This window comes from Rhizobacter sp. P2_G4, assembly GCF_056403575.1.
Window position 1 is genome coordinate 1142828 of sequence record NZ_JBFUFG010000002.1, and the last position, 55069, is coordinate 1197896.

The following is a 55069-nucleotide window of genomic DNA, read 5'->3' on the forward strand; positions in this document are numbered from 1 at the left end:
GCCTGCTGAACCTCCCATGGCTCGCGCACGTCCAGCAACACGGGCTCCGGGTCGCTCGCCCTCCGACCCAGGCCGGAGAGCAGGGTGGCCACGTCGCGAACTTGAACCTGCTGCATCAGAATTGAAAGCGCGAAGGCTCGTCGAAGCCAGACAGCCGGGCTGCCACCGTGTCGAACAGGTTGACGCTCGTGAATTCCTTGTCGCTCAGGCGAGTGACGAGCACGGCACACATCACTGGCTCTTGCCCGACGATCGCGGCCAGTCGTCCGCCGACCTTCAGTTCGTTCAGCAGCGCAGGCGGTACTGCGGCGACCGAGCCCGAGAGAAGGATCGCGTCGAACGGGCCGGCGGTGGGCAGGCGCTTGGAGCCATCGCCCTCGACCACGCTGACGTTGGAGATGGCGGCGCGCTTCAGGTTGTCAGACGCCATCTTGGCCAGCACCGGGTCGATCTCGAGCGTGACCACTTGGCGAGCCTTGTGCGACAGCAGGGCGGCCATGTAGCCGGAGCCTGCGCCGACCTCCAGCACACGCTCGTGACGGCGCACGTTCAGCTCCTGCAGCAGTCGTGCCTCGACCTTTGGCGCAAGCATGTGCTGGCCCTCTTTCGGCGGCGTGGTCAGCGGCACTTCGGTGTCGAAGAAGGCCATGCTCCGGTACGCCGGTGGCACGAAGTCTTCGCGCTTGACCACGGCGAGCAGCGACAAGATGCCGGTGTCCAGCACATCCCAGGGGCGGATCTGCTGTTCGATCATGTTGAAGCGGGCTTGCTCGGTGTTCATTGCGTGGTTCCTTGCGGGGGCAGAAAGAGAGAGGCGGCGATTTTATTGGGCACCGTTGGCGTCGGCTGCGAATGCTTTTTCATGGGCCTTGCTTTCCTTTGGGGGAAGCAGGGTGCTTGAGCAGGCCATGCAGCACGAGATCGATGTGGGTGGCGACGACGCTGTTCGGGTCGAGGGAATCCATGCCCTCGCAGGCGCCGAACGAATGCTTGTGTAGCGCCATGAAGATCAGCGGCGCGAACAGCACGTGTGTCACTTCTTCGTACGCCACTTCGCGGAACTCGCCGCGCGCGACACCGCGCTTCAGCGTGCGCACGAGCAGGTCGGTGGCGGGCTGGATCACTTCTTCGCGGTAGAACTGCGCGATCTCCGGGAAATTGCGCACTTCCGACATCATGATCTTGTGGATGCCGCCTGCCGGCGTGTTCCCGACGCGCTCCCACCAGGCGTTCATCAGGAAAGCCAGCAATTCGGTGGTCGGGCCCTCGAACTCATCAGCAATGCCGCTGCTCTCGGCCAAGAGCTGAGACAGGTTCTGCTGGATGACCGCCTTGAGCAGTTCTTCCTTGCTGGGGTAGTAGAGATAGAGCGTGCCCTTGGAGACGCCAGCGCGCACTGCCACCTCGTCGGAGCGGGTGGCGGCAAACCCTTTTTCGACGAATAGCTCAAGCGCGGCGTCCAGCAGTTCCTGTGGGCGGGCTTCTTTGCGTCGTTGCCGCGGCGGGGCAGCGGGAGTGGGTTTGGGCATGGGGAGATACTGACTAATTAGTCAGTAATGTAGCCGCGGCGTGTCCGAGGGTCAAGGCGGCAGCCTAACCGAGGGGTGATCGGCGGCGGCGAGTTCAGGGTAAAGATCGGTGAAGTGCGATGGCCCGTCCTTCAGCCCTAGCTAAGGCGACGTGAGGATGGCCGTCCGCGAGGGACTTGTTCAGTGTTGCCTAAGTACCGCCCGCTATCATCGCGCGTCGTTTTTCAGCCGGGGTATGCGCGTGGATGTCTTGTTGTTGGTGAAGGCCGCGGTCATGGGCGTGGTTGAAGGCCTGACCGAATTTCTCCCGGTATCGAGCACGGGCCACCTGATCCTGGCGGGGTCGCTGCTCAACTTCAACGATGCGCGCGGCAAGCTGTTCGAGATCGTGATCCAGTCGGCGGCCATTCTGGCGGTGGTGTGGGAGTTTCGCGTGCGCATCGCAGCAACGCTCGGCGGTATCGGCCGCGACCCGAAGGCCAACCGGTTGCTGATCAACGTGGCCATTGCCTTCCTGCCGCTGGCCGTGCTCGGCATAGTGTTCGGCAAGATGCTGAAGGCCCAACTGTTCAACGCGCCGACGGTGGCCACCACCTTCATCCTCGGTGGCTTCATCATCTTGTGGGCCGAGCGCCGGACGCATGCGGTGCGCGTGAACAGCGTCGACGAGATGACCTGGCTGGATGCCGTGAAGGTGGGCATTGCCCAGGCCTTCGCGCTGATCCCCGGTACCAGCCGCAGCGGCGCCACCATCATCGGCGGCATGCTGTTCGGCCTGTCGCGCCAGGTGGCGACCGAGTTCACCTTCTACCTCGCCATTCCGACGCTGGTGATCGCATCGGCCTACTCGCTCTACAAGGAGCGCGCCCTGTTGTCGGTCGATGACCTCGGCATGTGGGCGGTCGGCATGATCGCCGCATTCGTCTCGGCCTTCTTGTGCGTGCGCTGGCTGCTGCGCTACATCGCCACCCACAACTTCGTGCCATTCGCCTGGTACCGCATCGCGTTCGGAATCGTCGTGCTTGCCACCTGGTACACGGGCGCGGTGGTCTGGTCCGACTAAGGTCTGGTGAACACCAGGTCCCAGACGCCGTGGCCTAGTTTCAGGCCGCGGTTCTCGAACTTCGTGAGCGGCCGGTAGTCGGGCTTCGGCGCATAGCCTTCGGCTGTGTTGCGCAGGCCGGGTTCGGCTGCCAGCACCTCCAGCATCTGCTCTGCATAGGGCTGCCAGTCGGTCGCGCAATGCAGGTAGCCGCCGGGTGCGAGACGGCTGACCAACGCAGCCACGAACGGTGCCTGGATCAGGCGGCGCTTGTTGTGCTTCTTCTTGTGCCACGGGTCGGGGAAGAAGATGTGCACGCCGGCGAGCGAGCCGGGCGCGATCATGTGCTGCAGCACCTCGACGGCATCGTGCTGAACGATGCGCAGGTTGCCCAGTTGCTTTTCTTCGATGCGCTGGAGCAGCGCGCCCACACCCGGTGTGTGAACCTCGACGCCGATGAAATCGGTGCCGGGCAGTGCCTGCGCGATCTGGGCGGTGGCGTCTCCCATGCCGAAGCCGATCTCCAACACTACCGGCGCGTTGCGGCCAAAAACGTTCTCATGCGCCAGAGGCTGCTGTGAGTACTGCAGCACGTATTTCGGTGCCAGCGTCTCGAGCGCGCGGATCTGGCCCGTGCCCATGCGGCCGGTGCGCAGCACGAAGCTGCGGATGCGGCGCCGTGGCGCGGTGTCGTCTTCTGGGGGATGTTGTGGGTCGGTCATGGCTGGCCCGCCGCTCGGGGCGGTTGAGGGGCTCGCATTGTGCCTGTGTCGACGCTTGGGCTGGTGCCGCATCGACTGTGGAGTGTGACTTGGCTAGCACGACAAATGCGGCACGATCGAACGAGGCTGATGTGCATTGCCGGGGCTCTGCTGCTGCGATACTGTTTCCTTCTCAAGAGGCATGTTGTCGCCATGGCAAATTGGGTACGTCGAATCGGCAAGCTTTTGTCCACTGAGACGCAGACGGGATCGGAGCGTCTTCAGGTGAAGAAGCCTCTCTCCGAGGCAAGCGCGCCGGCTGCAGCCAGCGTGGCCGAACTGCCCGATCTGGACGCTGAACTGTTCGACTGGCTGCTCGACCTCCCGCCCGGACCTGAGCGCCATGCCAACGCCGCCGAATCCCTCTGGCTCGCGGAGCTGGATCCACTGATCGCCGCCGACAAGGGACGCGGTGAATTGCTGCCGCGCGCGGCTGGCGTGATCCCGCCGCTGCTCAACAGCCTGCGCGACGAAAACCAGTCATCCGCCGAACTGGCGCAACGTGTCGAGCGCGACCCTAATCTCGTGGCCGAGGTCGTGCGGCTCGCCAACAGCACCGCGTTCCGCGGCGAAGGGCAGGCGAGCGAACTGGCCGAGGCGGTGCGTCGCATCGGCACGGCCGGCCTCAAGCAAGCCATCGCGAAGGTGGTGCTCAAGCCGATGTTCGATGCGCAGTCGGGCAGCCTCTCGAGCCGGGCCGCGGCTCGGGTGTGGACACAGGCGCAAGTGCAGGCAGATCTGTGCCGCGCGCTGGCCGTGGCGCAAGGGGTCGACCCGTTCGAGGCGTACCTCGGCGGCTTGCTGAGCAACGTGGGCTGGACGGCCGGGCTGCGGGCGCTGGAGCGTGTGTTCGAGCAGCACCCACCGGCAGAGATGGTGTTCAGCAGCGGCTTCAAAGAGGGCTTTTGTTCGCGGCGCGACCGCTTGTTCGTGCAACTGGTGACGGCCTGGCGTCTGAACCCGGCCTTGCATGAAGCTGCACGTGACGTGCAATACACGGGCAGTTTCGCAGCGGCGACCGACCCGTTTGCGCAGCTGTTGCTCGCGGGGTACCGACTCGCGAGCTTGCGTGTACTGGTGTCGACGGGCCGTGTGGCCGAAGATGATGCGTTGCTGGCGGGCTGGCCCGACGTCGTGCGTGCGGCTTACATCTCGCCCGGCTGAGCGGCTGCCGGTCAAGGATCGGCACGCTAGAATCTGCGCTCAACGCGGGTGTAGTTCAATGGTAGAACGGCAGCTTCCCAAGCTTCATACGTGGGTTCGATTCCCATCACCCGCTCCATATTTCGTGTCCCGGGCCGCCCAAGTGCGGCCCGCATCGTTTCCGCCATCGCTGAAAGTGATGTGAGATGAGTGACAAGCTGTTGCGCGTTGTCTGGATCGGCTTGCCCCAAGGCGCTACCTTGCCCTGGGCCCTGCCCGCCGGTTCGCCGTGGGGGCCATTCGTGGCCGACTCGGTGGACACGCTCGACGTGTTGAGTGCCGGTGAATCGCAGCCGGCCGATGCCTTGCTGCTGTACCTGCCCTCCGGTGCGCAAGCGCAGCCTGTTGCATGGCCGGCCTTGTCGGCCGCGTGCGCTGAAGCGGCCGTGATCGTCGTCACGGCCGAGGTCGACATCACCACGCAGCAGCGGCTGCTCTCCACCGGGGTGCAAGACGTGGTGCTCGAGTCCAACTCGACCTCGCTTGCGCAGCGTGTGCGCCTGGCCGTGGAGCGCCGTTCGGTGGAGAACGACGCGGTCAAGGCCTACGCCACCGACCTGGGCACGGGCCTGCCCAATCGGCAGCAATTCATCGAGCACATGAGCCAACTGCTGGCGCTGCGTGAGCGTGAGCCCAAGCCGGTGAGCGTGCTGGTGTTTCGCATCGAAGGCCTGCAAGGCCTGGAGGCGGCGCGTGGCCAGGAGTCGGCCAATGTCGTGCGGCGCAAGGTGGCGGTGCGGCTGCGCGCAGGTGTGCGAGCCAGCGATGTGGTGGCCTCGCTCGGCGTGGACGCGTTCGCGGTGCTGCTGTCGTCGACCGAATCACCGGCCGACGCCACGCACGTGGTCGACAAGCTGCAACGCTGGCTGCGCGAGCCGGTGACCGTCACCGGCACCAGCGTCGCGCTGACGAGTTTCGTCGGCGTGGCGCAGTTCCCGAAGGACGGGCGCCAGCCCGACGAGCTGCTGCGCCACGCGTCGACCGCTGCGATGCTCGGCGCCTACGGCATGCAGCCGGGCGCCGCCAACGACCCGATCACTTGAGAATATCGCCCAGGGCGAGGTACTTGATCTCGACGTAGTCTTCGATGCCATGGCGCGAACCTTCGCGCCCCAGGCCCGATTGCTTCACGCCGCCGAACGGCACTTCGGCCGTCGAGATGAGGCCGGTGTTCACCCCCACCATGCCCGATTCCAGCCCTTCGCCCACACGGAAGATGCGGCCGATGTCGCGGCTGTAGAAGTAGGCGGCCAGGCCGAACTCGGTGGCGTTGGCCATCGCCAGCGCTTCTTCTTCGGTCTTGAAGCGGAAAACCGGTGCCACTGGGCCGAAGGTTTCTTCGCGGGCGCACAGCATCTCGCTGGTGGTGTCAGTCAGCACCGTGGGCTCGAAGAAGCGGTCGCCGAATTTCTTGCCGCCGGTGAGCAGCTTGGCGCCCTTGGACAATGCGTCGGCCACATGGCTCTCGATCTTCTTGATGGCGTTGTCATCGATCATCGGGCCCTGCGTCACGCCGTCTTCGAAGCCGTTGCCGACCTTGATGGCCTTGGCCTTGGCAGCCAGCTTTTCGACGAACTCGTCGTAGACGGTGTCTTGCACATACAAGCGGTTGGCGCACACGCAGGTCTGCCCGGCGTTGCGGTACTTGCTGGCCAGCGCACCATCGACCGCGCTGTCGATGTCGGCGTCGTCGAACACGATGAAGGGCGCGTTGCCACCGAGCTCGAGCGAGAGCTTCTTGATGGTCGGCGCGCATTGCGCGGCGAGGATGCGGCCCACTTCGGTGGAGCCGGTGAAGGACAGGTGACGCACGATCTCGCTCTCGCACAGCAGCTTGCCGATCTCGGCGGACTTGTCGGCCGTGATGACGTTCAGCACGCCAGGCGGCAGGCCGGCGCGCTGGCCGAGCTCGGCTATCGCAAGTGCCGACAGCGGCGTCTGCCCCGCAGGCTTCACGATCACCGGGCAGCCTGCGGCCAGCGCCGGGCCGACCTTGCGCGTGATCATCGCGATGGGGAAGTTCCACGGCGTGATGGCCGCGCACACGCCCATGGCTTGCTTGATGACGAGGTAGCGCTTGTTGACGTCGGTGGTCGGGATGGTCTCGCCATAGACGCGTTTGCCTTCTTCGGCGAACCACTCGATGAAGCTCGCGCCGTAGACCACTTCGCCCTTGGCCTCGGCCAGCGGCTTGCCTTGCTCGGCGGTCATGATGCGTGCCAGGTCATCGGCGTGCTGGATCATCAGATGGAACCACTTCATCATGATCGCGCCGCGCTCCTTGGCGGTCTTGCTGCGCCAAAGCGGGAAGGCCTTGTTCGCAGCGTCCAGCGCGGCGCGCGTCTCGATCACGCCGAGGTTGGCCACGTCGACCAGCTTCTGGCTGGTGGCCGGGTCGATCACGTCGAAGCGGCCCTTGCCGCCGACCCATTCGCCGTTGATCAGCGCATTGGTGCGCAGCAGGCTGGGGTCGTTGAGCAGAACCAGAGGCGAGGATTTCATGTCCATGTCATATCTCCTTGAGGCGAGGTCAAAGGGGGTTGGGACCACTCTACTGCGCAGGCGGGGCCCACGGTCGCAAGCGGGTTTTAGGGCGAGGGCCTCAGCGGCGGCGCCCGCGCAGCCACTCGAGCGCGAGCAGCAGGCTGGTGGTGAAGAGGATCAGCAGCGTCGCCACGGCGGCAATCGTCGGCGAGATGTTCTCGCGGATGCCGTTGAACATCTGCCGCGGCAGCGTCAGCTGCTCGGGCCCGGCGAGGAAGAGGGCGACCACCACCTCGTCGAACGAGGTCGCGAAGGCAAACAGCGCGCCCGAGATCACGCCGGGTGCGATCACCGGCAGCGTGATGCGAAAGAAGCTGCGCAGCGGGCTCTCGCCCAGGCTCAAGCTCGCGCGCACCAAGTTCTGATTGAAGCCTTGCAGCGTGGCCAGCACAGTCGTCAGCACGAAGGGCGCTCCCAGGGCGGCATGCACGAGGATCAGCGCCAGGTAGCTGTCCGCCAGGCCGATCGGTGCGAAGAACAGGTAGGTGCCGACGCCCACCACGACGATGGGCACGACCATCGGCGCGATCAGCAGGCTCATCACCAGGCCCTTGAACGCGAATTGCGTGCGCACCAGGCCCACGGCGGCCATGGTGCCGAGCGTGGTGGCGATCAGCGTGGCGGCGGGCGCGACGATGAAGCTGTTCTTCGTGGCACGTGCCCACTCGGCCGAGGTGAAGAGGTTCTCGTACCACTTCAGCGACCAGCCGGGAATGGGGTAGGAAAGGAAGGAGCTGTCGCTGAACGACAGCGGAATGATCACCAGGATCGGCAGCAGCAGGAAGCCGAGCACAGCGACGCACAGCACGCGCAACGCCCACCAGCCGAGCTTGTCGAGCGGCGTGGCGTAGGCCGGGAAGGTCGGTAGCAGGCGTGCGACGGCGTTCATCAGGTCAGCCCAGGCTCAGTTCGGATTTGGTGACACGACGGTAGAACGCATACAGCACCAGCGTGGCGGTGAGCAGCAAGGCGCCCAGCGCACAGGCCATGCCCCAGTTGACGGTGACGTTCGTGTACTGCGCGATGTAGTAGCTCAGCATCTGGTCATCCGCACCGCCGAGCAGCGCGGGCGTCACGTAGTAGCCGATGCTCAGGATGAACACCAGCAACGCACCGGCGCCGATGCCGGGGTAGGTCTGCGGCACGTAGACGCGAAAGAAGGCCGCCAGCGGCGAGCTGCCCAGCGACACCGCTGCGCGCAGGTAGGTGGGCGGCACACTTTTCATCACGCTGTACAGCGGCAGGATCATGAAGGGCAGCAGGATGTGCGTCATCGCGATGACCACGCCCGTGCGGTTGAACAGCAGCGCGAGCGGCGAGGAGATCAGGTGCAGATCCCTCAGCGCGTGGTTCACCAAGCCTTCGGACTGCAGCAGCACGATCCACGCGGCCACGCGCACGAGGATGGAGGTCCAGAAGGGCACCAGCACAAGGATCATCAGCACATTGGCCTGCCGCGCCGAGAGCGTGCTGAGCCAGTAGGCGAGCGGGTAGCCCAGCAGCAGCGCGAACAGCGTGACGACGGCGCTGATCTCGAAGGTGCGCAGCAGGATGCGGCCGAACACGCGCTGTTCGGGGTCGACGCGCTCGACGCTGCCTTGCGCATCGCGCCGCAGGTCGACCGAGGTCAGCAGGTAATCGGGCGTCCAGCGCGCGCCGTTCTTTGCGATGGCGCGCCAGTAGGTGACGTCGCCCCAGCGGTCGTCGAGCGCGAGCAGCTTGGCTTTGATGTCGGCCGGCGTGGTGGCGCCCTCCAGCGGCAAGGCCTTGAAGGTGTTCATCACCAGCGAGCGGGCGCCGGGCGTGTCGCTGTTGAGGCGCCGCGCCAGCGCGCCGGCGTCGGAGCTGTCAGGCAGTGCGGCGAGGTCTTTCGTGATGGCGGCGAAGGCGTCTGCTTCGGGCACGCCCTCGCGCTTCCAGCCTTGCAAGGCGGTCACGGTGCGAGGCAATGCATTGGCAACTTCGGGGTTCTCGACCGCGCGCTTCAGCAGCGTGGCAATGGGAACCAGAAAGGTCAGCAGCAGGAAGATGAGCAAGGGCAGCGTCAGAGAGAACGCCCGCCACTTGCGCAACCGATCGGCACGCGCCAGCTGGCGACGCAGCGCCAGTGGGTCGGCAATGCCGGGGAGGGCGAGGCTTGCAGTGGTCATGGTGAAGCCTCGCTTCTCTTGGCTCGGTTTCAGGTCAGTTGGTTGCCCACGAAGCGAAGCGCTTCTCCAAATCCTCGCCCTGGTCGGCCCAGAACTTGAGGTTCATCTGCAGCGCCTCTTTCGCATTGGCCGGCGAGGTCGGCAGGTTGTCGAGCACCTTGGCGTCGAGCTTGGCCAGCGCCTTGTTGTTGGTCGGGCCGTAGGCGATGTTCTTCGCGTACTCGGCCTGCGCATCGGCGGTGCTGGCGAAGGCGATGAACTTCAGCGAAGCATCCTTGTTCGGTGCGCCCTTCGGGATGACCCAGTAGTCGAGGTCGTAGATGCCGCCGATCCAGGTGATCTTGAGGTTCTTGCCTTCGCGGTTGGCGGCGTCGATGCGGCCGTTGTAGACGGTCGTCATCACCACGTCGCCGGCGACCAGGAACTGCGGCGGCTGCGCGCCGGCTTCCCACCACTGGATGTTGGGCTTGAGTTCGGTCAGCTTCTTGAACGCGCGGGCGGCACCGTCTTTGGTGGCCAGCACCTTGTAGACGTCGGCGGGCTTGACGCCGTCGGCCATCAACGCGAATTCGAGGTTGTAGCGCGCGCCCTTGCGCATGCCGCGCTTGCCGGGGAATTTCTTGGTGTCCCAGAAATCGGCCCAGGTCTTGGGGCCGTCTTTCAGCTTGTCGCCGTTGTAGGCCATCACGGTCGACCACACGAAGACGCCGATGCCGCACTCGGTGACGGCCGCGGGGTTGAAGTCGGCCTTGTTGCCGATCTTGCTGTAGTCGAGCTTCTCGAACAGGCCTTCGTCGCAGCCGCGTGCCACGTCGGGCGACTCGACCTCGACCACGTCCCAGGTGACCTTCTTGGTCTCGACCATGGCCTTGATCTTGGCCTGCTCGCCGTTGTATTCGACCGCGACGACCTTGGTGCCGGTCTTCTCGAAGGGCTCGTAGTAGGCCTTCTTCTGTGCATTGGCGTTTGCGCCGCCGAAGTTCACGACGGTGATCTGCTGCTGCGCCAGGGCGGGCAGCGAACTCGCGGCCACCAGCAGCGCGGCCAGGATGCTCTTGTTCATGGTGTCAACTTCTCCTAGGTTGGGAAACTTCTTGCGGGGGATCAAGCGTAAATGCGCGTCAGCTCAGGCGCCAGTTCAAGCCACACCGCGCTGCCGACCTGCGGCACCTGCGGTGCCGACAGCGGCAGCTTCACGGTGGCGAGGGCCTGGCCTTCGCCGAGGTGGCACAGCAGCCTCAGGTGATCGCCGAAATAGATCAGGTTGCGCACCTCGGCCTGCAGCACGTTGCCGCGCTCGCTGGGCGCTTCGGCGTGCACTGCGATGCGCTCGGGGCGGATACAGGCCTCGACCTGCGCGCCGACCTTCGCACCGTTGATGTTGAGGCCGGTCAGCACGCGCCCGTCGGTGAGCACGATGCCGCAGCGGTCGCTGTCGTTGTCGACCTGGGCGGCGCGCACGGTGCCACGCAGCGTGGCGCTGTCGCCGATGAAGCCGGCCACGAAGCGGTTGGCCGGCGCTTCGTACATGCGCTCGACGACGTCGATCTGCTGGATCGCGCCGTCGTTGAACACGGCCACGCGGTCGCTCATGGTGAGTGCTTCACCCTGGTCGTGCGTCACGTAGACGAAGGTCACGCCGAGCTGGCGGTGCAGCTCCTTCAGCTCGATCTGCATGTGCTCGCGCAGCTGCTTGTCGAGCGCGCCCAGCGGCTCGTCCATCAGCACCAGCTGCGGCTCGAACACCAGCGCGCGGGCCAGCGCCACACGCTGCTGCTGGCCGCCCGAAAGCTGGCCCGGCAGCCGTGCATCCATGTTGCGCAGCTGCACCATTCCGAGTGCGCGCTCGACGCGCTTGGTGATGTCGGCATGCGGCACCTTGCGCACTGTGAGCGGGTAGGCCACGTTCTGCGCCACGGTGAGGTGCGGGAACAGCGCGTAGTTCTGGAACACCATGCCGAAGTTGCGTTTGTGCGGCGGAGTGCGCGTGATCGGCTTGCCGTCGAGCAGGATGTCGCCGGCGGTGGGCGACTCGAAGCCCGCCAGCATCATCAGCGTGGTCGTCTTGCCCGAACCCGAGGGGCCGAGCAGCGTGAGGAACTCGCCGCGCCGGATGTCGAGGTCGAGCTGCTTGACGACGAGCTGCACGCCGTCATACGTCTTCTGCACGCCAGTGAAGCGCACCAAGGGCACGTCGGTGCCCGGCCGCGTTGCCGTGGCGGGAGAGGGGCGAGATTCAGCAGCGGGCGATGGCGGCATGGCGGGCTCTCGAGGGACAGGTTTATTGGACCGAAAGCAAGCTGTCGGCCAGGATCTGCAGGCCTTCGTCGATCTGGGCGTCGGGCGCCGTCAAGGGTACGAGGAAGCGGATCACGTTGCCATAGCTGCCGCACGAAAGAAGCAACAGGCCGCGGCGTGCCGCCTCGGCGATCACGCGCTTCGTGAGCTCGGCATCGGGTTGCTCCAGGTCGCCGTTCTGGCACAGCTCGATGGCGACCATCGCGCCGAGGCCACGCACGTCCATGATCGCCGGCACCTGGGCCGCGATGGCCTTGAGCCCGGTGATCAGCCGCTCGCCGATCGCCTGCGCACGTGCCAGCAGCTGCTCTTCTTCGAACACCTTCAGCACCGCGAGTGCCGCCACGCAACCGATCGGGCTGCCGGCGTAGGTGCCGCCCAGTCCGCCGGGGCCGGGCGCGTCCATCACGTCGGCTCGGCCCACCACGCCGGAGATCGGGAAGCCGCCGGCCATCGACTTGGCGGTCGCGATCAGATCGGGCGCCACCGGCCACTGCTCGCTGGCGAACCAAGTGCCGGTGCGGCCGGCGCCGGTCTGTACTTCGTCAGCGATCAGCAGGATGCCATGCTGGTCGGCAATGGCCTTGAGGCCGGCGATGAAGGCCTTGGGAGCGATGTAGAAGCCGCCTTCGCCTTGCACCGGCTCGACGATGAAGGCCGCCACGCGGCCGGGTTCGATGTCGTTCTTGAGGAGCTGCTCCACCGATTTCAGCGAGTCTTCGACGCTCACGCCGTGCAGCGGGTTCGGGAAGCGCGCATGGAACACCTCGCCCGGAAACGGCCCGAAGCCGGTCTTGTAGGGCGTGACCTTGCCGGTCATGCCCAGCGTGAGCAGCGTGCGGCCGTGGTAGCCGCCGCTGAACGCGATCACGCCGGGGCGGCCGGTGTGGGCGCGGGCGATCTTCACCGCGTTCTCGACCGCCTCGGCGCCGGTCGACAGGAACAGTGCCTTCTTGGCGAAGCTGCCCGGTGCCAGCGCGATCAGGCGCTCGGCGAGTTCGACGTAGGGCTCGTAGGCCACCACCTGGAAGCAGGTGTGCGAGTAGGCGTCGAGCTGGGCTTTCACCGCTTCGATGATGCGCGGGTGGGTGTGGCCGGTGTTGAGCACGGCGATGCCGCCGACGAAATCGAGGTAGCGCTTGCCTTCCACGTCCCACACCTCGGCGTTGGCGCCGCGGCTGATGAAGATCGGGTGGGCCTGGCCCACGCCGCGCGCGACGGCGGCGTGGCGGCGGGCCATCAGCGTGGCGTTGTCGGGTTGTGCAGTGGTGGCCATGGTGTTCCTTTCGTCGGAAAGCCGAGACTCTAGGCAGCGTGGCCGGGCGATACCATATACAGCGGGCTGCAGACGGTGGTGCACTGTGCAGGCCAAAGCACCTGTACATGAAAGCACCTAGGCGGTGCGCCGAAATCACAAGCACCGATGTTCATCCTCAACCCGCAATCGTCCACGCCCCTGGTGACGCAGATCGTCGAAGGTCTGCGGCGCCTGATCGTGGAGCAGTCGCTGCGGCCCGGCGCCAAGCTGCCGTCGATCCGGGCCTTTGCCGCGTCGCACGGCGTCAGCGTTTTTACGGTGGTCGAGGCCTACGACCGATTGGTCGCGCAGGGCTGGTTGGTGTCGCGCACGCATTCGGGCTTTTATGTGAAGCGGCGCGACACGCCGGCGCCTGGCGAAGGCCAGCGGGTGGCCACCGACCTGCGCTTCGACGCGCGCTGGTACCTGCAGCAGATCTTCGAAACGCGCAATCTCTCGCTCAAGCCTGGCTGTGGCTGGTTGCCGAACGACTGGCTGTTCGAAGACGGCGTGCGCCGCAGCCTGCGCCAGCTGGCCACCGACGGTGCCGAGCTGGGCGGATACGGCCTGCCGCACGGGCACCTGGCCTTGCGCCTGCTGATTGCCGAGTCGCTCGCCGAGCACCAGATCGCAGTCGGTGCCGAGAACGTTTTGTTGACGCAGGGCTCCAGCCAGGCGCTCGACCTGGTGGCCCGCCGGCTCGTGAAGGCGGGCGATGCGGTGCTGGTCGACGACCCGGGTTACCCCAACCTGATGTTCATGCTGCGCTTTCTCGGCGCGCGGCTGATCGGCGTGCCACGCCTGGCCAATGGCTACGACCTGACGGCGCTCGAGGCATTGATCGTCGAGCACAAGCCGACGGTCTTTTTCACCCAGCCGCGGCTGCAAAGCCCCACCAACTCGGTGACGCCGGTGGCGCAGCTCTTTCGCCTGCTGCAACTCGCCGAACAGCATGGCCTGACGCTGGTCGAGAACGACATCTACACCGACCTCGACCCCGAGGCACGGCCCTCACTGGCGAGCCTGGACCAGGTCAAGCGCGTGGTCTACGTCGGCAGCTATTCGAAGACGATCTCGCCCAACATCCGCGTCGGCTACGTCGTCGCCAAACCCGACCTGCTCGAAGACCTGGCGCAGCTGAAGATGGTGTCGGGCCTGACCTCGTCGGACCTGACCGAGCGCCTGGCGTTCGGCGCCTTGTCCGAAGGGCGCTGGCGCAAGCACCTCAAGTCGCTGCGCAGCCGGCTCGCAGACGCACATGGGCGCGTCGCGCGCCGGTTGGCCGACCTGGGCTTCGAGCTGTTCAACGAGCCCAAGGCCGGCATGTACCTGTGGGCGCGCCACCCCGATCTGACCGACGGTGCCGAGCTCACTCGCCTGGCCGCGGGCGAGGGGATGATGCTCGGGCCGGGGCAGCTGTTCCTGGTCGAGCCGCGCACCACGGGCTGGTTGCGCTTCAACGTGGCCTTCAGCGACGACGAGCGGGTGTACGCCTTCCTGGCCGGGCAGATCCAGCTGCAGGCACAGAGCGCAGCGGCCTGAGCTGTCCGACGGGAGCGGCTTTCTATAATCGACGGTTCCGCCGCAGGCAGCCTTTGCTAGCGGCCTTTAAGAGAGAACCGGATGAAAGCCTCCGAGATCCGCGATACCTTCCTGAAGTTCTTCGAATCCAAGGGCCACACCATCGTGGCCTCGAGCCCGCTGGTGCCGGCCAACGACCCGACGCTGATGTTCACCAACTCGGGCATGGTGCAGTTCAAGGACGTATTCCTCGGCTCCGACAAGCGCCCCTACGTGCGCGCGGCTTCCGTCCAGGCCTGCCTGAGGGCTGGCGGCAAGCACAACGACCTCGAGAACGTGGGCTACACAGCGCGCCACCACACCTTCTTCGAGATGCTCGGCAACTGGAGCTTCGGCGACTACTTCAAGCACGACGCACTCACCTGGGCCTGGGAGCTGTTGACCAAGGTCTACAAGCTGCCGGCCGACAAGCTGTGGGCGACGGTCTATATCGATGACGACGAGGCCTACGACATCTGGACCAAGGTGATCGGCCTGCCGCCCGAGCGCGTGGTGCGCATCGGCGACAACAAGGGCGCCAAGTACGCCTCCGACAACTTCTGGATGATGGCCGACACCGGCCCCTGCGGCCCCTGCTCGGAGATCTTCTACGACCACGGCCCCGAGATCGCCGGCGGCCCGCCCGGCTCGCCCGATGCCGATGGCGACCGCTACATCGAGATCTGGAACAACGTGTTCATGCAGTTCGACATGCAGCCCGACGGCAGCATCAAGAAACTGCCCGCGCCCTGCGTGGACACCGGCATGGGCATGGAGCGCCTGGCGGCGATCCTGCAGCACGTGCACAGCAACTACGAGATCGACCTGTTCGACAAGCTGATCCGCGCCGCCTCGCGCGAGACGGGCGAAAAAGACCTGTCGAACAAGAGCCTGCGGGTGATTGCCGACCACATCCGCGCGACCGCCTTCCTGGTGAGCGACGGTGTGATCCCGAGCAACGAAGGCCGCGGCTACGTGCAGCGCCGCATCATCCGCCGCGGCATTCGCCACGGCTACAAGCTCGGTCAGAAGAAGCCGTTCTTCCACAAGCTGGTGGCCGATCTGGTCAGCGAAATGGGTGCCGCTTACCCGAAGCTCGCCGCCGAGCAACAGCACATCACCGACACGCTGAAGGCCGAGGAAGTGCGCTTCTTCGAGACCCTGGCCAACGGCATGGAGATCCTCGACGCCGCACTGGCTGGTGGCCAGAAGACGCTGCCGGGCGAGGTGGCCTTCAAGCTGCATGACACCTACGGTTTCCCGCTCGACCTGACACAAGACGTCTGCCGCGAGCGCGGTGTCGGCGTCGACGAAGCCGGGTTCGATGCGGCGATGGAGCAGCAAAAGGCCGCCGGCCGCGCCGCAGGCAAATTCAAGATGGCACGCGCCGTGGAGTACACCGGTGAGGGCCATGCCTTCACCGGCTACGAGCACCTCGAAGAGAAGGCGAAGGTGCTGGCGCTGTACCACGAAGGCAATGCGGTGCAGCAGCTGACCGAAGGCCAGGCCGGCATCGTCGTGCTGAGCGTGACACCCTTCTACGCCGAGAGCGGCGGCCAGGTCGGCGACCAAGGTTCGCTGACGGCCGAAGGTGTGCTGTTCGGCGTGCAGGACACGCAGAAGATCAAGGCCGATGTGTTCGGCCACCACGGCATCCAGAGCCAGGGCACGCTGAAGGTCGGCGACACCGTGATGGCGCGCGTCGATGGCAGCGTGCGCGCGGCCACGGTGCGCAACCACAGCGCCACCCACCTGATGCACAAGGCACTGCGCGAGGTGCTGGGCACGCACGTGCAGCAGAAGGGCTCGCTGGTCGATGCCGACAAGACGCGCTTCGACTTCGCGCACAACGCGCCGGTGACGCCGCAGCAGATCGCCGAGATCGAGCGCCGCGTCAACATCGAGATCCTCGCCAACGAGGCCACGCAGGCCCGTGTGATGGACATCGAGTCGGCACAAAAGACCGGCGCGATGATGCTGTTCGGTGAGAAGTACGGCGAGAGCGTGCGCGTGCTCGACATCGGCAGCAGCCGCGAACTCTGCGGTGGCACGCACGTGTCCCGCACCGGCGACATTGGCCTGTTCAAGGTCGTGGCCGAGAGCGGCGTGGCTGCGGGCGTCCGCCGCATCGAAGCGGTGACCGGCGCCAATGCGCTGACGTATCTGCAGACGCTCGAAGGCACCGTCAACCAGCTCGCGCACACGCTCAAGTCCGCGCCCACCGAAGTGCCTCAGCGCCTGAGCCAGGTGCTGGAGCAGGTGAAGGCCCTGGAAAAAGAGCTGAATGCCGTGAAAGGCAAGCTCGCTTCGTCGCAAGGTGACGACCTGCTGTCGCAAGCCATCGACGTGAAGGGCCTGAAGGTGCTGGCTGCCGTGCTCGACGGTGCCGACGCCAAGAGCCTGCGCGAGACGCTCGACAAGCTGAAGGACAAGCTCAAGACCGCCGCCATCGTGCTGGCCGCGGTGCAAGACGGCAAGGTTCAGCTCGCCGCAGGCGTGACGAGCGACAGCATCGGCAAGGTCAAGGCCGGCGAACTGGTCAACTTCGTTGCCCAGCAAGTAGGCGGCAAGGGCGGCGGCAAGCCCGACATGGCCATGGCCGGTGGCACTGACCCGACGAACCTGTCGACAGCGCTGGCGTCGGTGAAGGGCTGGGTCGCCGAGCGGGTGTGATGCGGCGCTAGACCAGCGCGTCGCTGGCCAGCTTGACGGCGCCTGACGACGCGATGAGCTGCGCCATGTCGAGCAGCGTCAACATCTGCTGGTGCCCGCGCACCAGGCGTTCGCCGCTGTGCGCGCTCTGGTGCACTGGCTGGAGCTCGTTCTCGGGCACTTCGAACACCGGGCCGAGTTCGTCGACACGCAAGGCGAAGCGCTGGCCGGCCGGGCCTTGCACCACGATGACGGGTGCGTCGAGGTCGGTGGTGGCGCGTCGCGTGCGCAGCCTCGCCACGTCGACCACCGGTAGCAGCTGGCCTTCGTAGACCGTCATGCCCAGCAGGTGGGCGGGTGCGTTCGGGATCGCGGCCAACCGCGGGCGCTGCAAAGCCTGCAGCGCTGCCGCGGCGGGCAGGCCGAGCCATTGGCCGTCGCACAGAAAGCTGGCGATCGACATCACCGGAACCGCTGCCGCAGTGCGGCGCGGGGCCGACACCTCGAATGCCGGTGTCGCCGGTGCGGCGGCGGCTTTGTGGCTTCCCAGGCGCAGCAGCATCAGGCCGGCCACGTCGTCGGGCCGGTTGTCGCCGCTGGCGCCGTATTCGCGGTAGCCGCCTGACATGCTGTAGCCGGCGGCGTAGGCCGTGCCGTCGATGTCGATCACGGCCGTGTCGGCCGCGCCGCGAGCGAGTGTTGCTAGGCCGGGAGGCAGCGGGGCATCGCTGCCGACGGGCCAGCGCATGTCGCTGCTCGAGACCACCTTGCCGCTGCGTGTGACCAGCAAGCTTGCAGCCGATTGAGATTCACTGCCTTGCGGCAAGGAGTCTCTCAACATCGCTTCGAACTGAGGCTCGCCGTCGAACACGATGGCGATGCCGCCGACCACGCGCGCTTGCGAGTCGGGTGAACGCAAGGCGGCCGCAAACACGTACGTGGCGCGGTCGCCGTACAGCGGGCTCTGTGTGTGAGCCGAGGCGGCGTAGCTCTGCGAATCGCGCAGGTTGAGCGTCTCGCGCACCCACGGAGCATCCAGTGTCTGGCCACGCCACTGCGCGGCGGCTGGGTCGGAGACCGCGATCACTTCGCCTTGGGTGTCGAACAAGACCAGCAGCGAGTACACGGTGTACAGCCCGTTGATGCGCGCCAGCACGGCGGCGGCCGCGCTGGCGTCGCGCTGCTCGGCCGGCTGGGCGAGCACCTGGCGCAGCACGCCGTCGAGTGCCCACCAGCGGCAGTCGTTGGCGCGCTCGTAGAGGTTGCGGTCCATGATGTCGATGGCCAGGCGCGCGTGGTGGCGCGCCTGCTCGAACACCGCCGACAAGGTGGACAGGTGCAGCTGCTCGGTGGCCTGGTCGAAGACCTGGCGGATGCGTTCGCCGGTGAGCCCGACCTCGCGCAGCAGCGTGGCAGTGAACGCCGGTGACGAGCCGGCGGTGGCCGGTTGCAGCTTGCCGTTCCACAGCACGCGTGAGAGATCGCGTTGGATGTGCAGGGCTTCGGTGGGAATGCCGCGCAGCTCTTCGTTGAAGAGCGCCTGAGTGTCGATGTTGCGCAGCACGCTCTCGGGCATGGCCGACGAGCCGTCGTTGCGCGGCTCGAAAGCCTGGTCGATGGGCACGATCACGCGGGCCGACCAGCCCGGGCCGTGGTAGCCCTCGTAGGCATTGGCGGCGGCGGTCACGCTCAGGTACTCGCGGCCGGCGAACTTCATGTGCTGGTGTCCGCTGTTGCCGGTGGGTTGCAGCACGGCGCCTAGCGGCAACTGCCAGCGGTCGGACGATGCCAGCACCTCGCCAGCCGGGTCGACGAGCGCGATCACGGCCGGGTCGTCGGCGGACAGCAATTGCTTGAACACGCCCTGCATCTCGTCGGCAAAGCGGAACGACAGGCACATCACGCCGAGCGTCTGGCTGCCGTTGCGGATGGCGGCGGCGTAGAGCAGGGCCGTGCGCCCACCCATGGTGGGCGACGGGCCGTAGTGTTCGACGTAGGGCGCGCCGGCCAGGGCCTGTGCGAGCCAGGGTTCGGTGCAAGGGGCGCTGGTGCTGATGCGGCCGTCGAGCCGGGCCAGCACGTGGCCTTCGGGGGTGAGCACGACGATGTCGTCGTACACGCTGTACTTGGCGGCGTAGTCGGCGAAGCGGGCTTCGAGCTGGCGCTGCAACTCGGCGTCGGGTGCATCGGTGCCGGTGTGGGCCTGCATGAACTCGCGCACGTTGGTGTCGGTCGACAGGAAGCCGATGTCGGCCGTGCGCTCGAACAGGTTGCGCACGAGGATGTCGATCGCCACCTGGCCCTGGTTGCGCATCTGCTGCACCACGTTGGTCAACAAGCAGCGGCCCAGGCTGTCGAGCAATTTTTCGGTCAAGGCCTGAAACGCGCTGCGCGTGGCGACGATGTCGGGCAGCGTGCCGCTCATCTGGCCGAGCATGGACAGGCTGTCCCACACGCCTTGCAGGCGCAGAAGCGATTCGCGGTATTCGTCGACCGCGGGCATGCGCGCCACCAGCGGGGCAACTTCGGCTGAGAACGGAATCCCCCGACGCAAGATCTTCTTCGTAGTCATGTCGATGCGGCACGACGATCGGCCACCCTAGTGCGGACAACGTAGGCTAACGAGGCCAGTGCAGGCGTAAGCATCGAAAAGCGGGGCCTCCGCCATGCAATCGCATGCACCAATCCAGCAAGCACCGCCACAGTGCACGCTTGACGAAGCGCAGCGGCTGCTTCGATACTGCTGGCATGCCTTCTCGCACCAATCCCCTTGCAATCCAGCTGCTGCCGATGACGGCGGGCGCTTTTGCGGCCGCTGTCATTCACATGCAGCACGTCCAGATCGAGGGGCTTCTGTAGCGGGCGCGCAGTTTCACCGATTCGTTTCACCCCCTCATCGCCCGCCACCAGCGGGCGTTGTCGTTTCTGGCCCGGCTTGATACCCAAGCCACATCAGGAGTGTTTGTCATGACGATCACCGTTCGTCGCACCTCGGTACAAGATGCAGCTGCCTTGGCACGCATCATGGGCGACCCTGCGGTCTACCCGGGCCTGATGCAGATGCCCTACACCGACGAAGACACCTGGCGCGCGCGCCTCACCGAGAACTGCGCGCCGGGCAAGATCGACTTGCTGCTGTGCGCCGAGAGAGACGGCAAGGTGGTCGGCTCCTGTGGCCTGCACCCGGTCGGCCCGGCCGTGCGGCGGCGCCATGCCTGGGTGCTAGGGATCTCGGTGTTGCCCGAAGCGCAAGGCCTCGGCGTGGGCTCGGCCCTGATGGCGGCCATGTGCGACTATGCCGACCGCTGGGTGGGCGCCCTGCGCCTGGAACTCACGGTGTATGTCGACAACGACAAGGCGTTGGCGCTGTACCGCAAGTTCGGGTTCGTGATCGAAGGCACGTTCAAGGGCTATGCGCTGCGAGATGGGGTGTACGTGGATGCGTACGCCATGGCGCGGTTTCATCCCAACCCACCGCGCATACTGCCGGCCTGACAAGGGATTCCACATGAGAGCTTTCACGATCGCTGCGTTCTGCTTGGCCGCCCAGTTCGCCACCCACGGTGCCTGGGCGCAGGCACCGCAGGAGCCGCCGTTGTCTGCCTGGGCCACGCCGCAGAGCGTGGCGCGCACCTTCCAGCAGGCGTGCGTGGCCACGGGCGGCGACGAATCGGCCGCGGTGGACTGGGCCTTGTCCCAGGGCTTCGAGCCGGCCGAGGCGATGCGCGGCAACGTCGACGGCCTGCTCTCGGGTCAGCCCGGCAGTGTGCTGGCGGCACCCGGCACGCGCGGCCGTGTGCTGCTGGCCGCGGCGAAGGGCCGGCAATGCACGGTGTGGGCGGACCAGACTGCCGGCCCGGCACTGCGCACAGCGCTGATCGAGGCGCTGGCTGCGCTCACCAGCAAGGGCGCACGCCTGCAGCTGGTGGTCGACCGCAACTTCGAGCGTGCCGGTGCATGGCGCAACCAGATGCAGTGGCGCTACCGCGCGGTGGGCGTCATCGGTGACCTGGGCCTCGGGTCCATCACGACCTTGTCGGACACGCCCGGCACCCAGGCGCTGAACGCCGCGCCGCTGCCCGCCACGCCGGCCTTCGCGCCGGACGGGCTGCCCACGCGATGAGTCGCTTCGGTGTGGTGGCCTTGCTGGCTGCCGTCTGCGGAATCGGCGGGATGGGCGCAACGGGCCAGGCGCACGCGCAGACGACCATCGAGTTCGCCAGCCTCGACGCGCCCGACGGCCATGCCGTTCAGCTCAAGGGCTACTGGTACGCCGCGGCATCGCCCAAGGCTCCTGCCGTGGCGCTGTTCCATGGCTGCAGCGGCCTGTACGGCAAGCACGGCCAGATCGGCGAGCGCATGCGCGGCTATGCCGCCTTGCTCAACGAACAGGGCATGCATGCGTTGGTGGTGGATTCGCTCACACCGCGGGGCGAGAAGGAGATCTGCACCCAGCGTACCGGCACGCGCCGCATCACCCAGGCCAACCGCCGGCTCGATGCCCTGGCAGCGATGCAATGGCTGGCGCAGCGCAGCGACGTGGATGCGCAGCGTGTCGGCGTGATGGGCTGGTCGAACGGCGGCAGCACGGTGCTGTCGGCCACCAACAAACGCCATCGCGAGGTGGCGGGCTTTGCCGTGAAGCCAGCCTTCGCCGTCGCCTTCTACCCCGGTTGCGAAGCCGACTTGAAACGTGGCTACGCGCCTTCAGCGCCCTTGCTGATGCTGGTCGGCGAGGCCGACGACTGGACGCCTGCCGCGCCATGCCGTGAACTTGCTGCCCACGCGGACGGCCCTCAGCCCGAGATCGAGGCGTATGCCGGCGCGTACCACGGCTTCGACTCGAACGAGCGGGTGCGCTTGCGCAAGGACGTGCCCAACGGAGTCCACCCCGGCGAGGGCGTGCACGTCGGTGGCAATGCCGCTGCCTTGCAGCGCTCGCGCGAACGCTTGCTGCAGTTTCTACAGGCCTACCGACCCTAAGCCCCAAGCTCCGGCGAGGCCGGCAGCCGCCGCCATAATCGCGGTCCTGGCTCGCCCTGGACCTTCTCCATGCAGATCGGCTTTTCCGTCAACGAGATTCTTTGCCTGCTGAGCCTGGCGAGCGGTGCGCTGTGGCTCGCGTGGCGGCAGCGCTTGAAGCGCCACCCGTGGCCCGAGCGCAAGCCGATCTGGGTGACGCTCGGAGCCGAGCTGTTCATCGTGATCGCGTTGATGTTCACCTGCCGCGTGGCCCTGGCCGACTGGCCGCGCGTGCCCTCGGGCTCGATGGAGCCCACGCTGCGTGTCGGCGACTACCTGCTCGTCAACCACCTCGCGTACGGGCCGCGCTTGCCGTTCACCAACACCGCCATCGAGATGGGGCGCCCGCAGCGGGGTGACGTGGTGGTGTTCCGCTATCCGCTCGACGTGTCGGAGTTCTACGTCAAGCGCCTGGTCGGCCTGCCCGGTGACGTGGTGCGTTTCCAGAATGGCGTGGTCAGCGTCAACGGCGAGACCCAGGAGCCCGAGATGCTGAGCGACGGCACCGGCGACAGCGTGCGCAGCGAAGACCGCGGCCAGTGGCTGATGCGCGAGACCGTGCAAGACCGCCCGCGTGTCATCAAGCTCAACCCCTTTGTGCAAGGCCGGCTCGCACTCAACATGAAGCAGCCCGAGCTTGCCCAGCACTGCAGCGTCGAGACCGCAACCACCTGGCAGTGCACCGTGCCGCCCGGCCAGTACCTGATGCTAGGCGACAACCGCGACAACTCCGAAGACTCGCGCACCTGGGGCTTCTTGCCGCACGAGCAGGTGTATGGCAAGGCCGTGCGGGTGCTCTTCAACCTGTCCGACATGTCGCGCAGCTGGACACCGCTCTGATTCACATCGCCACAAACTTATGAGCCAAACACTTGATTTGCAGGGAAAGCACATCGTGCTCGGCCTGAGTGGCGGCATCGCCTGCTACAAGGCCGCCGAGCTGACACGGGCCCTCATCAAGGCCGGCGCCACCGTGCAGGTGGTGATGAGCGAAGCGGCCGAGCAGTTCATCACGCCGGTGACGATGCAGGCGCTGTCGAACCGCCGCGTCTACATCAGCCAGTGGGATGCGCGCGAAGACAACAACATGGCCCACATCAACCTGACGCGCCATGCCGACGCCGTGGTGGTGGCCCCGGCCAGCGCCGACCTGATGGCCAAGCTCGTGCAAGGCCGCGCCGACGACCTGCTGAGCCTCATGTGCCTGGCCCGCCAGATCGAGCGCTGCCCGTTGCTGGTGGCGCCCGCGATGAACCGCGAGATGTGGGCGCACCCCGCCACCCAGCGCAACGTGGCTCAGCTGCGCACAGATGGCACTGCGGTTCTTGGCCCGGGCAGCGGCGACCAGGCCTGCGGTGAGATCGGAGATGGCCGCATGCTCGAGCCGCACGAGATCGTCGAAGAACTGGTGGCCTTCTTCACACCCAAGGCGCTGGCTGGTCAGCGGCTACTGATCACCGCCGGCCCGACCTTCGAGCCGATCGATCCGGTGCGCGGCATCACCAACCTCTCCAGCGGCAAGATGGGTTTTGCCATCGCGCGGGCGGCGCAGGAGGCCGGTGCCGAGGTCACGCTGGTTGCCGGCCCGGTGCACCTGCCCACGCCGCGTGGCGTGCGCCGTGTCGACGTGCAGACCGCGCAGCAGATGTACGACGCCGTGGTGCCGCAGGCGCCGCAGTACTCGGTCTTCGTCGCCACCGCCGCGGTGGCCGATTGGCGGCCGGCCAGCCTGTCCGACCACAAGATCAAGAAGAACGGCAGCAAGGTCGCGCCGACGTTCGAGCTCACCGAGAACGCCGACATCCTCGCCGCCGTGGCCCAGCTGCCGAAGCGGCCGTACTGCGTGGGCTTCGCCGCCGAAAGCCACGACCTGCTGAAACACGCCACCGAGAAGCTGACGCGCAAGAACGTGCCGCTCATCGTCGGCAACCTCGGCCCGGCCACTTTCGGGCGCGACGACAACGCGCTGGTGCTGGTCGATGCGAACGGCCACCGCAACCTGCCACAGGCCGACAAACTCACGCTCGCTCGTGCACTGGTGAGCGAGATCGCTTCACGTCTCTCGAAGAAAACATGACCCCAATCGACCTGAAAGTGCTCGACGCCCGCATGGCCGAGCAACTGCCCGCTTATGCCACCGCCGGGAGCGCCGGCCTCGACCTGCGTGCTTGCCTCGACGCGCCGCTGGTGCTGGAGCCGGGGCAGACACAGCTCATCCCGACGGGCTTGGCCATCCACGTGGCCGACCCCGGCCTGGCGGCCTTGATCCTTCCGCGCTCGGGTTTGGGCCACAAGCACGGCATCGTGCTCGGGAACCTGGTCGGACTGATCGATTCCGACTACCAGGGCCAGCTGATGGTGAGTTGCTGGAACCGCGGGCAGGCCAGCTTCACCATTCAGCCGATGGAGCGCATCGCGCAGCTCGTGATCGTGCCGGTGGTGCAGGCGCAGTTTCGGGTGGTGGAAGAGTTCGGCGTCTCAGACCGTGGCGCCGGCGGTTTCGGCTCCACCGGCAAGCACTGACGGCAGCCTTTCAGGTCGGCACCTTCTTCGACCTGGAGGGCTTGCGGACCGGGCTCTCCAGCACCGGGTCGACTATCGGGTCGAGCAGGGGCGGCAATTGGGCGACCAGCGTGTCCACCACAACGCGCGTTTTCAACGGCAAAGCGTGCATACGCGGCCACACGGCATGCATCTCATAGGACAGCGCCCGGGGCTCGTCGAAGACCACCTGCAAGGCGCCGCTGCGCAGGTCGTCGGCCACCAGCCAGTTGGGAAGCCGTGCCAAGCCGTCACCGGCGAGCGCAGCGTCGCGAATGGCCTCGAGATCATCGAAGCGCCAGCGCGGGGTGACCGCAACCTCGATCACCCGGCCCTGTGCATCGTGAAACTGCCAGGGCTTGTGCCGGCCATTGCGTCCGTACGTCAGGCAGCGGTGTGAGGTGAGCGCACCGGGGCCGTCGGGCCTTCCGACGGCGTGCAGATATGCAGGCGCTCCACACACCAGCATGCGGTGATCGCCGAGCCGCCGTGCCACCAAGTCGCTGCTGTCGCGCAGCGGGCCGACGCGCAGGGCGAGGTCCACGCCCTCATGGATCACGTCGACCACGCGGTCGGTGAACGACAGATCGAGTTCGAGCGCCGGATGCTTGCGGCCCAGCGCCATCAACAGCGGTGCCACGCAACGGCGGCCGATGGCCACCGGCATGGTGACGCGAACGCGCCCGCGCGGCTCGTCTCGCGATCGGTCGAGCGCGGCGATGGCCGACAGCAGCTCGGCCGAGGCCCGCAACGCATGCTCGTAGAACAGCTGGCCTTGCTCGGTGAGCGAGGAGTGGCGCGTGTCGCGCAGGAACAGGCGCACGCCCAGCCGTTCTTCCAGCCGCGCGATGCCCTTGCCGACGGCCGAGCGCGTGCGGTGCAACCGTCGTGCTGCGCCGGCAAAACTGCCGGCCTCGACCGCGGCCACGAACACATCCAGAAGGGCAAACGGCTCTGTCTTCATTGTCGATATTCCCTCTACACCAAGGCGCCGAAATGGCGGCACTGAATCCTATCCGGAAGCAATAAGGTGGTGGCCTGTCAACACACACGGAGAAGCTGCACATGAAGATGCACCACTGGCAAGTCACTCGCTACGGCCTGGCGGGACTCGAACTCGCGCAGATCGATCTGCCCGAACCGGGGCCGGGCCAGGTGCTGGTCCGGATCAAGGCGGCGTCACTCAATTTCCGCGACCTGCTGATCGTCGAAAACGGCATGGGCATGCCCTTGCAGTTGCCGTTCACGCCGGGTTCCGATGCGAGCGGCGATGTGATGGCGGTGGGCCGGGGTGTTTCGCGGTGGCGCCCGGGCGATGAAGTGATCAACACGTTCTGGAGCGGGTGGTGGGACGGTGAGCGTCCCGTGCATTCGCGGCCCCACGGAGCGCCCGGCCCTGGCGTGCTGGCCAGCCACGCCGTCATCGACGAACACGACCTGGTGGCGAAGCCGCGAGCCTGGACGCACGCGCAGGCCAGCCTGCTGCCTTGCGGAGGGCTCACGGCGTGGACAGCGCTGGTCGAGAACGGCGCGCTGCGTGCTGGCCAGACGGTGCTGGTTCACGGCACGGGTGGCGTCGCGCTGTTCGGGCTGCAGATTGCGCGCATGCACGGTGCTCGGGTGGTGGTGGTCACGTCGTCGGTGTCGAAGCGCGAACGCGTCATGGCACTCGGTGCCACGCATGCGGTGCTGCGTGACGACGACTGGGTGAAGCAAGTGCGCCGCTTCACCGGCGCCCACGGTGTCGACCACGTGCTGGAAACGGCAGGTGGCGAGAACCTGGGCAAATCGATGGAGTTGCTGGCACCCGGAGGCCACGTTGCCGCCATCGGGATGCAGGCCGGCACCGAGATGCGCCTGCCGTTCTATCCGACCATCGTGAACCGCGCGACGGTGCAGGGTGTGGGTGTCGGCCACCGCCGCAGCCTGGAAGAGTTGGTGCGGGCGGTTGACGCCAACCCTTTCGAGCCGGTCGTGGAGGCGAGCTTTCCCTTGGATCGCGTGCCCGACGCCCTGGTGCGGCTTCGTGAAGGCGCCTTCGGCAAGATCGTGGTGACGATGCCGGCGGGTTGAGGGAAGGGTGCGCGGCGCGCGCTCAGCAGGCCGCTCTGCTGGCAAACACTGACGTAAAGAATCGTCAAGTAGCGTCGCTGACGACGCTCTGCCACGCTGGTTGCCGCATGTCAATGCTATGCTGAACTAAGCATTTTTCTTTGCGGCAACCCATGCCGCCCATCGATGTCATCAGCCCGCTTGAACAGCAAGGCCAGCTCGGCCGATGTGCGCCAGTGTGCCGCCGAAATCATCGACGTGATCCCCGTGGTGATGAACGCCGTGCGCACCAGCATGCGCAACAACATCTCCGAGGGGCTGTCGATTCCCCAGTTCCGCTGCCTCGGCTACATCTCTCGCCAGCCGGGCTCTTCGGTGAGCGACGTGGCGGGTTTCCTTGGGGTCACGCTGGCCACCGCGTCGGCGATGATCGATCGTCTCGTACGCGCCGGTTATGTGCTGCTCGAGACATCCCTTGAAGACCGCCGCCGCGTGGCGCTGAACGCCAGTGCGCAAGGCAAGGCACTGGTCGACCGCATCCGCAGCGCGGCCCGGCGCGACATGGCTGAAACTCTTGCCGCCGCAGAAGAATCGCAGATCGAAGCCCTGATGGACGGGCTCGCCGCATTGAAGAAATTGTTTCGCCGTGAATGAGAGTCGGATGAGAAAGAACGCAGTTTGGTGGTGTGGCCTCGCAGGCCTGGCAGTGGTGATCGCGGGCTGCGGTAAGGAGGCGCCGGCTCCGGGGCAGGCGAGTGCATCGGCTTCTGCGCCGGCGGCAGCCGCGAGCGGCCCGCCCGTCAGCGTGAGCACCGTACGCGCCAGCAAACGAGACGTCAACGTGACGCTCGAAGCCACCGGCACTGTCAGTGCCCTCAACAGCGTGGAGGTGCGCCCGCAGGTGGCCAGCACCATCGCCAAGGTGCACATCAAGGAAGGCCAGTTCGTGAAGGCGGGTGCCCTGCTGTTCACGCTGGATGCCCGCGCCGACGAGGTCAACGTGGTCAAGGCGCGCGCGCAGCTCGCCAAAGACCAGGCGGCGCTGGCCGATGCGCAGCGGCAGCTGGCGCGCAGCCGCGAACTGTTTGCGCAGAACTTCATTTCGCAAGGCGCCGTCGACACCAACCAGACGCTGGTCGAATCGGCTGCCGCCGTCGTGGCCGCCGACCGCGCGGCAATCGAGGCGGCCCAGGTCACCCTGGGCTACAGCCGCATCGTCGCCACCACGGCCGGGCGGGCTGGTGCCATCAACGTCTTCCCAGGCAGCTATGTGCAGCCAGGCGGATCGTCGCTGGTGACGATCACGCAGATCGACCCGATGGCGGTCAGCTTCAACCTGCCGCAGCGCAACCTGGGGGATGCGCTCCAGACCTTGCGCGCCGGTGGCGGCAGCGTCGCGGCGATCCTGCCTGAGGGCAGTGGTGAACTCACCGGCAAGCTGCAGTTCGTCGACAACGCGGTCGACGCGAACTCGGGCACGGTGAAGGTCAAGGCCGTGTTCGACAACCGCACCGAGAAGCTCTGGCCGGGCGCCTATGTGACGGTGCGTCTGGTGACCCACACGCTGAAGGATGCAGTGACCGTGCCGCAGGCCGCCATCATCCAGGGCGCGCGGGGCAGGGCGGTGTATGTGGTGGGCGACGACAAGCGCGCCGCGCTGCGACCGGTCGAGATCGTCGAGGCCATCGGCACCGAGGCCGTGGTCAAGGGGGTTCGACCTGGCGAGCGCATCGTGCTCGACGGCCGCCAGAACCTGCGCCCGGGCAGTGCCGTGGCCGAGCGCAGCGCTGACGCGGCCTCGGCGCCGCGGCGTGCGGCGAGTGGCGCAGCCGGCGGTGCGGGTTCGTCGGCATCGGGCGCCGCATCCGGCATGGTCACGGGCGCCGCAGCGATGGCAGAAGCCAAATGAATCTTTCCGAGCTCTTCATCCGCCGCCCGGTGATGACCGTGCTGCTCAACGCCGCCATCGTGGTGGCGGGCATCATTGCCTACGGCCGCATCCCGGTGGCGGCGCTGCCGAGCTACAACACGCCGGTGATCAACGTGTCGGCCAGCCTGCCGGGCGCGAGCCCGGAGACGATGGCGACCTCGGTGGCCCTGCAGCTCGAAAAGCAGTTCCAGACCATCCCCGGGCTGAACATCATCAGCTCGACCAACACGCTGGGCAGCACCTCGGTCACGCTCGAGTTCGACCAGGGGCGCGACATCGACGCCGCTGCCGTCGACGTGCAGGCTGCGCTGTTGCGCGCCCAGCGCACGCTGCCGGTCGACATGACGGTGCCGCCGTCCTACCGCAAGGTGAACCCGGCGGACGCGCCCATCCTGTTCATCGCGCTGACCTCGCCGTCGCTCAATCTTTCTGACCTGAACGACTTTGCCGAGCACCTGATCGTGCCGACGCTGTCCACGCTCGAAGGCGTGGCCCAGGTCAACATCTTTGGCCAGAAGCGTTTTGCAGTGCGCGTGCGCGTGCTTCCGGAAGCACTGGCCGCGCGCAACATCAGCCTCGACGAGCTGAGCAACGCGCTGAGGGCCGCCAACGTCAACACGCCGGTCGGCACGCTCGACGGTCCGAAGCAGACCCTCACGCTGCAAGCCAACAAGCAGCTGCGCAACGCGGCTGAATTCGCCGAGCTGATCGTGAGCAACCGCAACGGCAACCCGGTGCGCCTGCGTGAAGTGGCGCAGGTCGAAGACAGCTTCGAGACGGTGAAGACGTCAGCCAGCGTCAACGGCGAAACCTCGATCAGCCTGGCCGTGCTGCGCCAGACCGACGCGAACACGGTGAAGGTGGTCGATGCCGTGCGCGCCGCCTTGCCGGGCTTCCAGGCACAGCTGCCGCAGTCGGTGCGCATGACCACGCTGAACGACCGCTCGGTGTCGATCCGCGATGCGCTGCACGACGTGACGCTCACCATGCTGGGCACCATTGTTCTGGTGGTGCTGGTGATCTTTCTGTTTCTGCGGCGCTTTGTCGCGACGGCCATTCCGACGCTCTCGCTGCCGGTTTCGCTGGTGGGTGCCATCGCGCTGCTGTGGGCCTTCGGCTACACGCTCGACAACATCTCGCTGCTGGGCCTCACGCTCGCCGTGGGCCTGGTGGTTGACGATGCGATCGTGATGCTCGAGAACATCATGCGGCACGTGGAAGACGGCGTGCCACCGTTCCAGGCCGCTTTGCGTGGATCACGCGAGGTCGGCTTCACGATCCTGTCGATCTCGAGTTCGCTGATCGCGGTGTTCATCCCGATCTTCTTCATGCCCGGTGTGATCGGCCTGCTGTTCCACGAATTCGCGGTGATCGTCTCGCTGGCCATCATCGCGTCGGCCTTCGTGTCGCTGACGCTGGTGCCGATGCTGGCAAGCCGCTTCCTGACGGACGATGCGCACAAGAAGCCGCCCGGCGCCATCGTGCGCTCCTTCGAGCGCGGCTTCGATGTGCTGCTGTCGTGGTACTCGCGCTCGCTCGACGTTGCGCTGACTCGCCGCTGGGTGGTCATGCTGGTGGCGTTGCTGACTTTCGTCGCCACCGCCTACCTGTTCGTCACCATTCCCAAGGGCTTCTTTCCCGAAGAAGACATCGGCCAGATCACGGCCTCGACCGAGGCGGCAGAAGATACCTCGTTTCCTGAGATGGTTCGCCTGCAGGACCGGGCGGCTGCGATCGTGCGCGAGGACCCGAACGTCCTGGCAGTGAGTTCGTTCAACGGCGGCACCGGTTCGCAGAACACCGGGCGCATGTTCATCCTGCTCAAGCCGCGTGCCGAGCGGCAGCAGATGAGCAAGGTGACCGAAGGGCTGCGCCGCAAGCTGCGCGAAGTGCCGGGCATTGCAGTGTTCATGCGCCCGATCCAGAACCTGCAGCTCGGCGGACGGCAGAGCAAGGCGCAGTACCAGTACATCCTGCAGAGCGTGCAGGCCGGCGAGCTGAACACCTGGGCCTCCAAGCTGCAGGACAAACTGCGCACCGACCCGCTGTTCCGCGACGTGACGAGCGACTCGCAATTGCGCGGCCTGCAAGCCTCGCTCAACATCGACCGCGACCGCGCCAACACGCTGGGCGTGTCGATCGACACGTTGCGGTCGGCGCTCTACAGCGCCTTCGGCGAGCGGCAGGTGTCGACCATCTACACCAGTGTCGACAGCTACCAGGTGATCCTTGAAGTCGCTCCCGGTGCCAAGCAGGACGAGAGTGCGTTGAATGGCATCTACGCGCGTTCGAGCAATGGCTCGCTGGTGCCGTTGTCCAGCTTTGCGACTGTCGACCGCACCGTCGGCCCGACCGCGATCAACCACGTCGGGCAGTTGCAGGCAGTGACGGTGTCGTTCAACCTTGCGCCAGGCGCCGCGTTGGGCGATGCCACCGCCAAGATCGACCGCTACCGCGAAGAGATCCAGCTGCCCGAATCCATCATCGCCACCTACGGCGGTGACGCGGCGGTGTTCCAGAGCACGCAAGGCAGCCAGATAATTCTGATCGTTGGCGCGCTGCTCGTGATCTACGTGCTGCTAGGCGTGCTGTACGAAAGCTACGTGCACCCGATCACCATCCTCGCCGGCTTGCCCTCGGCGGCGGTGGGCGCCTTGCTGATGCTCAAGATCTGCGGGCTCGACCTGACGCTGATCGCGACCATCGGCATCCTGTTGCTGATCGGCATCGTGAAGAAGAACGCGATCATGATGATCGACTTCGCCCTCGACGCGCAGCGCACGCATGGCATGGCGCCCGAGGCCGCGATTCGCGAGGCCTGCGTGCTGCGTTTCCGTCCGATCATGATGACGACGCTGGCCGCGCTGATGGGCGCACTGCCCATTGCGCTGGGCCTGGGCGCCGGCGCCGAATTGCGCCAGCCGCTGGGTCTGGCTGTGGTGGGCGGCCTGGTGTTCTCCCAGGCCATCACGCTGTACATCACGCCGGTGATCTACCTCGCACTCGACCGCCTGAGCGGCAAGGGCCCGGTGACGACGCCCGAGGCCCTGCCTGAGGGTTCAGTGAAGCTGTGAGCTGCTCGGCGCGGTGCTCATCACACTGATGCCGGGCTGGCCGACGCTGCCGGCCTCGATCTCTTCTTCGGTGGCCTCGCGCACGTCTCGCACCTTCACGTCGAGCCGCAACGCGATGCCGGCGAGTGGGTGGTTGCCGTCGAGCACCACGTGGGTGTCGTACACCTCGGTCGCGGTGTAGATCGCATCGGCCGGCAGGCCCTCGGTGGTGGCGCCTTGGGGCGGGCCGTCGAACTGCATGCCGGGTTCGATGTTCTCACCGAAGATCGAACGCTCTTCGAAGAACACGAGCTCGGGGTGGTACTCGCCGAACGCATGCTCGGGCTCGAGATGGAGCTTGGTTTCGAAGCCGGCTTCCTGGCCTTCGAGGGCCTCTTCGACCTTGGCGAGCAGGTCATCGCCACCGTAGAAAAACTCGACGGGTGCCTCGAGTTCATCGATCAGCGTGCCTTGGGCGTCTTCGAGTCGCCAGGTCAGGCTGACGACGCAGGGGGATGAAATCAACATCGAACAATGATCGCACAATCACCCCATGACGATCTCCTCGCCGACGCCTTTGCTGGGCGGCCTGTCACCCCAGGTTTTCATGCGTCGCCATTGGCAAAAGCGACCTCTCCTGATCCGCCAGGCGGTGCCCGATGCGGCCCCGCTGATGAGCCGCGCCGAGCTGTTCGCGATGGCTGCGCGCGACGATGTCGAGTCGCGCCTGATCGTTCACCGGCCGAAGGGGTGGACGCTTCGCCAGGGGCCGTTGCCTCGGCGTGCGTTGCCCCGCGTCGATGAGCCTGGCTGGACGCTGCTGGTGCAAGGCCTCGACACGCATCTCGATTCAGCGCGCGAACTGCTGTCGCGGTTCCGTTTCGTGCCTGACGCGCGGCTCGATGACCTGATGGTTTCGTGGGCCAGCGATGGCGGCGGTGTCGGCCCGCACCTGGATTCGTACGACGTGTTCCTGCTGCAAGTGCAAGGCAATCGGCGCTGGCGAATCGCGCCGCCCGGCGAGCACCGTCTGCAGGCTGGTGTGCCGCTGAAGATCATCGAGGGCTTCAAGCCCGAGCAGGAGTGGCTGCTCGAGCCGGGCGACATGCTGTACCTGCCGCCGGGCTGGGCGCACGACGGTGTCGCCGAAGGCGAATGCATGACGGCGTCGATCGGTTTTCGTGCCGCCGGTCGCGCCGAGATGCGCACCGAAGTCTTGCAGAGAATGCTCGATGCGAGCGACGCGCCGGACGTCGACCCGCTGTACCGTGACCCGCAGCAGTCAGCCACGGACGAGCCGGCGCGCATTCCGACCGCGATGAACGAATTCGTGAGCCGCGAAGTGGCACGCTGGCTCGCCGAGCCGCGCTCGCTTGCGTGCGCACTTGGCGAGGTATTGAGCGAACCCAAGCCGCAGGTGTGGTTCGACGTTGGCCAGGCGCTGACAACGGGCAGCGGCGTGCAGCTCGATCGGCGCACCCGCATGCTGTACGACGATCACCATGTGTTCATCAACGGCGAGTCGTACCGCGCCTCGGGCCGAGATGCGCGTTTGATGCGCCTGTTGGCGGACCAACGAAGCCTGCCTGCGCCCCAGCTTGCCAAGCTCGGCGATGACGCCCGAGAATTGCTCGCACAGTGGGCGCAAGCGGGGTGGCTGCGACCGGTCGTTGAATAGAAGGAGTGCCATGAGCGAACTGCCCGAAGCGCGGATCTTGACGTCGCGCGGTGAGTTTCACGATGCCTTGCGAGAGTCATTCGCGCTGGTCGCCGATCAGGGTTGCCGCGAGGTCTTCATCTGTGATCCGAACTTTGCCGATTGGCCGCTGAGCGAGCGTGCGGTCATCGAGGACCTCACACGCTGGGCCTACGCGCACCGCAAGCTGACCTTGCTGGCACGGCACTTCGACGAGTTTCCACGGCGCCATGCACGCTGGGTCGAATGGCGGCGGCAGTGGTCGCATGTGGTTGAGTGCCGCGCCTTGGCTGATGCCGACGCCAGCTCGGCGCCCACTCTGTTCCTGGCACCCGGTGTGCTCACGCTTCGCATGCTCGATCCAGAGCATTACCGCGCCACTTTGTCGTTCCAAGAGTCGGACGCCATTCAGGCCCGCGACAGCCTTGATGCGCTTTTGCAACGCTCTGAAGAGGCTTTCCCTGCGACTACTTTGGGACTATAGGGAAGTCCCTAGGCCTGGGTATAATCGTGGGCTAGGCGCAGGAGATGCTCGAGCTCTCGGCGCCTTGATTCGTTGGGGATCTGCCAGGTTGGAGGGTTCCCACAATTACCGGTAATTGTCTGAACCTTTCACTGAGGATAAATATGAAAAAGTCGCTTCTGTTGGCTTCCCTGGTTGCTGCTGTTGCTCTGGCCGCTTGCGGCAAGAAGCCTGAAGAGGCTCCTGCTGCTGCACCCGCCGCTCCGGCTGCTGCCCCGATGGCTGATGCCGCCGCTTCGTCCGCCGCGGACGCTGCCTCTTCGGCAATGGCTGCCGCTTCGAGCGCCGCTGATGCTGCTTCGTCTGCAATGGCTCCTGCCTCGGCTGCCAGCAAGTAATCGGCCCTTCGCCGATTCAGAGAAGCCGCCTTCGGGCGGCTTTTTCTTTGGCTGATTGTTTTCTTGGTTCGGTTGGAATGTCGACGCGTTGAGTTCACGCGCGGATGTCGAGCCAGTTGAATCCTGCGGCGGGGTCCGCAACCGTGATGTCCTCGGGTCGACCACCAAGCACCGGTGCCAAGATGGCGCGGACCAGATCCGGGCGATTGTTCGTTTCGCTCAAGTGGGCAGCGACCAGTCGATTCAGGCCCGCGTGTAGGCAGCCCGCGAGAATCTCTGCGGCAGTGTCGTTCGCCAAGTGGCCCAGGCGACCTGCGATGCGTGCTTTCAGCGATGCGGGGTACGAAGAGTTGGCCAGCAGTGCGCGGTCATGGTTGCACTCCAGCAGCAGTGCATGGCAACCCTGCAACTGAGCCAGCAGGTGCGGCGTGATCGATCCAGCGTCGGTGAGCACGCCGAGCCGCGCGGCGCCATCGCTGAGGCACAACTGGAGCGGTTCGTTGGCATCGTGAGGAACCGTGTAAGGCGACAACTCCAGATCGCCGATGGCAACAGGGCTCAGGTCGCGCGCAAAGTGCAGCAGGCCATCGGGAATCTCGGGTTGCCCGATGGCGCGCCAGGTGCCGCGGCTGGTCCACAGCGGAATGCGGTGGCGGCGAACCAGGGTCATGGCGCAACCGACGTGGTCGCCGTGCTCGTGGGTGACGAACACCGCATCGATGTCGGACGACGCCAAGCCAACCCGCGCCAGGCGCCGCTCCAGTTCGCGCAGCGAGAACCCACAGTCGATGAGCACGCGGCTGGTCGTGATGCCGCCGCTTGCCTCGACCAATGTCGCGTTCCCGGTGCTACCGCTGCCCAGGCTGCAAAAGCGCATCACCATCCGATGCGCTCGCTGGTTACTTCAGGTCTTCGACCAGCAGCTTGACGATGCGCTTGCCTGCGTCGCCGTTCTCGGGCGCGCCCTTGCTGTCAAGGACCGACGCGGTGCTCACGTCGCCTTCGCCCTTCACGCTGACGCGGTAACGAACCGGGCCAGTGAGCTTGTCACCACCACCGAAGAGCTTGCTGAAGAAGCCAGGCTCTTCCTTGCCGGCCTGCGCCGGGTCGACGTAGCGAACGAAGTACAGCCCTTGCGCGCGGTCGCGGTCTTCCACCGTGAAGCCGCTGCGGTCGAGCGCGAGGCCGACACGGCGCCAGGCGCGGTCGAAGCCCTCGTCCAACTGCAGCGTGGCCGCAGGCCGGCCATCCAGCACGCGGGCCCGTGGGGGCAGGGTCGAGGTGGCAGACGGCACAGGCGACGATGCCGAAGCTGTCTGTGCCAGCGCGGCCTTGGCCGCTTCGTCCTGGGCACCGAGCTTGATCATCAGGCGCGACAGCATCTCACCTTCGAGCAGCGGATCGCTGGCGCGGGGGCGCCAGACCAGGCTGTCCTGCTGCCGTTGGTCGAGGTAGACCTCTTCGAGCCCGCGGTGCGAGATGTAGATGTCGGTGCCTGTGGGCGTGCGTTCGACACGCGTGCGGTACTTGTCGCGCTCGCCGGTGGAATACAGGGAATCGAATACCTTGCCGAGCGTGTTACGGATGATGTCGTTCGGCAGCTTGGCGCGGTTCTCGGCCCAGTCGGTCTCCATGATGCCGATGTCAGCCTGGTCGATGGCCAAGCTCAGGCCGCGCTCTTTCCAGAAGGTCTGAAGCTGTGGCCACAGCTGATCAGGCGTCAAGTTCGTGCTGAGGTAGCGCGTATTGCCCTGGCGTTCGAGCTTCACGCTGCCGACCGCAGAAGGCGCGATGGCGTTGTTGACCGGTGCCGAGGCCGCGGTGCCTGCCGGTGCTGCGCCTTGCAAGGCTGCTGCGCTGATGACACCAGCCTGCGGCGAATAGCGCGGGTCGACGGCGAGCTGCGTCAGATCAGGGGGCACCTCGAGCGGCGTGGTCTTGGCCTTGGCCGCGCGGTAGTCGACCTTGTCGCCTCCAGCAAAGCTGTCGAGGGCAGAACACGCAGAGAGCGAAGAAACCAGAACCAGGACAGCGGCAACGGAGCCGAGAGCGGATCGAAGGGGAGGGCGAATCACGTTGTACATCTCCGGAGGGAGCAGACCCGGTTGGGCTGCCTGGCGAACTGGCTGAAGAATGAGGGGGAATCAGAGGGCCGGGTGTACCGGCCTGCACGATGAGGCGGAAGCGTCAACTCACAACAGACCCGACTCACGCAATGCTTGTTCCACCGAAGTCTGGCCGGCGGAGGTGAGGGGAAGAATCGGGAGCCGGACCGTGGCGCCGCAAAGGCCCAGGCGGGACATTGCCCACTTGGTCGGCGTCGGGCTCGACTCGACGAACAGGTTCTTGTGCAGCGGCAGGAGCTTCAGGTGGATCTGCGCGGCTTCCTTGGCCTGGCCCGCGATGGCCGCCTTGCACAGCTCGTGCATCGCGCGCGGCGCCACGTTGGCGGTGACGCTCACGTTGCCATGGCCGCCCAGCAGCATCAGCGCCACGGCGGTGGGGTCGTCACCGGAGTAGATCGAGAAGCCCTTGGGGGCGTTCTTGATCAGCGTGCAGGCGCGTTCGATGTTGCCGGTGGCTTCCTTGATGCCGATCACACCAGGCACCTGTGCCAGGCGCAGCGTCGTCTCGGGCTGCATGTCTGCAACGGTGCGGCCGGGTACGTTGTAGAGCACCATCGGCACATCGACGGCTTCGGCGATTGCCTTGAAGTGCGCGTAGATGCCTTCCTGTGAGGGCTTGTTGTAGTACGGCACGACCGACAGCGTGCAATCGGCGCCGACCTTCTTCGCGAAACGCGACAGCTCGATCGCCTCGCGCGTCGAATTGCCGCCGGTGCCGGCCATGATGGGAATGCGCCCGCGTGCCTGTTCGACCGCCACGCGGATGATTTCGCAATGCTCTTCGACCGACACCGTAGGCGACTCGCCGGTGGTGCCCACGACGCCGATGCAGTCGGTGCCTTCGTCGATGTGCCAGTCGATCAGGCGGCGCAGCGCGTCATAGTCGACGCTGCCGTCCTCGTGCATCGGCGTGATCAGCGCCACGATGCTGCCAACAATGGGTTTCATGCGGGTTCCTCGGAATCCGACGATTTTAGCCGTCCCGGGGTGCTCGTCCCGCAGGCCAGATGGCGGCGGGGAAACGGGGCCGCGGCCCCCGCCGATTTCACCGCAGCCATGCGCTGCGCGAAGCGGGGTGGAGTGTCGAGAAAACCATTTTCATAAGCCACGACATCCAGACCCTGCCCGGCCTGAAGCAGTTCCCCGGGTTTCAGCAAGAAGTCGGGGTTCGAGGGTTTTCCCACGGTTTGATTGCCATCGGCAAAGGTTTCGTAGATCAGCACGCCTCCGTCAGCCACGCTCGCGATCAGCGTGGGCAACAGCGGCCGCCACAGGTAGTTGGTCACGATCACGGCGTCGAATCGCCGCCCGGCAAACGGCCACGGCCCGTTCTCGATGTCGGCCACCAGCAATTCGGCGATGGCCTGCAGCGGCTCGACGGCCGCGGCATCACGGTCGACCGCGGTGACACGGCAGCCGCGGTCGGCGAACCAGCGCACATGCCGGCCCGACCCGCAGGCGACGTCGAGCACGCTGCCACGGGGCGGCACGAGATGCGACCAGCGTTGCACCCAGGGCGACGGCGCGAGCGTCATTGCGGGCGGGCGTGCTGGTTCAGCGCCTTGAGCGCCAGCTTGTCGACGACGCCGGGCGCCAGCAGCTTGATCCAGCGGCCGAGCTTGCCCTTGGTCGTCATCACGATGTCGCGCGAGCGCGCCTCGGTGCCATCGACGATGAGCCGCGCACAGGTTTCCACGCTCATGGCGCCCGATTCGTCGAGCCCGCTCTTGCCGGCCGCCTCGCCCTTGGCGTTGAAGCCGCGGTAGCGGATCTCGGTGGCCACGACGCCGGGATAAGCCAGTGTGACGCTGACGCCGGCCGACACCAGTTCCACACGCAGTGCTTCGAAGAAGCCGGTCATCGCGAACTTGGTGCCGCAGTACGCCGTGCGGCCCGGCACGCCGACCAGCCCGGCCAGGCTCGAGATCGCGACGATGCGCCCGCGCGCGGCCTTGATGTGAGGCAGCGCGGCATGGGTGCACCACACGCTGCCCCAGTGGTTGATGCGCATGAGCGTCTCGTACCAGCCGAGGTCGGTCACGTCGCTGAAGAGCGCCTGCGCCGACATGCCGGCGTTGTTGACCAGAATGTCCAAGCGGCCAAAGGCCTTGATGGCGGCGCCGACCAGTGCCGCGCAATCGGCTTGCACGCCGACATCGCAGCGCTGCACCAGCACCTGGCAGCCGAACTGGCGGCATTCGTTCGCCACGGCTTCGAGCTTGTCGACACTGCGGGCGGCCAGTACGAGCGCGGTGCCGCTTTTGCCCCGTGACGCCCATTGGCGAGCCATCTCGGCGCCGATGCCCTCGGAGGCGCCGGTGATGAGTATCACGTTCATGTCAGAAGCAGTTCCAGAGCTGGTTGGCGAGTGTAAAAGCCACCTCCGGCTGCAGGTAGGCGGCAAACACCAGCAGCAGTGCCAGCGTGGCGGCAGACCAGGCGGCAATGCGGTGCAGCTTCATGCTCAGGCCGTGCGCTGTGCGACGCGCGTGATGGCCGCCTCGCGCACCGGCAGGTTGACGATGGCGGCAAAGACGCCCAGCGCTGCGGCGATCCACCACACGACGTCGTAGCTGCCGGTCGCGTCGTACAAGCGGCCGCCGAGCCACACGCCGAGGAACGACCCCACCTGGTGGCTCAGGAACACGAAACCGCCCAGCATCGACATGTACTGCACGCCGAAGATCTGTGCGATCACCGCGTTGGTCGGCGGCACGGTCGACAGCCACAGCACGCCCATCGTCGACGCGAAGACATACACGCTCATGGGCGTGAGCGGCACGCTGATGAAGACCACGATCACCACCGCGCGCAGCCCATAGATCGTCGAGAGGATGTACTTCTTCGGCATGCGCTCGCCGAGCGACCCCGCCACGTAGGTACCGACCACGTTGAAGAGGCCGATCAGCGCCAGTGCGGTGGTCGCCACGTTCGGCGTGAGGCCGTGGTCTTTCAGGTAACTCGGCATGTGTACACCGATGAACACCACCTGGAAACCGCAGACGAAGTACCCGGCCATCAACAACAGGAAGCTCGGGTAGCTCAAGGCCTCGCGCAGCGCACTGCCGATGCTTTGCTGGAAGCCGGTGGCCTTGGCGGCGGCCGGCTCCTTCAGGCCGAAGGCCAGCGGCACGATGGCCAGTGCAAGACAGCCCAACAGGAAGAGGGCGTTCTGCCAGCCGAAGCTGCCTATCAGCCAGTTTTCCACTGGCACCATCAGGAACTGGCCGAACGAACCGGCAGCTGCCGCCACACCCATGGCCCAGCTTCGTTTCTCGGGCGCCACGTTGCGGCCGATCACGCCATAGACCACGGCATAGGTGGTGCCCGACTGGGCCAGGCCCAGCACCAGGCCGGCGCTGCCGGTGAAGGCGAGGCCCGAAGTGGCCAGCGCCATCAACACCAGCCCGCCGGCATAGGACAAGCTGCCGACGATCAGCACGCGAAATGCGCCGTAGCGGTCGGCCAGCATGCCGGCAAAGGGCCCGGCGATGCCCCACGACAGGTTCTGGATCGCGAGTGCGAACGCAAAGGTCTCGCGCGTCCAGCCACGGTCCATGGTGATCGGTTGCAGCCACAGGCCGAAGCCGTGGCGTATGCCCATCGACAGCGTGACGATCATGGCGCCGCACAGCAGCACCTGTTTCATTGAGAGCGGGGCGGGTGGGGCGGCAGTCATCGCGGCACTGTATCTACTTCCTCCAGCGGGCGCCGGCTCATCGGTCTCAGCCGCCGCTCAAGCGCTTGCGGTGCTGAGCGTTTCAAGCGCCTCGGCATCCAGGTGCAGTGTGGTGGCGCCCACCATCTCCTTCAGTTGCTCGACCGATGTGGCACTGGCGATGGGTGCGGTGATGCCTGGCTGCCCCATCTGCCACGCCAGCGCCACCTGTGCGACGGTGTGGCCCGTTTGAGCAGCCACCTTGTCGAGCGCGGCGAGGATGCGCAGCCCCCGTTCGTTCACATACTTCTTGACGACGCTGCCACCTCGCAGGCTCTTGGACGCGTCGGCCTCGCTGCGGTACTTGCCGGTGAGAAAGCCGCTGGCCAGGCCATAAAAATTGATCACGCCGACCTGGTGCTCGACGCACACCGCCTGCAGCTCATCTTCATAGGGCGCGCGGTCGTAGAGGTTGTACAGCGGTTGCAGGCTTTCATAGCGCGGCAGGCCGAGCGACCGGGTGACCTCCAGCGCCTGTTTCAGCCGCGTGGCGCTGTAGTTCGAGGCGCCGATCGCGCGCACCTTGCCTTCCTTGATCAGCTCGGCGAAGGCCTGCATCGATTCTTCGAGCGGCGTGTCGGCATCGTCGTCGTGCGATTGGTACAGGTCGATGTGGTCGGTCTGAAGTCGTTTCAGCGAGGCCTCGACGGCTTGGCGGATGTACCGGCGCGACAGGCCGATCTTGCCGTCACCCATGTCCTTGCCGACCTTGGTCGCAATCAGCACCTTGTTGCGCTTGCCGCTCTGCTTCAACCACTTGCCGATGGTGGTCTCTGATTCACCACCGGTGTGGCCCGGCACCCAGCGCGAATAAACGTCGGCGGTGTCGATGAGGTTCATGCCGGCGTCGACCCAGGCGTCCAGCAGGCGGAACGACGTTGGCTCGTCGGCCGTCCAGCCGAACACGTTGCCGCCCAGCGCGAGCGGCGAAACCTGCAGAGTGGAACGGCCGAGCGGACGAAGGGCGACGGTGGTGGTCATGTGCAAGGTCTCCTGTGGTGCGCGTGAAGTGCCGCGCGATCGATGCTCCTAGAATTCCCGCCCATGGCAACCAAACCCAGCAACTCCTACGGCGAGTCTTCGATTCGTGTGCTCAAGGGGCTCGAGCCCGTCAAGCAGCGGCCGGGCATGTACACCCGAACCGACAATCCGCTGCACATCATCCAGGAAGTGATCGACAACGCTGCCGACGAGGCTTTGGCCGGCCACGGCAAGCGCATCGACGTGACGCTGCACACCGACGGCTCGGTCAGCGTGCAAGACGACGGCCGCGGCATTCCCTTCGGCCTGCACCCCGAAGAAAAGGTCTCGGTGGTCGAGATCGTGTTCACCCGGCTGCATGCCGGCGGCAAGTTCGACAAGGGTTCAGGCGGCGCCTACAGCTTCTCGGGTGGCCTGCACGGCGTGGGGGTCAGCGTGACCAACGCGCTGGCCAAGCGGCTCGAAGTGACGGTGTGGCGCGAAGGCCAGGTCGCCAGCATCGTGTTCTCGGGCGGCGACGTGATCGAGCCGCTGAAGCTGCGCAAGACGACGAATGCCGATCGCAAGTCGGGCACCACGGTGCGCGCTTGGCCCGATCCCAAGTACTTCGAGAGCGCTGATTTCCCGAAGGCTGAGCTGATCCACCTGCTGCGCAGCAAGGCGGTGCTGATGCCGGGCGCGAGCGTGACGCTCACCACCGAGAAGAACGGCGAAGTCTTGAGCTGGCTGTACAAGGGAGGCCTGCGCGACTACCTCATGCAGACGCTCACGGCCGACCCGGTGATCCCGCTGTTCGAAGGCGAGCACTACGCCGACAAGGGCGAGACCGAGAACTTCGCAGAAGGCGAGGGCGCCGCCTGGTGCGTCGCCTTCACCGAAGACGGCTCGCCGATGCGCGAGAGCTACGTCAACCTGATCCCCACCGTGAACGGCGGCACGCATGAGTCGGGCTTGAAGGACGGGTTGTTCGGCGCGGTGAAAGGCTTCATCGACCTGCACAGCCTCTTGCCCAAGGGCGTGAAGCTGATGCCCGAAGACGTGTTCTCGCGTGCCAGCTTCGTGCTGAGCGCCAAGGTGCTCGACCCGCAGTTCCAGGGGCAGATCAAGGAGCGGCTCAACAGCCGCGACGCGTTGCGCCTGGTCTCGACCTATGTGAAGCCGTCGCTCGAGTTGTGGCTGAACCAGCATGTCGACCTCGGCAAGAAGCTGGCCGACCTCGTCATCAAGCAGGCGCAGACGCGCCAGCGCGCAAGCCAGAAGGTCGAGAAGCGCAAGGGCTCGGGTGTGGCGGTGCTGCCCGGCAAGCTCACCGATTGCGAGAGCCGCGACCTCAACCTGAACGAACTGTTTCTCGTCGAAGGCGACTCTGCCGGTGGCAGCGCCAAGATGGGCCGCAACAAGGAGACGCAGGCCATCCTGCCGCTGCGTGGCAAGGTCCTCAACGCCTGGGAAGTCGAGCGCGACCGCCTCTTCGCCAACAACGAGATCCACGACATCTCGGTCGCGATCGGCGTTGACCCGCACGGCGCGACCGACACGCCTGACTTGAGCGGCCTGCGCTACGGAAAGATCTGCATCCTGAGCGACGCCGACGTCGACGGCTCGCACATCCAGGTGCTGCTGCTCACGCTCTTCTTCCGCCACTTTCCCAAGCTGGTGGAGAGCGGCAACATCTACATCGCCAAGCCGCCGCTGTTTCGCGTGGATGCTCCGGCGCGTGGCAAGAAGCCCGCGACCAAGATCTATGCGCTCGATGACGGCGAACTCACCGCCACACTCGACAAGCTTCGCAAGGAAGGTGCTCGCGAAAACTCATGGAGCATCGGCCGCTTCAAGGGCCTGGGCGAGATGAACGCCGAGCAGCTGTGGGACACCACGCTCAACCCCGACACGCGCCGCTTGCTGCAGGTTGGGTTTGGCCTGCTCGATTTCATCGCGACGACGGAATCGCTCACCAAGCTGATGGGCAAGGGCGAAGCGCAGGCACGGCGTGATCTGATGGAACTGCACGGAGACGACGTCGAAGTTGATGTATGAAGACAACCCCTCGATCGACGGGTACGTCGCTCGATCCCCCAAGGGGATGCGGGCCGGCTTGGGAGCGGCCCGGCGCTCGACCCGCCTGCGTTGACCTGCCATGAGCACCTTCATGCCGCTGCGCCTGCGCCCAACGATGCTGAGCGATCTCGACTTCGTGATCTCTGTCGAGCAGGACGCGCAGAACTTGCCGTTCATCACGCCGTGGGAGCGCATCCAGCATGAAGGCGCTGTGCGCTTCCCGGACTTTCGGCATTTCATCGTCGAAGCCGGGGCGGGGTATCAGTCGGCCGGCTTCGTGATCCTGCAGGGCTGCCGCAACCCGCATCACTCGGTGGAGCTGAAGCGCATCGTGCTGCAATCCAAGGGGCAAGGCTTGGGCCGTGCCTGCATTCGGCTGCTGGCGCAGATGGCGTTTCGCGATCTGGGCGCCCACCGCTTCTGGCTCGACGTGAAGTCGCTCAACCACCGCGCATTGGCGCTGTACCGCAGCGAAGGCTTCGTCGAAGAAGGGCGTCTGCGCGACAGCGTGAAGACATCGGACGGCTACGACTCGCTGGTCGTGATGTCGATGCTGGCGGCCGAATACCAGGCGCTGTGCGCAAGGCGCGAGGCAGGCGCCGCGTGAGGTTGGCGCTGCCCGCGCTGCTGCTGGTGCCGCTCTGCGCGCAGGCCGAGCTGTGGGGCTACGTCGATGGCGCTGGCGTGGCTCACGTGGCGCCTACGCAGGTGGACTCCCGCTACCACCTGGTGCTTGGCAACCCGGCCGGTGGCGACACGCGCGTGCCGGGCAAGACGGATGGCGCCGGCGGCCTCATCACCTGGTTGGAGTTCGCGCCCGAGGTGAAGTCGCTGCAGGCCATTCTTCGTGAAGCGGCCCAGGCGCATGCGGTCGACATCGAGCTGCTGAAGGCCATCATCGCGGTCGAATCGGGCTTCAAGGCCGACGCGGTGTCGCCGCGCGGTGCCGTCGGCCTGATGCAGATCATGCCGCTCGGCGAGACAAAAGTGGCGCGCGAGCTGGAAGCCAAGCGCTTGCTGGACCCGCGCGCGAACATCCTCACCGGCGCGAAGCTGCTCTCGCAATTGATGCACCGCTTTGGCCGTGTCGACGTGGCGCTCGCGGCATGGAATGCCGGTGTCGGCACGGTGATGAAACATGGCGGCGGGATGCCGCCGATCGACGAGACCCAGGCGCACGTGCACCTGGTGCTCGAGCTCTACTGGGCACTGCTGCAGAACAACATGCCGCGCGGTGCCGTGAAACTGCAGGTGCATGGCGAGCCGCCCGCGTCCGCTCCCAACTGATTGAACAACTCGAATGACGATGACCCCCGAGACCCCTGAAAGCAGCAGCGACGCCATCACGCTCGCCCACTATGCCGAGCGTGCGTACCTCGAATACGCATTGAGTGTCGTGAAGGGCCGCGCGCTGCCCGACGTGTGCGACGGCCAGAAGCCCGTGCAGCGGCGCATCCTGTTCGCGATGGAGCGCCTGGGCCTGAGCTTCACTGGTACCGCCGGTGCCAAGGCGATGAAGAGCGCCCGCATGGTGGGCGACGTGCTCGGCAAGTTCCACCCGCACGGTGACCAGTCGGTGTACGACGCGCTGGTGCGCATGGCGCAGGACTTCTCGCAGCGGTATCCGCTGATCGATGGCCAGGGCAACTTCGGCTCGCGCGATGGCGATGGTGCGGCGGCGATGCGCTACACCGAGGCGCGGTTGGCGCCGATCTCGCGGCTGCTGCTCGACGAGCTGGACGAAGGCACGGTGGACTTCGCTGCCAACTACGACGGCTCGACCGAAGAGCCGAAGCTCTTGCCGGCGCGCTTGCCCTTCGTGCTGCTGAATGGCGCCAGCGGCATTGCCGTCGGYTTGGCGACCGAAGTGCCTTCGCACAACCTGCGCGAGGTCGCGGCTGTGGCCGTCGCGATGATCCGCAACGACCGGCTGACGGACGACGAAATCGCCACGCTGGTCCCCGGACCCGACTACCCCGGCGGTGGCCAGATCATCAGCAGCACCGAAGAGATCCGCGCGGCCTACGCCACCGGCCGCGGCAGCCTGAAGGTGCGTGCGCGCTGGAAGATCGAAGACCTGGCGCGCGGCCAGTGGCAGCTGGTAGTGAACGAACTCCCGCCGGGTGCCAGCTCGCAGCGCGTGCTCGAAGAGATCGAGGAACTGACCAACCCGAAGATCAAGGCTGGCAAGAAGGCCTTGAGCGCCGAGCAGGTTCAGCTGAAGACGACGGTCTTGTCGGTGCTCGACGCAGTGCGTGACGAGTCGAGCAAGGACGCCCCGGTGCGCCTGGTGTTCGAACCCAAGACCAGCCGCATCGAACAGCAGGAGCTCATCACCACGCTGCTCGCCCACACCAGCCTGGAGAGCTCTGCGCCGATCAACCTGACGATGATCGGCAGCGACGGCCGGCCCACGCAGAAGAACTTGCGGCAGATGCTTTCGGAGTGGATCGCCTTCCGGGCCGAGACGGTGCAGCGGCGTTCGCAGTTCCGGCTCGACAAGGTGCTGGCGCGCGTCCACATCCTCGAAGGGCGGCAGCTGGTGCTGCTCAACATCGATGAAGTGATCCGGATCATTCGCCATGCGGACGAGCCGAAACCGGCGCTGATCGCGCGCTTCAAGCTGAGCGAGACGCAGGCCGACGACATCCTCGACATCCGCCTGCGCCAACTGGCGCGGCTCGAAGCGATCAAGATCGAGCAGGAGCTGAAGGATCTGCGCATCGAGCAGGGCAAGCTCGAAGACATCCTCAACAGCCCCGCCACGCTCAAGCGCACCATCGTCAAGGAAATCGAAGCCGACGCCAAGCAGCATGGCGACGACCGCCGCACGCTGATACAGGCCGAAAAGAAGGCCGTTGCCGAGATCAAGGTGATCGACGAGCCGGTGACCGTTGTCGTGAGCCTGAAGGGCTGGGTTCGCGCCCTCAAGGGCCACGAGATCGACGCGGCCACGCTGGCCTTCAAGGCCGGTGACGGCCTGTACGGCGTGTTTCCGTGCCGCACGGTCGACCCCTTGCTCGTGTTCGGCAGCAATGGCCGCGTGTACTCGACCACCGTGGCGCAACTGCCCGGTGGCCGTGGCGACGGTCAACCGATCACGACGCTGGTCGAGCTGGAAAGCGGAACCCAGCCCTTGCATTACTTCGCGGCCGCGGCCGACACCACGCTGCTGCTCGCCAACACCGGCGGCTTCGGTCTGCTGGCGCAGGTGGGCGACATGGTCAGCCGCCAGCGTGGCGGCAAGAGCTTCCTGGCGCTGGAAGCCAGCGACAAGGTGCTGCCCCCGGCCACCGTCAACACCGCCCACACACAGGTCGCCTGCCTCTCGCTAAGCGGGCGCCTGCTGGTGTTCAAGCGCGATGAGCTGAAGCTGCAGCCCAAGGGCGGTCGCGGCCTCACGCTGATGGACGTAGACACGAACGACCCGCTGGTGTCGGTGGCCAGTTGCGCCAACGCCATCAAGGTGCTGGGCACGGGCCGCGGGGGCAAGGCGAAGGAAGAGGAGCTGAAGGGCGCGTCGCTCGGCGTCTACGCCGGCAAGCGGGCGCGCAAGGGCAAGCTGGTGGATGCGGGGATGAAGCCGCATCGTGTCCTGGTGGGTGGGTAGTCGTGAGCGGGCCTTCGATGCCTCTGGCTGATGGGGCCGAGTGTGTTGGAAGCCCCGCCATGCCGCTGACAGCTCGCGCCGGGGTGTCGAAGAAGGCTCGCACCGCATCAGCATGAGCCTCGCCACACCACCTCTCGAATCCCCGTGGGCGCCGCTGCGGCAGCCGGTGTTCCGCATGCTGTGGAGCGTCTGGCTCACCGCCAACATCTGCATGTGGATGAACGACGTGGCGGCGGCGTGGATGATGACTTCATTGACCACTTCGCCGGTGATGGTGGCGCTGGTGCAGTCGGCGTCGACGCTTCCGGTGTTCTTCCTCGGGCTGCCGAGCGGCGCTCTCGCTGACATCCTGGATCGGCGCAAGTACTTCATCTTCACGCAGTTCTGGGTGGCGACCGTTGGCGTGCTGATGTGCGTCGTAACGCTGAGCGGCCACATGGTGGCGCCTTTGCTGCTGTTGCTGACCTTTGCCAACGGTATCGGCCTCGCGATGCGGTGGCCGGTGTTCTCGGCCGTGATCCCCGAGCTGATCCCCAAGGCGCAGCTGCCGGCAGCGTTGGCACTCAACGGAGTCGCGATGAACACCTCGCGCATCTTCGGGCCGATCCTGGCGGGTGCGTTGATCGCGAGCGCGGGCAGCGCTTATGTGTTCGCGCTGAACGCGGCGCTGTCGGTGATCTGCGGCTTCGTGATCATGCGCTGGCGCACCGAGCCCAAGGTGAGTGCGTTGCCGGCCGAGCGCTTCTTCGGTGCCATCCGCGTGGGCGTGCGGCACGTGCGCGAGTCGGCCAGCATGCGCGCCATCCTGCTGCGCATCACCACGTTCTTCTTGCAGGCCATTGCGCTGACGTCTCTGCTGCCGCTGGTTGCGAAGCAACTGCCCGACGGCGGGGCGGGCACCTTCACCTTGCTGCTCGCCTCCATGGGCTCCGGCGCGGTGGTGGCGGCGTTGTCCATGGCCCGCATTCGCGCGGTGATGGATGGCGACGTGCTGGTGCGCAACGGGAGCCTGGTCCAGGCGGCGACCATGGTCGTCGTCGCCTTTGCGCCCAACATCTGGGTGGCGGCGCCGGCGATGATGCTCAACGGCGTGGCGGTGATCTCGGTCGCGAATTCGCTGTCGGTCGCGGCTCAACTGGCGCTGCCCAACTGGGTTCGCGCGCGTGGCATGTCGGTCTACCAGATGGCGCTGATGGGCGGTGGCGGCATCGGCGCGGCGGTGTGGGGGCAGGTGGCCACCTTCACCGATGTGCGCACCAGCCTGATCATCGCGTCAGCGGGCGGCACGCTGGCGATGGTGGGGGTGCTGAAGCGCAGTCCGCGCGGCCTGTCGGAACACGACGACCTGACGCCGTCGCAGGAATGGAAGCCGCCGGTGATGCCGGTGGCGATCGAAGGCCACGAAGGCCCGGTGCTGACCACCATCGAGTACCTGATCGATCCGAGCCACGCCGAAGATTTTCTCGCCGTGATGCGCGAGACCCGCAGCAGCCGGCTGAGGCAGGGCGCTCTGTCATGCGAGCTCTTCCGCGACGGCACCGTGCCGGGCCGCTACCTCGAGCACATGCTTGACGAGTCGTGGGTCGAGCACCTGCGCCGCTTCGACCGCGTCACCGCGTACGACGTGGCGCTGCGAAACCGCCGCCTGGCGCTGCACATCGGCGACGAGCCGCCGCGCGTGTCGCGCTGCATCGCCGAGGCGATGGACTGACGTCTCAGCGCTTGCGTGCCTGTGTGGCCGTGCGGCGCCGCGAGGTGGTGGGCAGCTTGTGGATGACAGCCTTGCCTGGCAACGGCTGTTTTGCAGGACGATGTTCTGCTTCGGGACCTGCGCTCGCGCCGGCTTTCTGGTCCGAATTCAAGTTTGGGTCTGACGGCGCCGCCGCCCACGGCGGCAAAGGCCATGCGGGCACCATCGGCCAGCCCGCCAGAAGCATGCTCCACCACGAGTGAGAAGCGGCCAGCATGGCCTCCCAGCTTCGTGTTTGCATGGCGAGAGCCTGCTCGGTCGTCCAGGGCGTCGCCCAGAGGGAAGGGTCGTCGATCGTCGGCGGGTCCCCCGGCGCGCGGGCCCACAGTGAATTCCAGTGCCACATGACGGATCTCCTTGGCAGCCAAGGCAGTCGAGCTTACTGCGCTGAACCGTCCGATGCCAGCGCATCCGCGTTGCCAAGACGTTCATACTCTGAGATCACCTGCGCGCCGAAAAGCAGCAAGGTGGCGGCAATCTCGAGGCTGAGCAAGGCCACGATCGCCGTGGTGAGTGAGCCGTAGACCACGTTCACCTGCGACAGCGTGGCGAAGTACCACACCAGCACGTGACGGGTGATCTCCCACAGCAGGGCGGCCGTCACGCCACCGATCAGAGCGTGCCGCAGCGACAGGTTGCCGACCGGCATCACCATGTAGATGGAGGTGAGCAGGCAGATCTCGCCGGCGAGCCCGACGAGATAGAGCAGCAGCCCGGAGAAGCCGCCCAGCGACCATTCGCGGCCGAAGAGGTTGATGCTCTCCTGGCCCAGCACCTGCAAGCCGCCCGACACCACCGTGACCAGCAACAAGCCCACGCCCAGCACGAAGATGTAGCAGTAGGGCAGCAGTGCCGAGACCAGGAAGTGGCGACCTCGATCGACCACACGGTGATGGAAGATCACCGACATCGCGTTCTCCAGCACGGTGAAGGCGAGCGAGCTGAAGAACAGCATGGTCACCAGCAGCAACCAGCCGGTCAAGTCGCGGTGAAGCAGAAAGTTGGACAGCTCGGCCACGATCGCTTTCGACTGGCCTGGAATCAACCACGAGAGGTAGCGGTCGATGGTTTCCAGCAGCTCGGCCTGGTCGATGAATTGCGAGAGCGCAATCACCGCCAGCACCAGCAACGGCACGATGGACAGCAGCGCGTAGTACGCCACCGCACCAGCGAGCAACAGGCCCTGGTTGGCCCGGAACCCCTTCAACGACTGCCAGATGAACGCGCCCGGATGTGCAAGCACATGGGCGGCCGGTGGCGTGAGGAGTTTCATGCTCGAAGGTGAGCCTTGCTCTCACCGAGACTGCTCAGAGCAGGCCATCGATCGAAGCGTGATCGATTGCTCGTTGGTCAGGAATTTGATAACGGCTGTCATGAAGGCGGGGAGCAAAAGCAGATGATTCGATACCGGCGCGAATGGCTGGGTGAACGACTTGTCGTTCACCCGTCTGTTATGCATCGAATCAAGATTTCTTGCTGTAGGACGGAAGCGGCATCGGGTGTCGTCTCCGTCGAGAAGCTGTGATGCGCATTCGCCACGCAGGCCGGGCACACGATTTGTTCCGCACCGAGCTTCGGTAAGAATCTCGGAAAACGATATTTCAACAGAGGAGGGGCACCATGAGACTGTTCAGTCGCGCCGCGCTTGCGGCAATCGTTATCAGCTTGACGGCCTGCGCAGGTACACCGCAGACCCCGATCGAATTGACCCCGGCGACGCTTGCCGGCAAAACTCGCATCGGTGTCGTCATGGCAAAGTTGCCAAAGGTCGATGTCAATCTGCCTGGAGCGAGTTGCCTGCTCTGCATTGCAGCCGCGTCCGTCGCCAACTCGAGCCTGACAACGCACACTCAGACGCTGGGGTACGAAGACCTGCCGAAACTGAATGCCGATCTGGCGCAAGCGCTGACGAAGAAGGGACAAGAGGCGGTCGTCATCGATGAGCCCCTCAACCTGGAAACCTTGCCTGATGCGACCAAGGGGCCGAACTTGGCCCGCAAAGACTTCTCGTCCCTCAAGAAGAAGTACGGGGTCGAGAAATTGGTGGTCGTGGAATTGACGACGCTTGGCATGGAACGTTCGTACTCTGCCTACATTCCGAACGGGCCGCCGCACGCCATTTTTGCGGGTTCCGCCTATTTGGTGAATTTGTCCAGCAACACCTATGAGTGGTACCGGCCCATCAAACTTGTCCGTGAGACCGAAGGGAAATGGGACGAACCTCCGAAATTCCCCGGTCTGACCAATGCTTACTTCCAGGTAATCGAGTTAGGCAAGGACGATGTCCTGAAGCCCTTCAAAGCCCAGTGACGTGATGACGATCTCACTCGTCGCGCGGCTGATGGCCGCACTGCTGGGGCTGTCGGTCGCTTCGCTCGGCTTTGCGGCCAGCGACCCACCGGCTGCTGGCGTCGTGACTCGAGCCGTCCCGAATGAAACCGATTGGGCCGTTCGGATGCCCGCCGACGACAAGGTAGCCTACCGTGGGCTGGTGAGCCAGGACACCTCTGGGCCGAGTGGTGTCGCTGTGATGTACCCGGCTCCTAACTTGGTTGGACTGTTTGCCGCGATAGCGGCACATGGCTTGGTTTCGAGTTCGAGACAGGCGAAAGAAAAGTCCAGGGCACAGGAAGAAGCAGACAAAGTTCTCTTGCCGTACCAACCGCTCCTCGACAAGGTCACTCATGGCTTGCTTGCGCAACGGGCATTTGAACGAATGACTCGAGGCGCAGGTAAGAAAGTCGTCGAGCCAAACGCAACGGTATCGAATGGCTGGATCATTGAAACAGCACCGGTATTCTCAGTAACGCAGGACGAGCGAGCTTTGTTGCTGGACAACGTCATCGTTGTCCGTGCGCCTGGTTCACCAGACGTTATCAACTACCAAAACGTCGTGCGGGTAGTGTCTGTGCCGCGGCCTGCCGCAGAACAGAAAGCAGGGATTGTCGAATTCTGGACCGCCGACGAGGGCCGCATGATCGCGCAGGAAAGTGCCGATTTGTTCGCTAAGTCACTGGATGTCGTGCTGGCTGATCTGGCGAGAGGCCCCGAGCTTTCTGCATCGGCACCGAAGACGGTCCGGTACAAGCTCGGCGGTGTTGAAAGCATCGAACGTGCGTCGTTGATCGAGGAACGCTGCGACCGCCTCACATTGCGGACGCTACGGGGCGGGCTTCTGTCCGTTCCTGCGCCGGTAAGCTCTTGTGAGGGCGGGCAAGTGGCAGACAAGCCGCCGCCCCTCACCAGTGGCGCCGTTGCCTCGCAATAGGCAATAGGAAGCGTTTGGCCATATCAGCGTCTTCGCAGCAATGACCAGCCGATTACACCCGTCAGCACGAAAAGCGCAAGGCTGTAGAAGTCGTAGGGAATGCCGAACAGGCTCACCGCCGCGTCGGCGCAGCTGGCGCGCGCGAGGAACACGTCGGGCCACAGGTTGTCGAGCTTCGTCGCGATGACGATCTGGTCGGCCACCGTCATCGCGCACGACGACGAGGCCGCGGCCTTGAAGTGCTGCCACAGCGCCGCGGCGATGCCGCACAGCGAGAGCAGCATCACCAGCGCCGCGCCGAACCGGCGGACCGCCAAACCGATCAGGCAGGCCAGTGCGATGGCAAGAAAGATGAGCCGCTGCAGGATGCACCACGGGCAGGGCTCCATGCCGAAGACGTGCTGCGACACAAGCGCCGCGCCGACGGCGGCGATGCCGATCACCGCGCCGGCCACGAGCAGCAGGGTCGGCTGCTTCTGGAGGGCCGTCATTTCACTTCGGCGATCAGATCAATCTCGACGCAAGCGCCCATCGGAACCTGTGCAACGCCGAAGGCACTGCGCGCGTGGGTCCCGCTGGCGCCGAAGATCTCGCCGAGCAGCTCGGAGCAGCCGTTGGTCACGAGGTGCTGTTCGGTGAAGTCCAGTGTGCTGTTGACGAGACTCATCACCTTGACGATGCGCTCAATGCTGTTCAAGTCACCTACCGCAGCGTGCAGTGTGCCGACCAGATCGATGGCCACGGCGCGTGCGGCCTGTTTGCCGGTGGCGGTGTCGATGTCGCGGCCCAGCTGGCCAACCCACGGCTTACCCTCGCGCTTGGCGATGTGCCCGGAGAGGAACACCAGCTTGCCGGTGCGGACGAAAGGCACATAGGCCGCGGCCGGCGTAGCCACGGGCGGCAGTTCGATGCCGAGGGATTTCAAGCGGTCGTAGACGGACATCGGATGCACCGGGAAACTGGGGAGGCGCAAATCCTACACTGCAGGGATGGGAGGAAAAGACCAAGGTTGGCACTTGGCGGGCATGGGTTTGGCATGGCTGCTCGGCGTGGCGCTGCAATTGCAGGAGCGCACGCTGCTGCCGCTGTGGGCTTATCTGTCTTGCCTCGCAGTGGGCATGCTTTGCTGTGCCATCGCTTGGCGGTGGTCGCGATGGTGGTGGCTCTCGTTGATCGCCATGGAGCTGGTTGGAGCCGGTGCCGCCGGATGGCGCGCCAGCGACAGGCTGGCCGATGCGTTGCCGGTGGCGTTGGAAGGTAAGGACCTTCAGGTGATTGGCGTGGTGGCCGGGTTGCCTCAACAGTCGGCGGTCGGACTCAGGTTCCGGTTCCAGATCGAAGAAGCGCGGTACGAGGGTCAGCCCGTGAGCGTGCCGTCCCTGGTTGCGCTGGGTTGGTATGTTGGCTGGCACGAAGACGCGGCCTTGAGCGAGCCGCAACAGTCATTGCGGGCCGGGCAACGTTGGCGCTTCACGCTGCGTTTGCGCCAGCCACACGGCAACATGAACCCCGAGGGTTTCGACTACGAGCTCTACCTGTTCGAGCAGGGGCTTCGTGCGACGGGGTATGTGCGTGGCGGTGACAAGGCGTCGGCCGAACTGCTGGACGCCAAGGCCGGCTACGCCGTCGACCGATTGCGCCAGCGTGTGCGCGACGCCATCTATGCCAAGGTGAACGACCTGCGCTCTGCCGGCGTGCTGGCGGCACTGGCGGTGGGTGATCAGTCGGCGATCGAACGCGAAGACTGGCAGCTCTTTCGCAACACGGGTGTCGCCCACCTGATGAGCATCAGCGGGCTGCATGTGACGATGTTCGCTTGGTTGGCAGGTCTGCTGGTCACGAGCCTGTGGCGGCGCAGCACGCGAGCGATGCTATTTGTTCCGGCGCAGATTGCAGGACGCTGGGGCGGGCTGTTGGCGGCGACGGGTTACGCACTGTTCTCGGGCTGGGGTGTGCCGGCGCAGCGCACGGTGTGGATGCTGGTCACGGTGACCATTCTTCAGATGCTGAGTCGTCGCTGGCCATGGACGCTGGTGCTGCTCGTCGCCGCTGCAGTTGTCAGCGCGCTCGACCCCTGGGCCCTGCTGCAACCGGGGTTCTGGCTGTCGTTCATGGCGGTGGGCCTTCTCATGTCGTCCGAGGCGGTGCAGAGCCATCGCGAGCCTGTCGCCGAAATGGGCTGGCTCCGACGCATGGGGGCGAGCGTCAAGGGCGGCTTGCGCACGCAGGTGATTGCGACGCTGGGCCTCACGCCGCTGACGCTGGTGTTCTTCCAGCAAGTGTCGATCGTGGGCTTTGCGGCGAATCTGGTGGCCATTCCGCTGGTCACGCTGGTCATCACGCCGCTTGCCTTGCTGGGCGTGGTGTTCTCGCCTTTGTGGCAAGTGGGTGCGTGGGTGCAGCAGGGCCTGTGCGCCGGGTTGGCGCAGCTCGATCACGTGCCCGGCGCCGTGTGGTTGGTGCCGGTGGCGCCGCTGTGGGCGCAGGCGGCCGGGCTGCTGGCCGCTGCCCTGATGGTGTCGCCCCTGCCCTGGCGCATGCGCTTACTGGCCGTGCCGCTGGTGGTGCCCTTGCTGCTGCCGGTGCGTGACTTGCCGGGCGAAGGGCAATTCGAGTTAATGGCCGTGGACGTCGGGCAGGGCACCTCGGTGCTCGTGCGCACGGCACAACATCTGATGGTGTACGACACCGGACCGCAATATTCACGCGATAGCGATGCTGGCCAGCGCGTCTTGCTGCCTCTGCTGCGGGCCCGGGGAGAAGAGCGCATCGATCGCCTGGTGCTGAGTCATCGCGACCTCGATCACGTGGGCGGTGCTGCCGCCCTGCTGAAGAACATGCCGGTCACCGAGCTGCTCAGCTCGCTCGAGACCGAGCATCCGCTGCGAGCCTTGGCAGCCCAACCCCGGCGCTGTGAAGCTGGCCAATCGTGGTCGTGGGACGGCGTGCGGTTCGACGTGCTCCATCCTCAAGCAGCCGACTACGAGCGTGGGCTCAAGTCCAACGCGATGTCGTGCGTGGTGAAGGTGAGCGGGGCGCAGGGCACTGCCTTGCTCACTGGCGACATCGAGCGCCAGCAGGAAGCCGATCTGCTTGGCTCCCAGCGAGACGCGTTGCGCAGCGACTTGCTGGTCGTGCCGCACCACGGCAGCAGAACTTCATCAACGGCGGGGTTCCTGGATGCGGTGTCACCGCGCATTGCGGTGATCCAGGCCGGCTATCGGAACCGGTTCGGCCACCCCGTGGCCGAGGTGCTGGCGCGGCTCGACGAGCGTGGCGTCACAGTCCAAACGAGCCCGGCGTGCGGTGCGTGGTGGTGGCACAGCGGGACCGACATTGCGACGGCCGCATGCGAGCGAGACACGGC

General features: G+C 65.9%; 52 protein-coding genes and 1 tRNA gene (2 of these 53 cut by a window edge). 28 read left to right on the top strand and 25 right to left on the bottom strand.

Annotation, left to right across the window (positions count from 1 at the left end; genetic code table 11):
* The 3 genes from AC1DYS_RS11710 to AC1DYS_RS11720 form a co-directional block, all read right to left on the bottom strand.
* A protein-coding gene (locus tag AC1DYS_RS11710; RefSeq protein WP_477899145.1) for a rhodanese-like domain-containing protein crosses the window boundary here: on the bottom strand, positions 1–116 show its beginning. The gene continues 232 nt to the left of window position 1, outside the view; 116 of the gene's 348 nt are visible here — the first part of the coding sequence; it begins with the start codon at positions 114–116; its stop codon lies beyond the left edge, outside the window.
* Complete coding sequence (locus tag AC1DYS_RS11715) at positions 116–781, bottom strand: protein-L-isoaspartate O-methyltransferase family protein (RefSeq protein ID WP_477899147.1); 666 nt, start codon at positions 779–781, stop codon at positions 116–118. The genes AC1DYS_RS11710 and AC1DYS_RS11715 overlap by 1 nt, the downstream gene beginning before the upstream one ends.
* A gap of 79 nt (positions 782–860) precedes the next feature.
* Complete coding sequence (locus AC1DYS_RS11720) at positions 861–1529, bottom strand: TetR/AcrR family transcriptional regulator (RefSeq protein ID WP_477899149.1); 669 nt, start codon at positions 1527–1529, stop codon at positions 861–863.
* A 241-nt stretch (positions 1530–1770) separates the two neighbouring features.
* Between AC1DYS_RS11720 and AC1DYS_RS11725 the strand changes: the two genes are divergently transcribed.
* A complete protein-coding gene (locus AC1DYS_RS11725) occupies positions 1771–2592 on the top strand; it encodes an undecaprenyl-diphosphate phosphatase (RefSeq protein WP_477899151.1) in 822 nt (273 codons plus the stop codon).
* Here the strand turns inward: AC1DYS_RS11725 and trmB are convergent.
* A complete protein-coding gene (gene trmB / locus AC1DYS_RS11730; RefSeq protein ID WP_477899153.1) occupies positions 2589–3293 on the bottom strand; it encodes a tRNA (guanosine(46)-N7)-methyltransferase TrmB in 705 nt (234 codons plus the stop codon). The genes AC1DYS_RS11725 and trmB overlap by 4 nt on opposite strands.
* Before the next feature lie 264 nt (positions 3294–3557).
* Here trmB and AC1DYS_RS11735 point away from each other — a divergent pair, with 264 nt between their 5' ends.
* The 3 genes from AC1DYS_RS11735 to AC1DYS_RS11745 all read left to right on the top strand — a co-directional run bounded on the left by AC1DYS_RS11735 (position 3558) and on the right by AC1DYS_RS11745 (position 5578).
* Positions 3558–4496, top strand: a complete 939-nt coding sequence (locus tag AC1DYS_RS11735; RefSeq protein ID WP_477899155.1) for an HDOD domain-containing protein — start codon at positions 3558–3560, stop codon at positions 4494–4496.
* Positions 4497–4540: 44 nt separating this feature from the next.
* Positions 4541–4614, top strand: a tRNA-Gly gene (locus AC1DYS_RS11740).
* A 67-nt stretch (positions 4615–4681) separates the two neighbouring features.
* Positions 4682–5578 carry a GGDEF domain-containing protein gene (locus tag AC1DYS_RS11745; protein ID WP_477899157.1) on the top strand — a complete coding sequence of 299 codons (897 nt, stop codon included), beginning with the start codon at positions 4682–4684 and terminating at the stop codon, positions 5576–5578.
* Here AC1DYS_RS11745 and AC1DYS_RS11750 read toward each other — a convergent pair.
* The 6 genes from AC1DYS_RS11750 to gabT all read right to left on the bottom strand — a co-directional run bounded on the left by AC1DYS_RS11750 (position 5571) and on the right by gabT (position 12803).
* Positions 5571–7043, bottom strand: a complete 1473-nt coding sequence (locus tag AC1DYS_RS11750) for an NAD-dependent succinate-semialdehyde dehydrogenase (RefSeq protein WP_477899159.1) — start codon at positions 7041–7043, stop codon at positions 5571–5573. The genes AC1DYS_RS11745 and AC1DYS_RS11750 overlap by 8 nt on opposite strands.
* Positions 7044–7137: 94 nt before the next feature.
* Positions 7138–7968, bottom strand: coding sequence for an ABC transporter permease (locus AC1DYS_RS11755; RefSeq protein WP_477899161.1), 831 nt, complete (start codon positions 7966–7968; stop codon positions 7138–7140).
* Between the two features lie 4 nt (positions 7969–7972).
* The gene (locus tag AC1DYS_RS11760; RefSeq protein WP_477899164.1) at positions 7973–9229 is read right to left on the bottom strand and encodes an ABC transporter permease; all 1257 of its coding nucleotides are present in this window, start codon (positions 9227–9229) and stop codon (positions 7973–7975) included.
* 34 nt (positions 9230–9263) lie between these two features.
* Entirely contained in the window at positions 9264–10292 is a 1029-nt protein-coding gene (locus AC1DYS_RS11765; RefSeq protein ID WP_477899166.1) for an ABC transporter substrate-binding protein, read from the bottom strand.
* 41 nt (positions 10293–10333) lie between these two features.
* Positions 10334–11488 (bottom strand): ABC transporter ATP-binding protein, encoded by a 1155-nt coding sequence (locus AC1DYS_RS11770; RefSeq protein ID WP_477899168.1) that lies wholly within the window; start codon positions 11486–11488, stop codon positions 10334–10336.
* Positions 11489–11510: 22 nt separating this feature from the next.
* Positions 11511–12803: a 4-aminobutyrate--2-oxoglutarate transaminase gene (gene gabT, locus AC1DYS_RS11775; RefSeq protein WP_477899170.1), complete on the bottom strand. Its 1293-nt coding sequence runs from the start codon at positions 12801–12803 to the stop codon at positions 11511–11513.
* Positions 12804–12950: 147 nt separating this feature from the next.
* Here gabT and AC1DYS_RS11780 point away from each other — a divergent pair, with 147 nt between their 5' ends.
* Both AC1DYS_RS11780 and alaS read left to right on the top strand, forming a co-directional pair.
* A complete protein-coding gene (locus AC1DYS_RS11780; RefSeq protein WP_477899172.1) occupies positions 12951–14366 on the top strand; it encodes an aminotransferase-like domain-containing protein in 1416 nt (471 codons plus the stop codon).
* 81 nt (positions 14367–14447) lie between these two features.
* The gene (gene alaS / locus AC1DYS_RS11785) at positions 14448–17057 is read left to right on the top strand and encodes an alanine--tRNA ligase (RefSeq protein WP_477899174.1); all 2610 of its coding nucleotides are present in this window, start codon (positions 14448–14450) and stop codon (positions 17055–17057) included.
* A gap of 7 nt (positions 17058–17064) precedes the next feature.
* On the opposite strand, the gene AC1DYS_RS11790 is transcribed toward alaS, so the two are convergent.
* A complete protein-coding gene (locus AC1DYS_RS11790; protein WP_477899176.1) occupies positions 17065–19608 on the bottom strand; it encodes a chemotaxis protein CheW in 2544 nt (847 codons plus the stop codon).
* 104 nt (positions 19609–19712) lie between these two features.
* Here AC1DYS_RS11790 and AC1DYS_RS11795 point away from each other — a divergent pair, with 104 nt between their 5' ends.
* From AC1DYS_RS11795 to dut, 7 genes are all read left to right on the top strand, one after another.
* Positions 19713–19895, top strand: a complete 183-nt coding sequence (locus AC1DYS_RS11795) for a hypothetical protein (protein WP_477899178.1) — start codon at positions 19713–19715, stop codon at positions 19893–19895.
* A 108-nt stretch (positions 19896–20003) separates the two neighbouring features.
* Positions 20004–20531 (top strand): GNAT family N-acetyltransferase, encoded by a 528-nt coding sequence (locus AC1DYS_RS11800; RefSeq protein ID WP_477899180.1) that lies wholly within the window; start codon positions 20004–20006, stop codon positions 20529–20531.
* Between the two features lie 13 nt (positions 20532–20544).
* Complete coding sequence (locus AC1DYS_RS11805; RefSeq protein WP_477899182.1) at positions 20545–21159, top strand: NMCC_0638 family (lipo)protein; 615 nt, start codon at positions 20545–20547, stop codon at positions 21157–21159.
* Positions 21156–22019 (top strand): dienelactone hydrolase family protein, encoded by an 864-nt coding sequence (locus AC1DYS_RS11810; protein WP_477899184.1) that lies wholly within the window; start codon positions 21156–21158, stop codon positions 22017–22019. Before AC1DYS_RS11805 ends, AC1DYS_RS11810 begins: the two co-directional genes overlap by 4 nt.
* A gap of 69 nt (positions 22020–22088) precedes the next feature.
* Positions 22089–22898, top strand: coding sequence for a signal peptidase I (gene lepB / locus AC1DYS_RS11815; RefSeq protein ID WP_477899186.1), 810 nt, complete (start codon positions 22089–22091; stop codon positions 22896–22898).
* Positions 22899–22917: 19 nt separating this feature from the next.
* Positions 22918–24135 (top strand): bifunctional phosphopantothenoylcysteine decarboxylase/phosphopantothenate--cysteine ligase CoaBC, encoded by a 1218-nt coding sequence (gene coaBC / locus AC1DYS_RS11820; protein ID WP_477899188.1) that lies wholly within the window; start codon positions 22918–22920, stop codon positions 24133–24135.
* Complete coding sequence (dut, locus tag AC1DYS_RS11825; RefSeq protein ID WP_477899190.1) at positions 24132–24581, top strand: dUTP diphosphatase; 450 nt, start codon at positions 24132–24134, stop codon at positions 24579–24581. The genes coaBC and dut overlap by 4 nt, the downstream gene beginning before the upstream one ends.
* Before the next feature lie 10 nt (positions 24582–24591).
* Here dut and AC1DYS_RS11830 read toward each other — a convergent pair whose 3' ends face one another.
* Positions 24592–25563, bottom strand: coding sequence for a LysR family transcriptional regulator (locus AC1DYS_RS11830; protein WP_477899192.1), 972 nt, complete (start codon positions 25561–25563; stop codon positions 24592–24594).
* Between the two features lie 107 nt (positions 25564–25670).
* Between AC1DYS_RS11830 and AC1DYS_RS11835 the strand changes: the two genes are divergently transcribed.
* The 4 genes from AC1DYS_RS11835 (at position 25671) to AC1DYS_RS11850 (ending at position 31655) form a co-directional block, all read left to right on the top strand.
* Positions 25671–26672, top strand: coding sequence for a zinc-dependent alcohol dehydrogenase family protein (locus tag AC1DYS_RS11835; RefSeq protein WP_477899626.1), 1002 nt, complete (start codon positions 25671–25673; stop codon positions 26670–26672).
* A 165-nt stretch (positions 26673–26837) separates the two neighbouring features.
* Positions 26838–27305, top strand: coding sequence for a MarR family winged helix-turn-helix transcriptional regulator (locus AC1DYS_RS11840; protein ID WP_477899194.1), 468 nt, complete (start codon positions 26838–26840; stop codon positions 27303–27305).
* Positions 27306–27312: 7 nt separating this feature from the next.
* The gene (locus AC1DYS_RS11845; protein WP_477899196.1) at positions 27313–28560 is read left to right on the top strand and encodes an efflux RND transporter periplasmic adaptor subunit; all 1248 of its coding nucleotides are present in this window, start codon (positions 27313–27315) and stop codon (positions 28558–28560) included.
* Positions 28557–31655, top strand: a complete 3099-nt coding sequence (locus AC1DYS_RS11850; protein ID WP_477899198.1) for an efflux RND transporter permease subunit — start codon at positions 28557–28559, stop codon at positions 31653–31655. Before AC1DYS_RS11845 ends, AC1DYS_RS11850 begins: the two co-directional genes overlap by 4 nt.
* Here AC1DYS_RS11850 and AC1DYS_RS11855 read toward each other — a convergent pair.
* Positions 31641–32162: an FKBP-type peptidyl-prolyl cis-trans isomerase gene (locus AC1DYS_RS11855; protein ID WP_477899200.1), complete on the bottom strand. Its 522-nt coding sequence runs from the start codon at positions 32160–32162 to the stop codon at positions 31641–31643. The genes AC1DYS_RS11850 and AC1DYS_RS11855 overlap by 15 nt on opposite strands.
* 25 nt (positions 32163–32187) lie before the next feature.
* Between AC1DYS_RS11855 and AC1DYS_RS11860 the strand changes: the two genes are divergently transcribed.
* The 3 genes from AC1DYS_RS11860 (at position 32188) to AC1DYS_RS11870 (ending at position 34191) form a co-directional block, all read left to right on the top strand.
* Entirely contained in the window at positions 32188–33312 is a 1125-nt protein-coding gene (locus tag AC1DYS_RS11860; RefSeq protein WP_477899202.1) for a JmjC domain-containing protein, read from the top strand.
* A gap of 10 nt (positions 33313–33322) precedes the next feature.
* Positions 33323–33814, top strand: a complete 492-nt coding sequence (locus AC1DYS_RS11865) for a hypothetical protein (RefSeq protein ID WP_477899204.1) — start codon at positions 33323–33325, stop codon at positions 33812–33814.
* A gap of 143 nt (positions 33815–33957) precedes the next feature.
* Positions 33958–34191 carry a hypothetical protein gene (locus AC1DYS_RS11870; protein WP_477899206.1) on the top strand — a complete coding sequence of 78 codons (234 nt, stop codon included), beginning with the start codon at positions 33958–33960 and terminating at the stop codon, positions 34189–34191.
* Between the two features lie 94 nt (positions 34192–34285).
* On the opposite strand, the gene AC1DYS_RS11875 is transcribed toward AC1DYS_RS11870, so the two are convergent.
* The 8 genes from AC1DYS_RS11875 to AC1DYS_RS11910 form a co-directional block, all read right to left on the bottom strand.
* Positions 34286–35068 (bottom strand): MBL fold metallo-hydrolase, encoded by a 783-nt coding sequence (locus AC1DYS_RS11875; protein WP_477899628.1) that lies wholly within the window; start codon positions 35066–35068, stop codon positions 34286–34288.
* Between the two features lie 22 nt (positions 35069–35090).
* A complete protein-coding gene (gene bamC, locus AC1DYS_RS11880; protein WP_477899208.1) occupies positions 35091–36275 on the bottom strand; it encodes an NlpB/DapX family lipoprotein in 1185 nt (394 codons plus the stop codon).
* 108 nt (positions 36276–36383) lie between these two features.
* On the bottom strand, positions 36384–37265 hold the full coding sequence (gene dapA, locus AC1DYS_RS11885) for a 4-hydroxy-tetrahydrodipicolinate synthase (protein ID WP_047485876.1): 882 nt from the start codon (positions 37263–37265) through the stop codon (positions 36384–36386).
* Entirely contained in the window at positions 37262–37852 is a 591-nt protein-coding gene (locus AC1DYS_RS11890) for a class I SAM-dependent methyltransferase (protein WP_477899210.1), read from the bottom strand. Before AC1DYS_RS11890 ends, dapA begins: the two co-directional genes overlap by 4 nt.
* Entirely contained in the window at positions 37849–38655 is an 807-nt protein-coding gene (locus AC1DYS_RS11895) for an SDR family oxidoreductase (protein ID WP_477899212.1), read from the bottom strand. The genes AC1DYS_RS11890 and AC1DYS_RS11895 overlap by 4 nt, the downstream gene beginning before the upstream one ends.
* Position 38656: 1 nt before the next feature.
* Positions 38657–38779, bottom strand: a complete 123-nt coding sequence (locus AC1DYS_RS11900; protein ID WP_477899214.1) for a hypothetical protein — start codon at positions 38777–38779, stop codon at positions 38657–38659.
* A gap of 2 nt (positions 38780–38781) precedes the next feature.
* Positions 38782–39996 (bottom strand): MFS transporter, encoded by a 1215-nt coding sequence (locus AC1DYS_RS11905; protein ID WP_477899216.1) that lies wholly within the window; start codon positions 39994–39996, stop codon positions 38782–38784.
* 57 nt (positions 39997–40053) lie between these two features.
* Entirely contained in the window at positions 40054–41016 is a 963-nt protein-coding gene (locus AC1DYS_RS11910; protein ID WP_477899218.1) for an aldo/keto reductase, read from the bottom strand.
* A gap of 63 nt (positions 41017–41079) precedes the next feature.
* Between AC1DYS_RS11910 and AC1DYS_RS11915 the strand changes: the two genes are divergently transcribed.
* The 5 genes from AC1DYS_RS11915 (at position 41080) to AC1DYS_RS11935 (ending at position 48395) form a co-directional block, all read left to right on the top strand.
* Positions 41080–43053 (top strand): DNA topoisomerase IV subunit B, encoded by a 1974-nt coding sequence (locus AC1DYS_RS11915; RefSeq protein ID WP_477899220.1) that lies wholly within the window; start codon positions 41080–41082, stop codon positions 43051–43053.
* 100 nt (positions 43054–43153) lie between these two features.
* Positions 43154–43681 (top strand): GNAT family N-acetyltransferase, encoded by a 528-nt coding sequence (locus AC1DYS_RS11920; RefSeq protein ID WP_477899222.1) that lies wholly within the window; start codon positions 43154–43156, stop codon positions 43679–43681.
* The gene (locus AC1DYS_RS11925; RefSeq protein ID WP_477899224.1) at positions 43678–44361 is read left to right on the top strand and encodes a lytic transglycosylase domain-containing protein; all 684 of its coding nucleotides are present in this window, start codon (positions 43678–43680) and stop codon (positions 44359–44361) included. Before AC1DYS_RS11920 ends, AC1DYS_RS11925 begins: the two co-directional genes overlap by 4 nt.
* Before the next feature lie 13 nt (positions 44362–44374).
* The gene (gene parC, locus AC1DYS_RS11930) at positions 44375–46684 is read left to right on the top strand and encodes a DNA topoisomerase IV subunit A (protein ID WP_477899226.1); all 2310 of its coding nucleotides are present in this window, start codon (positions 44375–44377) and stop codon (positions 46682–46684) included.
* Between the two features lie 112 nt (positions 46685–46796).
* The gene (locus AC1DYS_RS11935) at positions 46797–48395 is read left to right on the top strand and encodes an MFS transporter (RefSeq protein ID WP_477899228.1); all 1599 of its coding nucleotides are present in this window, start codon (positions 46797–46799) and stop codon (positions 48393–48395) included.
* Between the two features lie 4 nt (positions 48396–48399).
* Here the strand turns inward: AC1DYS_RS11935 and AC1DYS_RS11940 are convergent, their stop codons facing one another.
* Both AC1DYS_RS11940 and AC1DYS_RS11945 read right to left on the bottom strand, forming a co-directional pair.
* Positions 48400–48780, bottom strand: a complete 381-nt coding sequence (locus tag AC1DYS_RS11940; protein WP_477899230.1) for a hypothetical protein — start codon at positions 48778–48780, stop codon at positions 48400–48402.
* A gap of 33 nt (positions 48781–48813) precedes the next feature.
* The gene (locus AC1DYS_RS11945) at positions 48814–49707 is read right to left on the bottom strand and encodes a YihY/virulence factor BrkB family protein (protein ID WP_477899232.1); all 894 of its coding nucleotides are present in this window, start codon (positions 49705–49707) and stop codon (positions 48814–48816) included.
* A 347-nt stretch (positions 49708–50054) separates the two neighbouring features.
* Here AC1DYS_RS11945 and AC1DYS_RS11950 point away from each other — a divergent pair, with 347 nt between their 5' ends.
* Both AC1DYS_RS11950 and AC1DYS_RS11955 read left to right on the top strand, forming a co-directional pair.
* Positions 50055–50744 (top strand): hypothetical protein, encoded by a 690-nt coding sequence (locus AC1DYS_RS11950; RefSeq protein ID WP_477899234.1) that lies wholly within the window; start codon positions 50055–50057, stop codon positions 50742–50744.
* A gap of 4 nt (positions 50745–50748) precedes the next feature.
* Entirely contained in the window at positions 50749–51702 is a 954-nt protein-coding gene (locus AC1DYS_RS11955; RefSeq protein ID WP_477899236.1) for a hypothetical protein, read from the top strand.
* A 23-nt stretch (positions 51703–51725) separates the two neighbouring features.
* Here AC1DYS_RS11955 and AC1DYS_RS11960 read toward each other — a convergent pair whose 3' ends face one another.
* Together AC1DYS_RS11960 and AC1DYS_RS11965 are read right to left on the bottom strand one after the other, a co-directional pair.
* A complete protein-coding gene (locus tag AC1DYS_RS11960) occupies positions 51726–52193 on the bottom strand; it encodes a disulfide bond formation protein B (protein ID WP_477899238.1) in 468 nt (155 codons plus the stop codon).
* Positions 52190–52645, bottom strand: coding sequence for a RidA family protein (locus tag AC1DYS_RS11965; protein ID WP_477899240.1), 456 nt, complete (start codon positions 52643–52645; stop codon positions 52190–52192). The genes AC1DYS_RS11960 and AC1DYS_RS11965 overlap by 4 nt, the downstream gene beginning before the upstream one ends.
* Before the next feature lie 82 nt (positions 52646–52727).
* Between AC1DYS_RS11965 and AC1DYS_RS11970 the strand changes: the two genes are divergently transcribed.
* Positions 52728–55069, top strand: the 5' portion of a protein-coding gene (locus AC1DYS_RS11970) for a DNA internalization-related competence protein ComEC/Rec2 (protein WP_477899242.1). Its footprint extends 37 nt past the window's final position; the window shows 2342 of its 2379 coding nt (coding positions 1–2342); it begins with the start codon at positions 52728–52730; its stop codon lies beyond the right edge, outside the window.

Excerpts from the sequence above, each read along its gene's own strand:
- AC1DYS_RS11715 (WP_477899147.1), bottom strand. The coding sequence starts at position 781 with ATGAACACCGAGCAAGCCCGCTTCAACATGATCGAACAGCAGATCCGC.
- AC1DYS_RS11720 (WP_477899149.1), bottom strand. The coding sequence starts at position 1,529 with ATGCCCAAACCCACTCCCGCTGCCCCGCCGCGGCAACGACGCAAAGAA.
- trmB (WP_477899153.1), bottom strand. The coding sequence starts at position 3,293 with ATGACCGACCCACAACATCCCCCAGAAGACGACACCGCGCCACGGCGC.
- AC1DYS_RS11745 (WP_477899157.1), top strand. The coding sequence starts at position 4,682 with ATGAGTGACAAGCTGTTGCGCGTTGTCTGGATCGGCTTGCCCCAAGGC.
- AC1DYS_RS11750 (WP_477899159.1), bottom strand. The coding sequence starts at position 7,043 with ATGGACATGAAATCCTCGCCTCTGGTTCTGCTCAACGACCCCAGCCTG.
- AC1DYS_RS11755 (WP_477899161.1), bottom strand. The coding sequence starts at position 7,968 with ATGAACGCCGTCGCACGCCTGCTACCGACCTTCCCGGCCTACGCCACG.
- AC1DYS_RS11760 (WP_477899164.1), bottom strand. The coding sequence starts at position 9,229 with ATGACCACTGCAAGCCTCGCCCTCCCCGGCATTGCCGACCCACTGGCG.
- AC1DYS_RS11765 (WP_477899166.1), bottom strand. The coding sequence starts at position 10,292 with ATGAACAAGAGCATCCTGGCCGCGCTGCTGGTGGCCGCGAGTTCGCTG.
- AC1DYS_RS11770 (WP_477899168.1), bottom strand. The coding sequence starts at position 11,488 with ATGCCGCCATCGCCCGCTGCTGAATCTCGCCCCTCTCCCGCCACGGCA.
- gabT (WP_477899170.1), bottom strand. The coding sequence starts at position 12,803 with ATGGCCACCACTGCACAACCCGACAACGCCACGCTGATGGCCCGCCGC.
- AC1DYS_RS11780 (WP_477899172.1), top strand. The coding sequence starts at position 12,951 with ATGTTCATCCTCAACCCGCAATCGTCCACGCCCCTGGTGACGCAGATC.
- alaS (WP_477899174.1), top strand. The coding sequence starts at position 14,448 with ATGAAAGCCTCCGAGATCCGCGATACCTTCCTGAAGTTCTTCGAATCC.
- AC1DYS_RS11790 (WP_477899176.1), bottom strand. The coding sequence starts at position 19,608 with ATGACTACGAAGAAGATCTTGCGTCGGGGGATTCCGTTCTCAGCCGAA.
- AC1DYS_RS11795 (WP_477899178.1), top strand. The coding sequence starts at position 19,713 with ATGCACCAATCCAGCAAGCACCGCCACAGTGCACGCTTGACGAAGCGC.
- AC1DYS_RS11800 (WP_477899180.1), top strand. The coding sequence starts at position 20,004 with ATGACGATCACCGTTCGTCGCACCTCGGTACAAGATGCAGCTGCCTTG.
- AC1DYS_RS11805 (WP_477899182.1), top strand. The coding sequence starts at position 20,545 with ATGAGAGCTTTCACGATCGCTGCGTTCTGCTTGGCCGCCCAGTTCGCC.
- AC1DYS_RS11810 (WP_477899184.1), top strand. The coding sequence starts at position 21,156 with ATGAGTCGCTTCGGTGTGGTGGCCTTGCTGGCTGCCGTCTGCGGAATC.
- lepB (WP_477899186.1), top strand. The coding sequence starts at position 22,089 with ATGCAGATCGGCTTTTCCGTCAACGAGATTCTTTGCCTGCTGAGCCTG.
- coaBC (WP_477899188.1), top strand. The coding sequence starts at position 22,918 with ATGAGCCAAACACTTGATTTGCAGGGAAAGCACATCGTGCTCGGCCTG.
- dut (WP_477899190.1), top strand. The coding sequence starts at position 24,132 with ATGACCCCAATCGACCTGAAAGTGCTCGACGCCCGCATGGCCGAGCAA.
- AC1DYS_RS11830 (WP_477899192.1), bottom strand. The coding sequence starts at position 25,563 with ATGAAGACAGAGCCGTTTGCCCTTCTGGATGTGTTCGTGGCCGCGGTC.
- AC1DYS_RS11835 (WP_477899626.1), top strand. The coding sequence starts at position 25,671 with ATGCACCACTGGCAAGTCACTCGCTACGGCCTGGCGGGACTCGAACTC.
- AC1DYS_RS11840 (WP_477899194.1), top strand. The coding sequence starts at position 26,838 with ATGTCATCAGCCCGCTTGAACAGCAAGGCCAGCTCGGCCGATGTGCGC.
- AC1DYS_RS11845 (WP_477899196.1), top strand. The coding sequence starts at position 27,313 with ATGAGAAAGAACGCAGTTTGGTGGTGTGGCCTCGCAGGCCTGGCAGTG.
- AC1DYS_RS11850 (WP_477899198.1), top strand. The coding sequence starts at position 28,557 with ATGAATCTTTCCGAGCTCTTCATCCGCCGCCCGGTGATGACCGTGCTG.
- AC1DYS_RS11855 (WP_477899200.1), bottom strand. The coding sequence starts at position 32,162 with ATGTTGATTTCATCCCCCTGCGTCGTCAGCCTGACCTGGCGACTCGAA.
- AC1DYS_RS11860 (WP_477899202.1), top strand. The coding sequence starts at position 32,188 with ATGACGATCTCCTCGCCGACGCCTTTGCTGGGCGGCCTGTCACCCCAG.
- AC1DYS_RS11865 (WP_477899204.1), top strand. The coding sequence starts at position 33,323 with ATGAGCGAACTGCCCGAAGCGCGGATCTTGACGTCGCGCGGTGAGTTT.
- AC1DYS_RS11870 (WP_477899206.1), top strand. The coding sequence starts at position 33,958 with ATGAAAAAGTCGCTTCTGTTGGCTTCCCTGGTTGCTGCTGTTGCTCTG.
- AC1DYS_RS11875 (WP_477899628.1), bottom strand. The coding sequence starts at position 35,068 with ATGCGCTTTTGCAGCCTGGGCAGCGGTAGCACCGGGAACGCGACATTG.
- bamC (WP_477899208.1), bottom strand. The coding sequence starts at position 36,275 with ATGTACAACGTGATTCGCCCTCCCCTTCGATCCGCTCTCGGCTCCGTT.
- dapA (WP_047485876.1), bottom strand. The coding sequence starts at position 37,265 with ATGAAACCCATTGTTGGCAGCATCGTGGCGCTGATCACGCCGATGCAC.
- AC1DYS_RS11890 (WP_477899210.1), bottom strand. The coding sequence starts at position 37,852 with ATGACGCTCGCGCCGTCGCCCTGGGTGCAACGCTGGTCGCATCTCGTG.
- AC1DYS_RS11895 (WP_477899212.1), bottom strand. The coding sequence starts at position 38,655 with ATGAACGTGATACTCATCACCGGCGCCTCCGAGGGCATCGGCGCCGAG.
- AC1DYS_RS11900 (WP_477899214.1), bottom strand. The coding sequence starts at position 38,779 with ATGAAGCTGCACCGCATTGCCGCCTGGTCTGCCGCCACGCTGGCACTG.
- AC1DYS_RS11905 (WP_477899216.1), bottom strand. The coding sequence starts at position 39,996 with ATGACTGCCGCCCCACCCGCCCCGCTCTCAATGAAACAGGTGCTGCTG.
- AC1DYS_RS11910 (WP_477899218.1), bottom strand. The coding sequence starts at position 41,016 with ATGACCACCACCGTCGCCCTTCGTCCGCTCGGCCGTTCCACTCTGCAG.
- AC1DYS_RS11915 (WP_477899220.1), top strand. The coding sequence starts at position 41,080 with ATGGCAACCAAACCCAGCAACTCCTACGGCGAGTCTTCGATTCGTGTG.
- AC1DYS_RS11920 (WP_477899222.1), top strand. The coding sequence starts at position 43,154 with ATGAGCACCTTCATGCCGCTGCGCCTGCGCCCAACGATGCTGAGCGAT.
- AC1DYS_RS11935 (WP_477899228.1), top strand. The coding sequence starts at position 46,797 with ATGAGCCTCGCCACACCACCTCTCGAATCCCCGTGGGCGCCGCTGCGG.
- AC1DYS_RS11940 (WP_477899230.1), bottom strand. The coding sequence starts at position 48,780 with ATGTGGCACTGGAATTCACTGTGGGCCCGCGCGCCGGGGGACCCGCCG.
- AC1DYS_RS11945 (WP_477899232.1), bottom strand. The coding sequence starts at position 49,707 with ATGAAACTCCTCACGCCACCGGCCGCCCATGTGCTTGCACATCCGGGC.
- AC1DYS_RS11950 (WP_477899234.1), top strand. The coding sequence starts at position 50,055 with ATGAGACTGTTCAGTCGCGCCGCGCTTGCGGCAATCGTTATCAGCTTG.
- AC1DYS_RS11955 (WP_477899236.1), top strand. The coding sequence starts at position 50,749 with ATGACGATCTCACTCGTCGCGCGGCTGATGGCCGCACTGCTGGGGCTG.
- AC1DYS_RS11960 (WP_477899238.1), bottom strand. The coding sequence starts at position 52,193 with ATGACGGCCCTCCAGAAGCAGCCGACCCTGCTGCTCGTGGCCGGCGCG.
- AC1DYS_RS11965 (WP_477899240.1), bottom strand. The coding sequence starts at position 52,645 with ATGTCCGTCTACGACCGCTTGAAATCCCTCGGCATCGAACTGCCGCCC.